Source organism: Achromobacter sp. MUI-25009338 (assembly GCF_057359325.1).
This window is the reverse complement of record NZ_CM170627.1, coordinates 278,782-332,879: the sequence shown is the minus strand read 5'-3', so window position 1 is coordinate 332,879 and position 54,098 is coordinate 278,782. Positions and strand designations below refer to the sequence as shown.

Sequence of the window (54,098 nt, the reverse complement as noted above, 5' to 3'; positions counted from 1 at the left end):
TTCGGCCTCCACCCGCATCACCCCCAGCATCCTGTCGGCTGACTTCGCCCGCCTGGGCGAGGAAGTCCGCAACGTCGTCGCCGCCGGCGCCGACTGGATCCACGTGGACGTGATGGACAACCACTACGTCCCCAACCTGACCATCGGCCCCATGGTGTGCGCGGCGATCCGTCCCCATGTTTCCGTGCCGATCGACGTGCACCTGATGGTGGAACCGGTGGACGACCTGGTGCCGATGTTCGCCAAGGCCGGCGCCGACTACATCAGCTTCCACCCCGACGCCAGCCGCCACGTGGACCGCACGCTGACGCTGATCCGCGAAAACGGCTGTAAGGCCGGCCTGGTGTTCAACCCCGCCACGCCGCTGTCCTACCTGGACTACGTGATGGACAAGATCGACCTGGTCCTGATCATGTCGGTCAACCCCGGCTTCGGCGGCCAGAGCTTCATTCCGGCCGCGCTGGACAAGCTGCGCGAGGCGCGCGCCCGCATCGACGCCTGGACCCGCGCCGGCGGCCAGGAAATCGCCCTGCAGGTCGACGGCGGCGTCAAGATCGACAACATCGCCGAGATCCGCCGCGCCGGCGCGGACACCTTCGTGGCCGGTTCGGCCATCTTCGGCAAGCCGGACTACGCCGGCATCATCAAGTCGATGCGCGAGCAGATCGCCGTCGGCGAAACCACCGCCATCTGATACCGGGAATCGATATGACCGCTTTTCGCGCCGCGCTGCTGGACCTGGACGGCACCCTGCTGGACTCCATCCCCGACCTGGCCTTCGCGGCCAACGCCATGCGCGTGGAGCTGGGCATGTCCCCGCTGCGCGAGGACGTGGTGGCGACCTTCGTCGGCAAGGGCGTGGACAACCTGGTGCGCCGCAGCCTGGCCGGCAGCCTGGAGGGCGCCGACCCGGAGCCCGCCGAGTTCGACCGCGCCCGCGCCGCCTTCTACCGCCACTACCACCTGGTCAACGGCGAAAAGGCCCAGGTGTACCCCGGCGTCATCGACGGCCTGAAGCAGCTGCGCGAACAGGGCCTGAAGCTGGCGGTGGTCACCAACAAGCCCACCGAGTTCACGCTGCCGCTTTTGCAGCGCACCGGCCTGGCCGGCTTTTTCGACGCCGTGGTCTGCGGCGACACCTGCGCGCGCCGCAAGCCCGATCCCGACCAGGTGCTGCATGCCTGCGACCTGCTCGGCGTCACGGCGCCGCAGGCCGTGACCATCGGCGACTCCCTGAACGACGCCCAGGCCGGACGCAGCGCCGGCACGCAGGTGCTGGTGGTGCCTTATGGCTACAACGAAGGCAAGGACGTGCGCGAGCTCGATGTCGATGGTATAGTTGACACGCTAGTTGACGCGGCCCAGTGGGTCGCGCTCTGGAACCAGAGCCGCAATACGGCAAACACCGCGGCAAACGCCACGGCAAAAACCGGTTCCTGACCAGCAGGTTTCCATACCAAGTTTCCATAGCAGAATCACCCGATGAACGTTTCCATCCAGAACCAAATGCTCGGCGCCTCGTGGCGCTGGTGGCGTTTGTCTTCCGGGTGGCGATGATCCCTCCCGGCCCTGGACGCGTATGCCGCCTAGTGCCGTAGCTGTGTAACCACAGAGCCAAGCCCGGAACCAGTAACCTGGACCGGGCTTTTTGCTATGTGCCCGGTCCGCAAGCAAATCGAACGCTTACGAGACCCACATGACCGAAATCGAATTCAAGGCCCTCGCCGCGCAAGGCTACAACCGCATCCCGCTGGTGGCCGAAACCTACGCCGACCTGGACACGCCCCTGGGCATCTACCTGAAGCTGGCGCATGCCGGCCCGCAGGCCGGCCGCATGACCTGCCTGATGGAATCGGTGGTGGGCGGCGAGCGCTTCGGCCGCTATTCCTTCATCGGCCTGCCGGCCCGCACCGTGATCCGCGCCAGCGGCACACGCACCGAGGTGCTGCACGACGGCAAGATCGCCGAGACCCACGACGGCGACCCGCTGGCCTTCATCGAGCAGTACCAGAGCCGCTTCAAGGTGGCCCTGCGTCCGGGCATGCCGCGCTTCTGCGGCGGCCTGGCCGGCTACTTCGGCTACGACACGGTGCGCCACATCGAGCCCTGCCTGGGCCCGGCGGTCAAGCCGTTTCCGGCCGGCATGGAAGGCGGCACGCCCGACCTGATGCTGATGCACGTCGACGAACTGGTCATCGTCGACAACCTGGCCGGCCGCATCTACCTGATGGTCTACGCGGACCCGGCCCAGCCCGAGGCCTACAGCCGCGCCCAGCAGCGCCTGCACGACCTGCGCGTGCGCCTGCGCCGCCCGGTCGAAATCCCGTACAGCCACGCCAGCATGCAGACCGAAGAGCGGCGCGACTTCAAGAAGGAAGACTATCTGGCGGCCGTGCGCCGCGCCAAGGAACACATCGCCGCCGGCGACCTGATGCAGGTGCAGATCGGCCAGGTCATCGCCAAGCCCTTCCGCGACTCCCCGCTCTCCCTCTACCGCGCCCTGCGCTCGCTCAACCCCTCCCCCTACATGTACTTCTGGAATTTCGGCGACTTCCAGGTCGTGGGCGCCTCGCCCGAGATCCTGGTGCGCCAGGAGCGCGTGGTCGAAAACGGCGAGCCCAAGTCGCAGATCACCATCCGCCCGCTGGCCGGCACCCGCAAGCGCGGCGCCACGCCCGAGGAGGACGCCGCGCTGGCCGCCGAACTGAAGGCCGACCCCAAGGAAGTGGCCGAGCACGTGATGCTGATCGACCTGGCGCGCAACGACGTGGGCCGCGTGGCCGAAGTGGGCTCGGTGAAGGTCAGCGACACCATGGTCATCGAACGCTATTCGCACGTCATGCACCTGGTGTCCAACGTAACCGGCAACCTGAACCCCGGCATGAGCAGCATGGACGTGCTGCGCGCCTCGTTCCCGGCCGGCACCCTGACCGGCGCGCCCAAGGTCGAGGCCATGAAGATCATCGACGAACTCGAACCCGTGCGCCGCGGCATCTACGGCGGCGCGGCCGGCTACCTGAGCTATGGCGGCGAAATGGACGTGGCCATCGCGATCCGCACCGGCGTCATCAAGGACGGCACGCTGTACGTGCAGGCCGCCGCCGGCATCGTGGCCGACTCCAGCCCCGAAGCCGAATGGGCCGAGACCGAGGCCAAGGCCCGCGCGGTGCTGCGCGCCGCCGAGCAGGTGCAGCACGGCCTGGACGAACCCATCTGACCCCGGCCCCGCCCCTACCGAATACCGCCCGCACGGAGAAAACTATGCTGCTGATGATCGACAATTACGATTCGTTTACCTATAACCTGGTGCAATACTTCGGCGAACTGGGCGAGGACGTGCGCGTCGCGCGCAACGACCAGATCACGCTGGACGAAATCGCCGCCATGAACCCCGACCGCATCTGCGTGTCGCCCGGCCCCTGCTCGCCCGCCGAGGCCGGCATCTCGGTGCCCGTCATCGAAGCCTTCGCCGGCAGGAAACCCATACTCGGCGTGTGCCTGGGCCACCAGGCCATCGGCGCGGCCTACGGCGGCAGGATCGTGCGGGCCCAGCAGATCATGCACGGCAAGACCGTGCAGATCTCGCACACCGGCACCGACATCTTCACCGGCCTGCCCACCCCGTACACGGCCATCCGTTACAACTCGCTCACCATCGATCCGGCCACGCTGCCCGACTGCCTGGCGGTCACCGCCACCGCGCCGGACGGCGACATCATGGGCGTGCGCCACAAGACGCTGCCGCTATACGGAGTACAGTTCCATCCCGAGTCCGTGCTCAGCGAGCATGGCCATGCCCTGCTGCGCAATTTCCTGAACCTCGCCTGAGAAGGACGCATCGTGACCATTTCCCCCGCCGAAGCGCTGACGCGCTGTATCGAACACCGCGAAATTTTCCACGACGAAATGCTGCATCTGATGCGCATGCTGATGCGCGGCGAGATGTCGCCCCAGATCGCCAGCGCCCTGCTGATGGGCCTGCGCGTGAAAAAGGAAACCATCGGCGAGATCACCGCCGCCGCGCAGGTCATGCGCGAATTCGCCACGCCCGTGGTCACGCCCAATCCGGAAGACCTGCTGGACATGTGCGGCACCGGCGGCGACGGCAGCCATACCTTCAACATTTCCACCACGGCCATGTTCGTTGCGGCGGCCGCCGGCGTGCCGATCGCCAAGCACGGCAACCGCAGCGCCTCGTCCTCCAGCGGCAGCGCCGACGTGCTCGAAGCCCTGGGCGCCAACCTGGTGCTCACGCCCGAGCAGGTGGCCGAATGCATCCAGGCCACCGGCATCGGCTTCATGTTCGCGCCGGCCCACCACGGCGCCATGAAGAACGTGGCCGCCGTGCGCAAGGAACTGGCCGTGCGCACCATTTTCAACATCCTCGGCCCGCTGACCAACCCGGCCAACGCCGCCAACCAGCTGATGGGCGTGTTCCACCCCGACCTGGTCGGAATCCAGGTGCGCGTGCTGGAACGCCTGGGCTCGCGCCACGTGCTGGTGGTGCACGGCAAGGACGGCATGGACGAAGCCTCGCTGGGCGGGGCCACCATGGTCGGGGAACTCAAGGACGGCAAGGTCCTCGAATATGAAATTCATCCCGAGGACTACGGGCTATCCATGATGTCCAACCGCAGCATCAAGGTGTCCAATCGCGAACAATCGCGCGAGCTGGTCATAGAGGCGCTCGAGAATGTCGAAGGCACGGCCCGCGACATTGTCGCGCTCAATGCCGGGCTCGCGATTTATGCAGGCAATAAAGCCGATTCCATTCCCGCAGCCTTAGCGCTAGCATTCGAACTGATTTCCACCGGCGCGGCGCGAGCCAAGCTGGAAGAATTCTGCGCATATACCCGGAAATTCCTGAAATGAACGATATTCTCGCGAAGATCCTCGCCGTCAAGGTCGAGGAAGTCGCCGCCGCCCGCCAGATGCGCAGCGAAGCCGAAGTCCTGCGCGAAGCGCAGGCGCGCCAGGACGTGCGCGGCTTCGCCCAGGCCATCGAAGACAAGATCGCGCAGGGCAAGGCCGGCGTCATCGCCGAAATCAAGAAAGCCTCGCCTTCCAAGGGCGTGCTGCGCGAGGGCTTCGCCCCCGCCGAAATCGCCGCCTCCTACGCCGTGCACGGCGCGGCCTGCCTGTCGGTGCTGACCGACGTGCAGTTCTTCCAGGGCTCGCACGACCACCTGCGCCAGGCCCGCGCGGCCTGCTCGCTGCCGGTGCTGCGCAAGGACTTCGTGATCGACCCCTACCAGATCATCGCCGCGCGCGCGATGGGCGCCGACTGCGTGCTGCTCATCGTGGCCGCCCTCACCCCGGCGCAGCTGCGCGAGTACGAAACCCTGGCGATCGAACTGGGCATGGACGTGCTGGTCGAAGTGCACGACGCCAAGGAGCTGGACATCGCGCTGGAAATGAAGACGCCGCTGTTGGGCATCAACAACCGCAACCTGCGTACCTTCGAGACCAGCCTGTCGAACACCCTGGACCTGCTGCCGCGCATCCCCGCCGGCAAGCGCGTGGTGACCGAGAGCGGCATCCTGACGCCGGAAGACGTGAAGCTGATGCGCAAGAACAAGGTCGACGCCTTCCTGGTGGGCGAAGCCTTCATGCGCGCCAAGGACCCGGGCGCGGAACTGGCGCGGCTGGTGGGTTAGGCATTCATACGCCGATACAGCGTGCTGCGGTGCACCCCCAGCGCGCGCGCCGCGCGGCTGACGTTGCCGCCATGCGCGGCCAGGGCGTCGCGAATCGCGGCGTCGGTCATTGCTTGCAGGTTGGCGGAATCGCCGGCGGCGCCAGGCGCGGGCGCCGGCGTTGCGCGGATATCCGCGGGCAGCATGTCGGCATCGACCCGGCCCGCCGGCCCCGCCAGCACGTGCAGCGTGCGCAGCACGGCGGCCATCTGGCGGTAGTTGCCGGGCCATGAGTACGCAAGCAGGACGGCTTCGATGTCGGGCGGCAGGCGCGGCCCCGCGCCTTGCGCCGCCCACAGGCCGCGCAGCAGCTCCAGGCGGTCGGCGCGGGCGCGCAGCGGGGCCAGCGTGACGGTGTACTCGGCAATCCGGAAATACAGGTCGGGCCGCACCGGCGTGTCGACGCCCTGCGTGTCGGCGTCCGCGTGCGCCAGCGGGCGGTGCGTGGCGCACACCAGCGCGAAGTCCACCGGCACCGGGCGCGCCGCGCCCAGCGGCGAGACCTCGCGGGTCTGCAGCACGCGCAGCAGGCGCGACTGCAGCAGCAGCGGCATGTCGCCGATCTCGTCCAGGAACAGCACGCCGCCATGCGCCTGCCGCAGCAGCCCCTTGCTGCCCTGGCGGCGCGCGCCGGTGAAGGCGCCGTCTTCATAGCCGAACAGTTCGGATTCGATCAGGCTTTCGGGCAGCGCGGCGCAATTGACCGCCACGAACGGGCCGGCGGCCCGTTTGCTGCGCGCATGCAGTTCGCGCGCGAACACTTCCTTGCCCGCGCCGGTTTCGCCTTGCAGCAGGATGGACACGCCCGCATCCGACAGATGCACGGCGCGCGCCAGCGCGCCCAGCGTGGCGGCGTCGAAGTTCGGCGCGGCGGGGCGCGAGGCGGCCGGCGGCGCGACCGGCGCGGCCGGGGCCTGGCGGGCGCGCACCGGCGGGCGGCGCAGGCGCGCATGGTAGGCCGCGCCGGCGCGCGTCAGCACCCTGCCCGCCGCGTCCGGGCCGCGTTCGATATCGCCTTCGAATACGTCGGCGTAGCGGTACACGCCCAGGGCGGTCGCGGCCAGGCCCAGCGCCTGCAGGGCGCAGCGGTTGGCGCCCACCAGCAGGTCGCCCTCGAACGCCAGCAGTCCCTCGCCCGGCAGGCCCAGGCCCGACGGGCTGGTGTGCAGTTGCAGCACCGTGTGCGGATCGAAGGCCTGCTCGAACAACCGGTGCTCGATCAGGTCCACCGCCGCGCGCACCAGCGCCAGCACCTCGGGCCGGATCTCGCGCGCCTGGCTGGACAGGTCCAGCACGCCCACGGTGCGGCCTTCGTTGTCGGTGATGGGAACCGCCGCGCAGGTCAGGATGCGGTTGGGTTCGAAGTAATGTTCCGCGCCGTGCACGGCGATGGGCCGGCCTTCCACCAGCGCGGTGCCGATGGCGTTGGTGCCCGCGGCGGCCTCGTCCCAGGCGGCGCCGGGCATCAGCGCCACGCGCGAGGCGCGCTGTGCGAAATCGACGTCGCCGTCGCTGTCGAGCACCAGCCCCTGGGCGTCGGAGAGAATCACCAGGCTGCCGCTGCCGCCGGCCTGGCGGCGCAGCATGGACATGGCCGGCTCGGACATCCGCCGCAGCGCCTCGTTGCGCTGCTGCGCCTCGCGCAGCTCGCCCTGGGTCATCAGCTCGGTGCGGCGCACGCCGCGCATGTCGAAGCCCAGGTCGGCGCAGCGCCGCCATGAACGCAGGATGGGCTCGGCGACCATGCCGCCGGGCACCGCGCCCTGCTGGTTGAACAGCAGGCGCGCTTGCGTCAGCGTGTGCTGACGGGAATGAGTGGCCATGCGTGTCTCCTGGGACAGGCATTCTGCGACGCCTGTTCCGCAACACTGTCGCATAACGCAACAGCGAGTGGGGGCCGCCAGACGGCTGAGGGCGATCTCCCCGGCGTGTGGAATCCTACTTTCGCACGCGCAATCCCCGCTGTCCAGCGGACCGGCCCCTACTGGCATGGTCCTTGCTTGATACGGAGCAGGCAGCCCACTGCCGCCCCCGACACACAATACCGGAGACAAGCATGGACATCGCGACCCGAGTCACCCCCGACACCTATGGCACGCGCCTGGACCTGAAAACCCAGTACGACAACTTCATCGACGGCAAGTGGCAGAAGCCGGCGGACGGCGAATACTTCGACAACCTGACTCCGGTCACCGGCCAGGTGCTGACCCGCAACGCCCGCTCCAGGGAGCGCGACATCGAGCTGGCGCTGGACGCCGCGCATCGCGCCGCGCCCAAATGGGGCGCCACGTCGGCCGCAGAGCGCGCGCGCATGCTGATGCGCATCGCCGACGTCATGGAGGCCAACCTGGAGCGCCTGGCCACGGCCGAAACCTGGGACAACGGCAAGCCCATCCGCGAGGCCCGCGCCGCCGACATCCCGCTGGCCATCGACCACTTCCGCTATTTCGCCTCGTGCATCCGCAGCCAGGAAGGCGGGCTGTCCGAGATCGACCACGACACCGTGGCCTACCATTTCAACGAGCCGCTGGGCGTGGTGGGCCAGATCATTCCGTGGAACTTCCCCATCCTGATGGCGGCGTGGAAACTGGCGCCCGCGCTGGCCGCCGGCAACTGCGTGGTGCTCAAGCCCGCCGAACAGACGCCGCTGGGCATCCTGCTGCTGATGGAGCTGATCGCGGACATCCTGCCCCCGGGCGTGGTGAACGTGGTCACCGGCTTCGGCCTGGAGGCCGGCAAGCCGCTGGCCTCCAGCAAGCGCATCGCCAAGATCGCCTTCACCGGCGAAACCACCACCGGGCGGCTGATCATGCAGTACGCCTCGCAGAACATCATCCCGGTCACGCTGGAGCTGGGCGGCAAGTCGCCCAACATCTTCTTCGCCGACGTGGCCGCGCAGGACGACGATTTCCTGGACAAGGCGGTGGAAGGCTTCGTGATGTTCGCGCTGAACCAGGGCGAGGTCTGCACCTGCCCCAGCCGCGCGCTGATCCAGGAGTCGCTGTACGACAGGTTCATGGAGCGCGCCCTCAAGCGCGTCGGCCAGATCAAGCAGGGCAACCCGCTGGACGGCGACACCATGCTGGGCGCGCAGGCCTCGACCGAGCAGCTGGAAAAGATCCTGTCGTACCTGGACATCGGCAAGCAGGAAGGCGCCGACGTGCTGGCCGGCGGCGCGCGCGCGCAGATGCAGGGCGCGCTGGAAGGCGGCTATTACGTGCAGCCCACGGTGTTCAAGGGCCACAACAAGATGCGCGTGTTCCAGGAGGAGATCTTCGGCCCGGTGGTGGCGGTGACCACGTTCAAGGACGCCGATGACGCGCTGGCCCTGGCCAACGACACGCTCTACGGCCTGGGCGCCGGCGTCTGGTCGCGCGACGCCAATACCTGCTATCGCATGGGACGCGCGATCAAGGCCGGGCGGGTGTGGACCAATTGCTATCACGCCTATCCGGCGCATGCCGCGTTCGGCGGCTACAAGCAATCCGGCATCGGGCGCGAGAACCACAAGATGATGCTCAACCACTACCAGCAGACCAAGAACCTGCTGGTGAGCTACTCGCCCAAGAAGCTGGGCTTCTTCTGACCCGCGACCGGCGGGCGCGCCTGGCCCGGCGGCCGGGCGCGCCCGGGAGGACGACATCATGGCAGAGCATACGCCGCGCGTGGTCGCGACCGATGAGGCGCGCCGCCTGATCGATACGCTGCGCGCCAAGCACGGCCCGCTGATGTTCCACCAGTCGGGCGGCTGCTGCGACGGCAGCTCGCCCATGTGCTATGCGCTGGGGGAATTCATGGTGGGCGGCTCGGACGTGCTGCTGGGCGAACTGGAAGGCTGCCCGTTCTACATGGGCGAGGACCAGTTCGCCTACTGGGAGCACACCCAGCTCATCATCGACGCCGTCCCGGGCCGGGGCGGCGCCTTTTCGCTCGACAGCGCCGAGGGCAAGCGTTTCCTGCTGCGCTCGCGGCTGTATTCGGACGAGGAATGGGCGCGCGTGGCGCCCGTGACGCGCGGAGGATGAGCCGTGCGCTAGGGCCCGTTCTTCGGATCGCGCCTGCCGTCAGGCTGGGCGCGCTCGGCCAGCTTCCAATGGAAGGATACGCGCCGGATGCGGGCGGCGCGGAACTGGGTGAACGAACGGCCGCCCGGCATGGGCGCGCCGCGATAGGCACTGCTGGCGTTCTTCATTGTGTGACGAAGGGTTGACGGAAAACTTGCGTGGGCGGCGGTTCAGGCGCGGGCCGCCGTCGGCGCCCAGGCGCCGACGGGCGCGCCGCGGCGGGCCCAGTCCAGCGCATCTTCCAGGCGGTCGTTGCCCCAGAACATCTCGCCGTCCACGAAAAACGTGGGCGCGCCGAACAGCCCCAGGTTGCGGGCGCGGTCGACCTGGCGCCGCAGCGCCTCCTTGGCGGCCTCGGACTTGGCGCGGGCGATCAGGGCGTCGGCGTCCAGCGCCATGCCGGTCAGCAGCCCGTGCACCACGTCCTCGGCCTGGATGTCCTGGTCATGCTGGAAATTGGCGCGGAAAACGGCCAGGCAGAAGTCGCGGCCCCAGGGCTCGTCCTGGCCCAGCAGGGCGATGCGCGCGGGCAGCACGCTCATGCGCGGAAACAGGCGCGGCCGGCGGTAGACCAGGCCGTATTTCTCGGCCAGGCGGGCGATGTCGCGCATCATGTAGGCGCCCTTGCCGGGAAACAGCCGGAACGGCGAATCGTTCCAGCCCTGGGCCTGGAAGATGGGGCCCAGCAGGAAAGGCTTGAGATCGACCCGGACTTCGGCCTCGCGGGCCAGGGCGTCGATGCGCTCGATCGCCAGATAGCTGTACGGGCTGGCGAAATCGAACCACATCTCGATGCGCGGCGCATCGGGCAGGGATACAGTCATCACGAACTCCGTAAGGGTCAGGGAGGCCTCCGAATCCCTATTGAACGCCCTCGGAGTACTATTGCTCAAGCAACATTTCCGTCCGGTACGCATGAGTTTCACGAATGCCATATCCGCTGGCCAAACTGCCGCCGCTTGATCTCGTCCGGGGCTTCGTGGCCGTGGGCCGCCGCATGAGCATCACGCTGGCCGCGCAGGACCTGCATGTGACGCAGTCCGCCGTCAGCCGCCAGATCCGGGCGCTGGAGGCGCACCTGGGCGTGGCGCTGCTGGTGCGGGGCTTTCGCAGCGTGTCGTTCACCTCCGAAGGCGCGCAGCTGTTCCGCATGGCCGACGTGTGGCTGAGCCAGCTGGGCGACCTCACCGAGCAGCTGCGCGCGCCCGAGCGGCGCACGCCCGTCACCATCACCACCACCATCGGCGTGGCCTCGCTGTGGCTGCTGCCGCGCCTGGGCGACTTCCAGGCGGCCCACCCGCAGATCGACGTGCGCGTGGCGGCCGACAACCGGCTCATCGACATCGACCGCGAGAACGTGGACATCGCCATCCGCTACAGCCTGCGCGACGGCGTGCCGGACACGGCGCGGTGGCTGTTCGGGGAATCGGTGGTGCCGGTCGCGCATCCCAGCCTGGGCGCGCGCGAACTGGACGCCCGCGAACTGCAGCGCCACGTGCTGCTGGAATTCGACGACCCCGGCCGCCCCTGGCTGCAATGGTCGGAATGGCTGAATGCGCGCGGCCTGGGCCGGGCCCAGGCCAAGGGCATGCTGCGCTTCAACCAGTACGACCAGATCGTGCACGCGGCGCTGGCCGGCCACGGCATCGCGCTGGGACGGCTGGCGCTGGTCGCGCCGATGCTGGCGGACAAGCGCCTGGAGGCGGTGGGCGGGCAGGCCGCCAGCGCCACCGAGCTGGCCTACTGGCTGGTGTGCAACCCGCGGCGCAGCTCGCCGGACACGGCGGTGGTCATGCAGTGGCTGGCGGAACAGGCCGCGGCCACCGCCAGCGGCCTGGGCGCGTAGCGGCCCCGCGTTACTCCACCCGCACCAGCGGTTCGCCGGCGCTCATCTCGCCGATCACGGCGGCATCGGCGAAGCCGTGGCCGCGGAACAGGTCCAGCACCGCGTCGGCCGTGTCAGGCGCGCAGGACACCAGCAGGCCGCCCGAGGTCTGGGGGTCGGTCAGCAGGGCGCGCTGCGTGTCGGTGACCGACTCGCCCAGACGGATGGATTCGCCGTAGGAGGCCCAGTTGCGGCCGGACGCGCCGGTGATCACGCCGTCGGCCGCATAGGCCTGCACGCCCGGCAGCCAGGGCAGGCTGTCCAGGCGCAGGCGCGCCGTCAGGCCGGCGCCGCGCGCCATTTCCAGCGCGTGGCCGAGCAGGCCGAAGCCGGTCACGTCGGTCACCGCGTGCACGCCGTCCAGCGCGGCCAGCGCCGGCCCGGGGCGATTCAGCCGGGTGGTGGTGTCTATCATCACGCGGTAGCCGGCTTCGTCCAGCAGGTTCTTTTTCAGCGCCGCCGACAGAATGCCCACGCCCAGCCCCTTGCCCAGGATCAGCACGTCGCCGGCGCGCGCGTCGGCATTGCGCCTGACCCGGTCCGGATGCACCAGGCCCATGGCGGCCAGGCCGTATATGGGTTCGACCGAATCGATGCTGTGGCCGCCGGCCAGCGGGATGCCGGCGTCGGCGCATACCGATTCGCCGCCGCGCAGGATGTCGGCGATGACGCTGTGCGGCAGCACGTTGATCGGCATGCCGACGATGGCCAGCGCCATGATCGGGGTGCCGCCCATGGCGTACACGTCCGACAGCGCGTTGGTGGCCGCGATGCGGCCGAAATCGTAGGGATCGTCCACGATGGGCATGAAGAAGTCCGTGGTGGCGATCAGCGCCTGTTCGTCGTTGAGCCGGTAGACCGCCGCGTCGTCGGCGGTCTCGGTGCCGACCATCAAGTTCGGGAAACTGGCGGCGGGGCCGAAGCGCGCCAGCAGCGCCGACAGCACGCCCGGCGCGATCTTGCAGCCGCAGCCGCCGCCGTGCGAAAGCGAAGTCAACCGCGGCACGGCCGCGCTCGCAACATCCTGGGTCATTTCTATCTCCGGTCGATACGGCGAAGAGGATAGCACCGGCGCGGCGGCGATCCGGGAAACGCAGAAAACCCGCGACCGCGGGACGCGCCAGCCGCTACCATAGGCGTTTTATCCAAGATTCAATGCCGCCATGGACGACGCATTCAGCCACCAATTGTCGATGACCATCCTGATGACGCCGGACATGGCGAATTTCTCGGGCAATGTGCACGGCGGAACCATACTCAAGTACCTGGACCAGGTGGCCTACGCCTGCGCCAGCCGCTATGCCGGCCAGTACGTCGTGACCCTGTCGGTCGACCAGGTCGTCTTCCGCGAACCCATCCACGTGGGCGAACTCGTGACCTTCCTGGCGGCGGTGAACTACACCGGCCGTACGTCCATGGAAATCGGGATCAAGGTCGTCACCGAAGACATCCGCAGAAAGCTGGTGCGCCACACCAACAGCTGTTACTTCACGATGGTGGCGGTCGACGAACGCGGCGCGCCCACCGCGGTGCCGCCGCTGGCGCCGCGCACGCTGGAGGAAAAACAGCGCATGGAGGCGGCCAGGCTGCGGCGCGAGCTGCGCCAGGAAATGGAACGCCGGCACGGCGAGATCAAGCGCGAAACCACGCACGACGGCCACGCCGCGCCCTGAAGAACGCCGCGTCCGCCCTCAGGGGCGGCCGGCCAGGCGCTTGAGGCCCAGCCACTGCTGCGACCAGAAGCCGCGTCCGTAGTCGCGGCCGCCGGCTTCGGGCTGCTGGTCATGGATGCCCGTGGGGCCGTAGCCCACGCCGAAGCGCGCGGTGCGAAACAGCATGTCCCAGAACGGAAACAGCGCGCCGAAGTTGTAGCCGCCCGCCGGCCCCGGCGAGGAGGCGTCGTAGGCGATGGAATGATGGTGCCGGTGAAAGCGCGGGCTGACCAGCAGGCGGTCGCCCAGCGCGCCGAAATGCATGCGCAGGTTGGCGTGCGACAGGCTCTGCGCCAGCTGGGTGATGGCCACCACCATCACGAACTGCGCCGGCGGCACGCCCACCAGCTGCGACACGAACACCACCAGCACGTCGCGCAGCATGTCGTCGAGCAGATGGTTGCGGTCGTCGCTCCAGATGGTCATCTGGCGCTGGCTGTGGTGCACGGCGTGCAGCGCCCAGAGCCAGCCGAAACGGTGCTGGGCCCGGTGGTAGAAGTAGTCCACCGCGTCGAACAGCAGCAGATAGATGATCAGGCTGACCCAGGCGCGGTCGGTCACGCCGGGCCAGTACTGGTCGAGCTGGAACGCGGCGAAGCCCCATACGTGCAGCTGGCCGAACACGCTGTCCCACAGCGGATCGACGGTGAAGAACAGCACCAGGCGGAACGCGCCGAGCCGGTGGATCAGCGTGTACAGCACGTCCACGCCGATCTGGCGGCGGTCGGTGACGGGCTCGACCGGGCGCAGGCGCTGCAAGGGACCGAATACCAGCACCAGCACCGCGATCTGCAGCAGGCCGACCAGCAGCCACATCGTGGCGTCATAGCCGTCCTCGATGAAGTTGCTCAGGCCCAGGTGAAACAGCGCGGGCTGAACCGCCGTCTCGAAGATCCATTGCTGGCATTCTCCGAAAAGTCGACTAAGCGTTTCCATGATCAATGATGCGTGGCGATCCAGCCGCTATAGGCCGGATGCGTGTTCAGGGTGGCGAAACAATAGCCCTTGCGCTGCAAACCTTCAATCAGCGGCTCCAGCACGGCCGGCGCCCACGGGTCCTGGCGCGACCAGATGCCCAGGTGGGCCAGCAGGATGTCGCCCGGCTTGATGTTGCGCAGCGCCTGATCCAGCAGGCGGGCGTTGGGATATTTGTCGCTGGGCAGTTCGTCGCCCAGGAAGCCGGCGGGCGCCCAGCCCACCTGTTCGTAGCCGCAGGCGCGCGCGGCCTGCAGCAGCGCCGGCGAGGTCTTGCCGCCCGGCGCGCGATACAGGGGCAGCATGTCCTGCCCGGTCATTTCGCGAAAGCGCGCGGCCGAACGCTTGATCTCGGCGCAATATTGCGCCGACGTCCATTCGGCGCGCTTGCCGGCGTCCGGGCCGGCGCTGGGCTTGACGCGGAAGCGCCCGCCCGGCAGGTCGCCCTGCCAGTAGACGTGGTCGTAGGTGTGCGAGCCGAAGGCATGGCCTTCGGCGGCGCGCGCCTTCCACCAGGGCGCCCAGACTTCGTCCAGGCTGGCGCCGCCGGTCAGCGTGCGTTCGTTGGCCAGAAAGAACGTGACCTTGACCTGGTGGCGCGCCAGCACCTCCGCCACCAGCGGGGCCACGCCCATGTGGCCGGTGTCGAAGGTCAGGTAGACGGGCTTGTCGCAGGCGGCCGGCCCCGCGGCGCCGGCGTTCGACACGGCCAGCGCCAGCGCGGCGGCGGCCGCCAGGCGCGCCCGGCAAGCGTCAGCGCGTAGGCGCATGGTTGAGCGTCCAGACGCCATGCGGCGACTTGCCCACCGGCACCTGGCTGGAAACCTTCTTCTGCTCCAGGTCCACCACGGTAAGCTTGCGCGCCCAGCGCGAGGTCACCAACAGCGTCTTGCCGTCGGCCAAGACGTCCATGCAGTCGGGGCCGCCCGGCACCGCGAAGGTGTCGGTGACCGTCAGCGTCTGCATGTCGATGCGGCTGATGGAATTGGCCGTGCGGTTGCTGACGAACAGGTGGCGCTGGTCGCCCTGCGCGCGGAAGGCGTGCGCGCCGGCCGCGGTCTTGATGCGCGTCACCAGCCTGGCCGGGCCGTTACTGACGTCGTAGGCTTCCACGTAGGAATCGCCGGTCAGCGCGACCAGCAGCGTCTTCTGGTCGGGCGTCAGGAACACGTCGGCCGGCGTCTTGCCGACCGGCACCGTCCACTTCGGCGTCTGCGTGGCCAGGTCGATGGCGATGAGCTGGTCGCTGTCCTGCAGCGTGACGTAGGCCGTCGTGCTGTTCCTGTCGATCATGATGTGGCTGGGCGTCTTGCCCGCCGGGATGCGCTTGACCAGCGTCAGGTCGAAGCCCTGCTCCAGCGGCTTCCAGGCATAGATGTCGATGTGGTCCAGGCGGTTGGCCGCCGTCACGAACCACTTCATGTCCGGCGAGAACTGCAGCTGGTAGGGATCGACGATGCCGGTCAGCGTGCGCTGCACGTCGCCGGTGCGCGGGTCCATCAGCGTGATGGTGTCGCCGGTGGCGTTGGCCACCATGAGCGATTTTTCGTCCGGCGTCAGGTACAGGTGGTGCGGCTCCTTGCCCGTGGGCACGCGCCGCAATTCCTTGTAGGTGGCCGGATCGATGATGCTGACGTTGGCGTCCAGAGAATTCAGGACGAAGATCGGGGCGGAAGCCGCCGCGGCGCTAAGCGCCATCCCCACGCCCACCAGGGCGTAGCGGACAAAATGCATGGGGTTCAATTTCTGGATCCGGCAAAGGGAAATCGGTCAGTCTCGCGACTGCTCGCCATTGTAGGCACGGCGGCCTGACAAATGCATATCAGCCCGCCGTTTCGCCACAAACGCACACGCCTGTTGCGGTCCGGCAACAAGCCGGCCGCCGGCTCCCCCTCAGACCGATAAAGTCATTTGGCGCCAACGGGTTGCGCGTCGGCGGAAACCCAGTTGCCGGCCTCGATATCGCGTTCGCGCAGCGCCGCCGCGCGCGCCGCCGACGACGGCCCCAGGTCGGCCTCCAGCACGCCCCCCTCCGGCCCGACGACGAAGGAATCGATGCCGGTCTGCCCGTACCGGGCGGGCCAGGCCACGATGCGGTAGGAGTCGGCGCGTGCGCCCGGAATCACCTTGTAACGGTAGCCGTAATAGGCGTCCTCCGGCGGCACGTCCGGCCCCATGGCCAGCGCGTCCGGTCCGTAGGCCTGCGGCGGCGAGCCGGGCAGTTCGGGCCAGTACAGCCCGTCGCGCTCGCCGGCGCGGCTGACCAGCCGGCCGGCGTAGCGCCCCTGGCCGACGCCGTCGCGGTAGCGGACCTGGGCGGCCTGCAGCTGGCGCAGGGTGTCTATGGCGGCCAGTTCGTTGCGGCCGATGGCGCGGCGCCGGATCTCGGCCGTGCCGGCCGCCGCGTCGAAGCGCCAGCCGCTGCCGGCGCGCACCATGGGCACCGGCAGGGTCCAGCCCGAATCGCCCACCGCCAGCCAGGAACGGCCGCCGTCGGCGACGATTTCGTGCTTGCGCGACCAGGCCGCCAGGAAGCGGTAGATGTCCTCCTGCGCCACGCCGCCGGGCACGATGCGCCGGTGGTTCGGGCCCAGCACCTTGGCCAGGCCGTCGAGGTCGCCGGTGGCGATGGCGTCGACGAAGGCATCGGCGGCCGCCTGCGGGCTGGGATACAGGCTCTGGGCCGCGGCCGGGGCCGCCAGGCCCAGCGCCAGCGCGAGCGCGCCCAGCGCGCGCAGGGAAAAGAAAGTCGGGAAAGCGTTTTTCTGCATGGTGCTTACCTCCGGCCGCCGAAATGTCCGCCACCGCCGCGTCCGCCGCCCATGTGGCCGCCGCCGCCCATATGCCCGCCGCCGCGCTGGATGCCTGCGCCGCCGTGGCTCATCTCGCCGCGATGGCTTTGCTGGCGCATGCGTTCGCCGTTGCCGGCGTCGCTAAGCGCATTGGCGCTATTGGAGGCGCGGCTGCGGTTGCGCGCCGCGGACTCGTCGGCGCGCTGGCGCTGCGCGGCGGCCTGCCGGTCCTGCGTGGACACGCTGGAGGCCCGGTTGTGCTGGGCCGGCGCGGCCTGGTGCCCCGCCCCGCGGCTGCCGCCGCCCTGGGCGCGCGCGCCGCCCGGCTGGGCGTGCCCGGCGATGGGCTGGCCGGTGCGGCCTTCGAAGGACTGCGCCGCGCGCTCGCGGGCGGCGTCGCGCGAACCGGGCGCCGGCGTCCGGGCAGCCTGGCCCTGGCGCGCCTGCGGGCGGTTCTGCAGGCCGGCCTGGCGCTGGCCGTCGAAGCGCTGGCGGCTGGCGGCGTCGGCGTACGGCGCGCTGCCGCGGTTGGCCGGATTGTGCTGCCAGGTGGCCCTGTTGTTGTTGAAGTTGCTGCGGTCGATGCGCTGGTTGACGTTGATGTTGTTGTAGCGGTTGATGTCGATATCGACGTCGTTGTGGCCCCAGTCGAAGCCGCCCCACATCGAGTTGACGGCGGCCACGCCCAGGCCGAAGCTGAGCCCGGCCACCAGCGAGGTGGCGAACACCGACCCCGGCGGCGGCGGATAGTAGTAGGGAGGATAGGAGGGATAGGCCCAGGTGCCGTAGACCACGCTGGGGTTGTAGCTGGGCACGTAGACCACCTGCGGGTCGGCCGGCTCGATCACCACCACCGTCTTGTCATTGGTGGTGCTGGAAGTGACCTTCTGCTGCGGCGTGCTCTTGAGGTTGCCGGCCTTCTGGGCCTGCACGCGCAGGCGCTGGACGGAATCCATGACCGCGTCCGGCTGCGCCAGGAAGGCGTCGCCCACGGATTTCACCCATTGCGGCTGCCGGCCCATCATGTCCATGACCGAGGGAAACGCCACCAGCGATTTGACGCTGGGGTCCCAGGCCTCGCCCTCGACCGCCTTGACGGCCTGGTCGCCGGATTCGGAAGTGTGCGCGGCCGACCATTTGGCGGCCGCCGCCACGTCGTCGGGATAGGTGGCGCCCATGAGTATCTGGGACAGCAGCGAATCCGGGTACAGCGCGACCGGCGCCATGAGCTGGTCCAGTTGCGCGTTGTCCAGCTTGGTCTGCGCCACGGCGGGCAGGCAGGCCGCCAGTCCCATGCACAGCCAGCCGATGAACCATCGTTGCAATCGACGCATTTTCCGTTCTCCGTGAATCGCAAAGCATGACGCCACAAGCCAGGAGGGAACTGCCGGATATCGCGCTGACAATATATGCTCAACCGCGGCGCAGGGGAAGTCCGCCGCCTCGTCCTTAGGCGGGACTGGCCGCCCGTCCCCGGCGCGCCTATACTGGTTGCGCGGCTGTTCAGTCCCTTTCCTGAAGGAGAGGCAACATGTACAAGCACTTGCTCATCGCCGTGGACGGCTCGCTGCTGTCCGAATCGGCATTCAAGCGCGCTCTTGTTTTCGCCAAGGAAATGGGAGCCACGATCACGCTCATCCGCTCCATCCCGGAAGACCATCTGCTGATCTACCAGGCCGAGATGCTGGGCACCACGCAGAACCAGCACACCGACCAGGCGCGCAAGAACGCGCAGGCCTATCTGGACGGGCTGGAAACCGAAGCCCGCCACGCGCTGGTGCCCTGCAACGCCATCGTCACGGTCAACGACCACCCGCACCAGGCGATCGTCGAGACCGCGCAAAGCCAGGGCTGCGACCTCATCATCATGGGTTCGCACGGCCGCCACGGAATGACCGGCTTTCTGCTGGGCAGCGAAACCCAGCGCGTGCTGGCGCATACGCGGCTGCCGGTGCTGGTGTATCGGTAGCGTTTATCCCGCCGCCGCCAAGGCGTGCTGGAAGGTGAAGCTGTCGGCATACATATGATCGAGGCTGGCGCCGCGCGTGGCCAGCAGCTGCTTGGCCTGCTGGATCATTTCCGGCGCGCCGCACAGATAGATCGCGTGTTCCGACAGGTCGTCATGGTCCTCCACGACGGCCTCCTGTACGTGGCCGCGCCGTCCCTGCCAGCCGGCCCCGGCGCGCGAGAGCACCGGCACGAAATTGAACTCGTACAGGCGCGCGGCCCAGCTTTCGATCTGCTCGCGCAGATAGAGATCGGCCTCGGTGCGCATGCCCCAGTACAGCGTGACGGGCGGGCAGTCGGGGTTGTCCAGCAGCGACTCCAGGATGGCCTTGATCGGCGCGATGCCGGTGCCGGTGGCCATCATGATGAGCGGCCGCCAGTCTTCCTCGTGATAGCTGAACACGCCCAGCGGCGCCTCGATCTCGACGCGGGCGCCGGCCTGCGCCTGGCCCAGCCAATGGTCGGTGTAGCGCCCGCCCGGAATGCGGCGCACGTGGAAATCGACCAGGTTGCCCGAGGGCGCGGAAGCCATGGAGAAGCTGCGCGTCTCGCCGTCGGGCAGCAGCACGTTCATGTACTGCCCCGGCACGTACTCCAGCCCGTCTTCCGGCAGCGCCAGCGTCAGGTGGATGACGTCGTCGCAGTAGCGTTCCAGGCGGTGGATGGTGGCCGGCAGGCGGCGCGGCTCGGGAAACGACTGCCGGCTGGCGGGCACGCTGATGCACAGGTCGCCCAGCGGCCGCGCCTGGCAGGCCAGGGCATAGCCCTCGGCCGCCTCTTCGGGCGTCAGCGCCATCGGAAATTCGTCGTATGAGACCGAGCCGGACTCGAGCCGGATGCGGCAGGTGCCGCAGCCGCCGAACGTGCATTCGTGCGGCAGCTTGACCGCCGAGCGCTCGGCGGCCTGCAGCACCGATTCGCCCTCTTCGACGTGGAACGCCTCGTCCGTTTCCAGGATGTGCACGCGATATGCCATGGCCGGCCCCGACTATTTCTTGATGTCCGCCTCGACCAGCACTTTCATGCCGCGCGGCTCCAGCAGCGCGGCCAGCGCCGCCAGCGCGGCCACGCCGGCCTTGGTGTCCTGCTCGCCGTTGCCGCCGCTCAGGCCGACCCCGCCGATCACCTCGTTATCCACCACGATGGGAAAGCCGCCGACGAACACCGCGAACTTGCCGTCGAAGCTCCACTGGATGCCGAAGGCCTCGTTGCCGGGCAGCGCCGGACCGTTGGGCGGCGTATTGAAAAGGTGCGTGGAGCGCTTGTGGCCGGCGGCGGTGAAGGCCTTGTTCCAGGCGATCTGCGGGCCGGTGATGCGGGCGCCGTCCATGCGCTCCAGCGCGATGGGATAGCCGCCGTCGTCGACGATGCAGATGGTTTCCAGCACGCCGATCTCTTCCGATTTGGCGATGGCGGCGCGCACCATGACGCGCGCTTCTTCCAGTTCCAGGCGATAGACCTGCTTCATGGCGATATCCTTTTTTCCGGTTGCGTATGGGGAAAGGGAGCGCGGCCTCAGCCGGCGCGATAGACGGTCTTGATCTGCGTGTAGAACTCCAGCCCCGCGCGTCCCGATTCGCGGAAGGTCGAGGTGCTGGAATGCTTGAGCCCGCCGAACGGCGCGTTGATCAGGTTGCCGGTGGTGGTCCGGTTGATCTTCACGGTGCCGGCCTGGATGTCGCGGGCGAAGCGGTGCGCGTAGCGGGCGTCGGTGGTGGCGATGGCCGCGGCCAGGCCGTATTCGGTGTCGTTGGCCTTGGCGATGGCGTCTTCATAGCCGTCGACTTCGATCAGCGCGATCACCGGGCCGAAGATTTCCTCGCGCGCGATGCGCATCTGCTGCGTGACCCCGGTGAACAGCGCCGGCGACACGAAATAGCCGCGGTCGAAGCCCTCGCCGGTCAGGCGCTCGCCGCCGTACAGGTGGGTGGCCTCCTGCTTGCCCAGCGCCACGTAGCCCAGCACGTTGTCGAGCTGCCTGGAGGTGGCCAGCGGGCCCAGGTCGAAATTGCCGTCCATGCCGTTGCCGATGGTCAGCGCCTTCATCCGGGCCAGCAGGCGCTCGGTGAATTCCTGGCGCACGCGCTTGTCCACCAGCACCCGGCTGGTGCCGGTGCAGGCCTGGCCGCTGAGCGAAAAACCGCCCTTGACCGCCAGTTCCACGGCCCGGTCCAGGTCGGCGTCGGCCAGCACGATCAGCGGATTCTTGCCGCCCAGTTCCATCTGGGTGCGCGTGGTCAGGCCGGCCATGCGATGGATCTGCTCGCCCGCGGCGGTCGAGCCGGTGAACGAAATCGCGCGGACTTCGGGCGCGGCGATGATGGCCTCGCCCACGGCGGCGGCCGGACCGGTCAGGAAATTCAGCGCGCCGGCCGGCAGCCCGGCGTCGATCAGGGCCTCGGCCAGCCGGTAGCCGGACAGCGGCGCGTCCGACGAAGGCTTGAACACCACCGTGTTGCCGGCGATCAGCGCCGGGGCGATCTTGCGGGCCGGAATCGAGATCGGGAAATTCCACGGCGAGATCACCGTGACCACGCCCAGCGGCTCGCGCTGGCTGTAGACGACCATGTCCGGATCGTCGTTGGGATAGGTTTCGCCGGTGTAGGACTGGCCTTCCACGGCGTAGAAGCGGATGGTCTGCGCCGAACGCAGGACCTCGTCCTTGGCCAGGGACAGGCTTTTGCCCTCTTCCCGCGTCAGTTCGCGGGCGATGTCGGCGGCGCGTTCTTCCAGCAGCTGGGCCGCCTTGGTCAGGATCGCGGCGCGCTTGGAGATCGGCGTATCGCGCCAGCCGGCGAACGCGGCCTGCGCCGCCTCCACGGCCCGGCGCGCGTCGGCCGCGTCCGAGACCTGGAAGCGGCCCACCACGTCGCCGGTGTCCGCCGGATTGATGTTGGGCGCCGTCTTGCCGCTGGCGCTAGGCGTCCAGTTGCCGCCGATGTGGTTCAGGAAAGTTTGCTGCGAGAGATCATCCACGGGAGCGCTTCCTCAAGACTGTGCCGGGGAGCCGCCGGGCGGCGGCGGGTCGGCTTTCTGAACATTGTATACTTTAATCTATATGGGGCGATACGTGAAAACCCCTGGTCGCCCCGCGGATCAGCGCCAGATCAGCACCGCGCAGATCGTCGAAGTGAACAGCGCCAGCAACACCGGCAACAGCAGCGCGCGCACCAGCGACAGCACATTGACCCGCGCGAAGCCCGCCACCGCGATCAGCGACGACCAGGCGATCAGCGTGCCGCCCCCGGTCCAGACCGCGCCCATCTGCCCCACCGCGGCCAGCGTGGCGGGGTCCACCCCCACCACCGGGCCCAGGGCGCCGGACAGCGTGCCGGTCAGCGGCAGGCCGGCGAAGCCCGAGCCGTCGATGCCGGTGATCATGCCCACCAGCAGCACGCCGAAGGCCACCAGGAAATGGTTTTCCGGAATCAGGTGCTGGCCGGCGGAAATCACCTCGAACAGCAGCCCCGGCGCCTGGGCCTGGGGCACGCCCAGGATCTGCGCGGCGGTCTCGTTGGCGCCCACGAAGAAGAACCCCGCGATCGGCAGCACCGAGCCCATGGCCTTGAAGGCGAACACGAAGCCGTCGGTGACGTGCTCCGGACAGACGTCCAGCATCCGGCGCGGGCCTTCGGCCGCCAGCGTGACCAGCATCATCACGACCACGGCCACCCCGCCCACCAGGGCCGCCGCATCGCCGCCGCGCAGCGCCGGCAAGGACGGAAACAGGCGCGGCAGCACCATCACGGCGATCACGCCCAGGAACGCCAGCGGCGTGACCACCGCGAAGGTCTTGGACCAGCGCACCCGGCGGCGCTCTTCGTCGCTAAGGGCCGGTCCGCGCGGCAGGGCCGGGTCGGCGCCCATGGTGCCGCGCGCCAGCTCTGCCTTGTCGAACGAGCCCGAGTGCTCGATCTCCGCCAGGCTGCCGTCCTGCGCGCGCGCCTGCCAGGCCGTCAGCAGCGCGGCGTCGGCGGGAACGATGTGCTTGCGCACCAGCAGATAGGCGGCGGTCAGCGCCACCGCGCCGGTGATCAGCGACAGCACCAGCGCGCGGTCGGCCACCACGGCGGCGCTGACCGCCGCGCCGGCGGCCTTGGCGCTGATGCTGGGCGCCACCCCGATCACGTAGTCCGACGACAGGGCCATGCCCTGCCCGGCGATGGCGATGGCCATGGCGCCGGCCAGCGGCGGCAGGCCGGCGGCGATGGCCGCCGGCAGCAGGATGGCCGAGACCAGCGGCACCGCGGGCGTGGGCCAGAAGAACAGCGAGATCACATAAGTACAGAGCGCGATGATGAGGAAGGAGGAATGCCCGCCCCGCATCACGCGCCGGAACGGCTGCACCATGCGCACGTCGGCCTGCAGCGTCTTGAGCGCGTTGAGCAGCGCCGTCATGAAGGTGATCACCAGGAAAATATTGAACAGCTCCTTGGCGGCCACGAAGCTGGCCGAGAAGATGCCTATCAGTGCGCTGACCGGGCTGCCGGTGATGGCGAGCACGACCAGAAAAGTACCGATGACCGAGGGCACCACCACATTGGCCCGCAGGATCATCGTCAGGATGATGGCGGCCACGCTGAATAGGTACATCCAATGAGCGGCATTGAGCGCGACGTCCGGTTGCATTGCTTTTCCCCTTGTATGCATGACTGTCGGTTGAGCAGCAACGGTATACTATATTTCGCCTTGATCTATATCAATCAAAATATGTAGGACCTGGGAAAAGCGATAATTCTTAAAAATCGTTGAATATCAAGCAAAAACCAAGGGATTACCCTGGATTTACGCCCTGGACGGAAAATTCCGCCGAATCACAGATAGACTATCGTATACATAAATACCCCATCCCCGGCATGAGCCCCTCCCTGCCCTATCCCGACCTTCTGCAGTACGCCACCATGGCCGTCGTCGTATTCGGCGCCGCGATCGCGCAGGGCGTGGGCGGCGTGGGCTTCGCCATGTTCGCCGCCCCCGTGGCGGCCATGTTCTTCCCCCAGCTCGCCCCCGGTCCGCTGCTGACCCTGGGCGGCTTCATCTCGCTGCTGACCGCGCTGCGCGAACGCGCGGCCATCGACTGGCCCTCGGTTTCCTATGCCCTGGCCGGGCGGGCGGTGGGCACGCTGATCGCCGTCTACGCCATGACGCGCTTCGCCCCGCAGGCGCTGGGGGTGCTGTTCGCCGTGCTGATCCTGGCCGCCGTGGCGCTCAGCGCGGCCGGCCTGCGCTTCAGCGCGACCCCGCGGCGCGTCTCCGGCGCGGGCGTCGCCTCGGGGCTGATGGGCACCATGACCTCGGTCGGCGCGCCGCCGCTGGCCATCGTCATGCAGCACGCGGCGCCGCCGCGCCTGCGCGCCACGCTGGGCATGGTGCTGTTCCTGGGATCGCTGTTTTCGCTGGCCATGCTGGCGCTGGCCAAGCGCTATACGGGTTACCACGCCGGGCTGGCGCTCAGCCTGGCGCCGTTTCTGCTGGCCGGGTTTGCGGTCTCCAACCGGCTGCGTAACCGGCTGCCGCCGCGCGCGGTGCGCGGCGTGCTGCTGGCGGTGTGCGCCATCGGCGCGCTGGGGGTGCTGGTAAAGGCCTTCTGGGGCGGCTGAGGGCCTGTCGCCCGTCACGTCCGGTAATACAATGGAGACTGTATCCATTACGCAAAACCTGCTCGCCATGACCACTACTCCCGCCACGCAGCATTCCGCTTCGCTGAAGATCGGCGAGCAGCACCCGCAATTGTTCGCCGTCATCCGCGACAAACTGCGCGAACGCATCCTGAGCGGCGAATTCACGCCGGGCGACCGCCTGGTCGAAGGACGCCTGTCCGAGGAAATGGGCGTTTCGCGCATCCCGGTGCGCGAGGCGCTGCGCGCGCTGGCCGCCGAAGGCCTGGTCACCATCGAACCGCGCCGCGGCGCGTCCGTGTCGGTGCTGTCCGACGCCGTCGCCTACGACATGGTGGAAGTGCGCGCCACGCTGGAAGGGCTGAACGCCAAGCTGGCGGCCCAGCGCCGCGACGAAAAAACCGTCGAGCGCCTGCAGGCCTTTCTGCGCGAAGGCACCGAGGCCGCGCGCAGCGAGCAGCTGGACAAGTTCCTGGCGCTGAATTCGCAGTTCCACGAAATGCTGGCCACCATCGGCGGCAACGTGGTGCTGACCGACCTGATGCGCTCGCTGCGCGACCGCACGGCGCTGCTGTTCGCGCCCAGCAACATGCTGCGCGCCAAGCAGAACTGGGACGAGCACTCGCAGATCCTGAACGCCGTCATCGCCGGCAACGGCGACCTGGCCGCCCTGCTGGCCAGCCAGCACGTGCACAACGCCGCCCGCGCCTACACCGAAGCGCAGCAGGCCCAGCACGCCTCGGTGGCGTAGGCCGGGCCTCGGGGGTTCGTTCAGGCCTGCGCCTGCACCGGGTCGGCGGGCGCGCCCACCACCACGCCCTTGCCGTTCTGGATCACCCAGGACACCTTGATGTCGCCGTTGACGAAGGTCTGGCAGGCCATGCGGTAGCCGGCCTCGAAATCCTCCGGCCGCAGGTGCTTGCGCTCCTTGGGCTTGATGGCGTCGGTATTTTCCAGGCCCTCTTCGATCCGGCACTTACAGGTGCCGCACAGCCCGCCCCCGCACTTGAACGGGATGCCGCCTTTTTCCTTGAGCGACACCCGCAGCAGGTTGCTGTTCTCGGGCGCCGTGGCGACCTTGCCGCCATTGGAAATGAATGTGATCTGGACCATGGGTGTCATTGCTCCGCAGGGACGGCGCCGCTGCGCAGCGTCAGGGTCGATTGCATGCTGCCGAAGCGCGTGAGGTGCGACAGCTCCTTGCGCGCCGCTTCCACCGACGCAAATTTTTCGAGGAACTTGGAAGGCACGCGGTTGACCACGTACGGCGGGGTCTCTTCGGTCACGGTCAGCCGGGTCTCGCCGCGCAGCCGCGCGATGCGGTACTCGGCCAGCGCGCGGCCGTAGAACCGGTAGTCGTAGGTTTCGATGATCTCCACGTCCTCGCCGGCCTCGGTGCGGAACACGCCGGGCTTGGAGGTCAGGATGACATATGCCGGTTCCATCGCCGCTACGCCTCCACGTCCTGGGTCAGCTCGATGTCGCTGTTGAGCCAGAGCTGGCAGGCCAGCCGGTAGCCCTGCTCGACGCGCTCGCCGAGCTGCTTTTTTTCCTTCCAGTTCACCGGCGGCAGCTGCTCGGCCCCGGCCAGCACGCGGCAGGCGCACTTGGCGCACTTGCCCATGCCGCATTCGTAGCGCAGATGCGGATACGGAAACTGCTTGATGCCGGCCCGCACCACCAGGTTGGTGTTTTCCTTCACCACCTCGGTGTAGGTCTGGCCGCCTTTATGAAACACGACTGTAGGCATGGTGCTCTGATCCCCTGCGCTCTTCTCTCGCCGTCCGGCGCGAAGCCGGACGGCCTGCGTTGCTGTCTCAGGCGGCCAGGCCCAGTTCGGGCAGGGCGATGTCGTTCTGCACGTAGTCCGTGTAGAGCGCCGTGGTGTAGAGCAGCCGCATCTGCGCGCCGATCTCGCAGATCTTCAGGCAGCGCTGCTGCAGCTCCACCGTGTTGGCGTGCTCCAGCACGATCTGGTAGCCGCGCTCGCCGTGGATTTCGTCGGACACGATGTGCAGGTCGAAGAACTCCACTTCCTCGTCGGTGAAGCCGTATTTCTCGCGCAGCGTCGGCGTCTGCTTGCGGTAGATGGAGGGCACCTGCGATTCGAGGCCGACCACCAGCCCGGCCACCGCCACGATGGGGTCTTCGCGCATGGCCACGGCGTAGCACCAGCTTTGCAGCGCGCGGGTGGTGGGCGACATGTTGTCGGGGTCGACCACGCGCTCGCGGGTGGTGCCGCAGGCTTCGGCGAAACGGATCAGCAGGTCCGTGTGGCGGTCCCCGCCGATTTCCTCTTCATACATATTGGCCAGCAGGAAGTCCTTGGCCTCGGTGTACGAGTCCGGCGTGCGCGCGTACAGATAGCCCAGGTAGTCGGCGAACGGCCCCACGTAGTGGTAGTGGTTCTCGGCCCAGCGCTGCAGATGCTGGCGGCTGAGCTTGCCCTCGGCCCAGGCGATAGAAAACGGCGAGGCGTTGGCGCTCTTGCCCTTGATCGCGTTTTCCAACGCGGTGCGGAATTCATCTCGGTTCATCAGTTCAGCCATGGCGCGCTCCAAGGTCCAGTAGGGAGGATTCCAGGCCGGTCTGGCCTGGGCATGATGAACATTGTATACCGTCTACTATTTTGAGGGCCTAGGGCAATCCCGAGGTCCATCAGGGATAAACAGGGACAGTCTTATTTAAATCAAGCACTTGGACGCTTGGCGGGGCTGGCGCATCGGGGTCGATGCTGGTACACTGAATACACTTTCAATGCAATACGGAAATACCATGAACACCCGCCATCCTCTGGGAGACGCCCCCATCGGCCAGCAGCTGCTGAGCCACTACGCCCGCCGCGACGCCGTGCGCCATGCCACGCCCCTGTTGCCCTCGTCCTGGGCCGAATGCTTCGCGCCGTTTCGCAACGCCCGCCTGCAGCCGCTGCGCGAAACCGCAAGCCGGCGCGACGGTTCCGCCCGCGGCGACGCGACGGTCTGCCAGGCCGGCTGATCCGTCTTCCCGCAGCCCACGCACAGAGCCCCCTTGCTGGGGGCTTTTTGTTTGGCGGGCCGTCCGAGCGGAAATCCCGGATTTTGAAACGGGCGATGCAACAATTAACGCACTTGTCAGCCCGCCGGGCGTAGTCTCATCCCTGTACGCCGCCGCGCAGGGCGTCCAATAAGAAAGAGGAGACCAGAAGATGAGCACATTCGATCCGAATGCGCGCCGGCGCTTTCTGCGCCAGGCCTGTACTTTGGGCGCCAGCAGCACGCTGGCCGGCCATACGCTGACCAGCCTGGCGGCGCCCGCCACCGTCACGCTGCCCTTCGCCAACGGCGAGCGCGATTTGATCGCCTACCCGCAAAAGCGCCCCTTGATCCGCCAGACCTCGCGTCCGCCGCAACTGGAAACGCCGTTCTCCGTCTTCGACGAGAACCTCCTCACGCCCAACGATGCGTTCTTCGTGCGCTACCACCTGGGCAACATCCCGACCACGATCGACCTGAACACCTACCGCATCAAGGTCAGCGGGCTGGTGGACAAGCCGCTGGAGCTGTCGCTGTCCGACCTGAAGCAGTACTTCGGCAAGCCGGTGGAGCTGGTGGCCGTGACCCAGTGCTCGGGCAACAGCCGCGGCTTTTTCTCGCCGCGGGTCGGCGGCGGGCAGTCGGGCAACGGCGCCATGGGCAACGCCCGCTGGCTGGGCATCCCGCTCAAGCGCGTGCTCGAAAAAGCCGGCATCCGCGCCGAAGCGCGCCAGGTCACGTTCGAGGGCATGGACCGCCCGGTGCTGCCCGGCACGCCGGAATTCGTGAAGGCGCTGGACACCGCCCATGCGATGGACGGCGAGGTCATGCTGGCCTACTCCATGAACGGCGCCGACCTGCCCATGCTCAACGGCTACCCGGTGCGGCTGGTGGTGCCGGGGTATTACGGCACCTACTGGATCAAGCACCTGGCCGACATCAAGGTGCTGGACAAAGAGTTCGACGGCTTCTGGATGCAGAAGGCCTACCGCATTCCCGACAACGATTGCGCCTGCACGCCGCCGGGCAAGGCGCCGGAGAAAACGCGTCCCATCGGCCGCTACAACGTGCGCAGCTTCATCACCAGCCTGTCCGAAGGCGCGCGCGTCGCCCGCGGCAAGCGCGTGCAGGTGCGCGGCATCGCCTTCGACGGCGGCAAAGGCATCCGCGAGGTGCAGTTCTCGTCCGACGGCGGCAAGACCTGGCGCGCCGCCACGCTGGGCAAGGACCTGGGCCGCTATTCGTTCCGCGAATGGCATGCCGACTTCACGCCCGAGGCCGCCGGCGACTACGAGCTGAAGGTGCGCGCCACCAACATGGCCGGCGACACGCAGCCGCTGGAGGCGCTGTGGAACCCGGCCGGCTACATGCGCAACGTGGTCGAAACCGTACGCGTCACCGCCGCCTGAGGAGCCCGCCATGATCCGCCAATTCCGTCGTTGCGCGCCGGCGCTTGCGCTGGCCGCCGCCTGCCTGGCCCCTGCCGCCCAGGCCCTGGAAATCAAGCTGCCCCAGGAAACCGCCAAGCTGCATCCCGGCACCGGCGCCGGCGCCCAGGCCGCGTCGCTGTGCCTGATGTGCCATTCCGTGGACTACGTGTCCTCGCAGCCGCCCATGCCGCTGGGCTTCTGGGAGGCCGAGGTCAAGAAGATGGTGGGCACCTACGGCGCCCCGATACCGCCCGACCAGGTGCCGTTGATCGTGGAGTACCTGAACCAGGCTTATCCGCCCGCGGCGGCCAAACCTTGAGGGACGGGCGGGCCGGCCCACCTGCCATCCGCTTCGGCGTACCATTACCCGACCCGGACCGCTCGCCGGGGCGCCCTGAAGGCGCCCCGCCCCCATTCCCATGCTGCAACCCGTTTCAGCCACGAACGATCTGCCCGCTGACGCGCCGCCCGCGCCCGTACTGAAAGTCAGCACGCTTTCCCCCTTCGCCTTTCCGGCGTTCCGCATCATCTGGATCGCCAACCTCTTCGCCAACCTGGGCACCTGGGCGCAGTCCGTCGCCGCGGCCTGGATCATCACCACCGAGCAGAGCAGCCCGCTGATGGTGGCGATGATCCAGGTGGCCGCCGCCTTTCCGCTGGTGGCGCTGTCCATCGTGACCGGCGTGCTGGCCGACAACTACGACCGGCGCAAGGTCATGCTGGCCGGCATGCTGCTGGAGCTGGCCGGCGGCGTGTTCATCACCGTGCTGGCCTTCGCCGGGCTGCTGCATCCCATCACCCTGATCGCGTCGGTCTTCTGCATCGCCATCGGCAGCGCCATCATCACCCCGGCCTGGCAGGCCGCCGTGGGCGAACAGGTGCCGCGCGCCCACGTCGGCAGCGCCGTGCTGCTCAACAGCGTCAACTTCAACGTGGCGCGCGCGGTCGGACCCGCCGTGGGCGGGCTGCTGCTGGGCGCGCTGGGCGCGCCCTGGGTGTTCCTGCTGAACTGCTTCTGTTTCGGCGGGCTGATCTGGGCGATCTGGCGCTGGAAGCGCGACCTGCCCGAACGCCGGCTGCCGCCCGAGGGCATCTTCGAAGGCGTGGTGGCGGCGCTGCGCTATACCCAGCACTCCACCGTGACCCGGGTGGTGATGCTGCGCTCGTTCGCGTTCGGCCTGTCGGCCAGCGCGCTGTGGGCGCTGCTGCCGCTGCTGGCGCACGAACACGAGGGCGGCAGCGCGCTGCTGTACGGCTACATGCTGGGCGCGCTGGGGCTGGGCGCCATTCTCGGCAGCGCCGTGGTGCGGCGCATCCAGGCGGCCTGGGGCGCCAGCGGCCTGGTCAGCGTCGCCGCCGGGCTGCTGGCCGCCTGCCTGCTGGCGCTGGGGCTGGCCGATACGCTGTGGATCGCGTTTCCGGCCCTGCTGCTGTCGGGCAGCTGCTGGATCGGCGTGCTGGCCACCTACAACACCACCGTGCAGATGCTGGTGCCCGACTGGGTCAAGGCGCGCGCGCTGGCGCTGTACCAGACGGCCATCTTCGGCGGGCTGGCTGCGGGCTCGTTCATGTGGGGCCACTTCGCCGAGACCATGGGCGTCTCGGGCGCGCTGGCGGCCGCCGGCATCATGCTGGGCATCACCGTGGCGCTGCTGTACCGGTCGCGCCTGCCCGAGCAGGTCGACGCCCAGACGCTGGTGCGCGCCGACAATACCGAGCCGGCGCTGGCCGCGGCCGGCTTCAACACCCAGCACGGCGCCGTGCTGGTCACGGTTGAATACCAGATCCCGCGCGAGCGGCTGTCGGAGCTGATCCAGGCCGCGCGCCCCTTGCGCCTCATGCGGCTGCGCAACGGCGCGCAGCAATGGCAGCTGTTTCGCGACCTGGAGCGCGACGGCGTCTGGCGCGAGGCGTTCCTGGTGGAAAGCTGGATGCAGTACCTGCGCATGACCGACCGCATGACGCTGGCCGACAAGATGGTGCTGGACAAGGTGCGCGCGCTGCACGCCGGCGACAAGCCGCCGGTGGTGTCGCGCAGCATCAGCTATCTGGCCATGAACGAGGCGCAGGGCTTCTCGCTGCGCCGCGACCCCGAATCCCTGTAGCCGGCACATGCTCACCTTCTCTCGCAACACCGTCTATCCCGCCGGCGTCGGCCTGCCTGCCTCGGAGCGCCTGGGCGCGCTGCTGGCCGTCATGCTGGCGCTGTGCATGACCAGCCTGGACACCGTCATCTCCAACACCGCGCTGCCCACCATCGCCCGCGACCTGGGCGCCAGCGACGCGGCCTCCATCTGGGTGGTCAGCGGCTATCAGCTGGCCATGGTGGCGGGCCTGCTGCCCGCCGCGGCGCTGGGCGAGATCCTGGGCCACCGCCGCGTCTTCATGGTGGGCCTGGCGGTCTACACGCTGACCGCGCTGACCAGCGGGCTGGCGCCGTCGCTGCCGGCCCTGGTGGCCTCGCGCGTGCTGCAGGGCCTGGGCGCGGCCGGCGTGATGAGCGTCAATGGCGCGCTGCTGCGCTTCATCTATCCCTCGCACCTGCTGGGCCGCGGCCTGGGCCTGAACGCCATGGTGGTGGGCCTGTCCTTCGCGGCCGGCCCCACGGTGGCCTCGGCCATCCTGCTGCTGGGCTCCTGGCACTGGCTGTTCCTGATCAGCGTGCCCGTCGGCATCCTGTGCACGGTGCTGGGCCTGCGCGGCCTGCCGGGCACCACCCGCGCGCGCCACGGCTTCGACGGCCTGGCCGCGCTCTTGTGCGCGCTGACGCTCGGCCTGTTCGTGCTGGGCGTCAATGAACTGGCGCAAGGCGCAGCGCCCGCGCGGGTAGCGCTGGAATGGGGCGTCTCGGCCGCCAGCCTGGCCCTGCTGATGTGGCGGCAGGCGGGCCACCCCGCCCCCATCCTGGCCGTGGACCTGCTGCGCCGGCCGCTGTTCGCGCTGTCGGCCGCCACCGCCGTCTGCGCCTTCGCGGCCCAGGCGCTGGCCTTCGTGTCCCTGCCCTTCCTGCTGCAGACCACGCTGGGCTACACCCAGGTGGAGACGGGTTTCCTGATCACGCCCTGGCCGGTGGTGGTGGCCCTGATGGCGCCCATCGCGGGGCGGCTGTCCGACCGCTATCCCGCCGGCGTGCTGGGCGGCGTGGGGCTGGCGCTGATGGCGCCGGGCCTGGCGCTGCTGGCCCTGATGCCGCCCGACCCGCCAGTGTGGGACATCGCCTGGCGCATGGCCTTGTGCGGCGCCGGATTCGGCTTCTTCCAGTCGCCCAACCTGCGCGCCATCATGATGTCGGCGCCGGCGTCGCGGGCCGGCGGCGCCAGCGGCATGATCGGCACCGTGCGCCTGCTGGGCCAGGCCTCGGGCGCGGCGCTGGTGGCGGCCTGTTTCAATATCTCGGGCGCGCGGGGCGCGGTCATCGCGCTCTGGCTGGGCGCCTTGTGCGCCGCGCTGGCCAGCATCGCCAGCTTCTCGCGGCTGCGGTTCAGCGCGCCGGACCTCGATGCCGAATCCGCGCCAAAACACGCTAACTCGCAATAATGTTTCGCGATCTTGCTGCTATTTGCGCATTAAATCGACACATACGTAAATTATGAAACAGCGCCTAAATATCTGATGACGCCTTGCCGTTGCCGGGTCAGCAGCCTCCTTGCCGTACCTGGGAACGACACATGAAAAGGTTTCTGAGAGATATCACGATCCGCCGCATGATCCTGAGCGCCCTGCTCGCGATCAGCGTCCTGCTCGCCGGCCTGTCGGCCATCAGCATCAACGGACTGCGCCACGCCGGACAGGCGCTGGGCGCCAGCAACGCGCTCCTGCAGGAAGTCACGGCGCTGTCCCGCATCAACGACCGCATCGCGGCCGCGCGGCTGGGCCTGGCCCATCAGCTGCAGGACCTGGGCGAAGGCGGGTCCGCCCACGCCGACGAAGACGCGCGCCTGGTCGACGCCGCGCTCGGCGAAGCCGGCAGGCAGCAGGCGGCGTTCATGGAACAGGCCAGGACAGACACGCCCGCCGCCCTGCTGACCGCGCTGCAAGCCGGCTACGAAGCCGTGGTCGGCCGCGCCCTCGCCGCGCAACGCCAGCAGCTGGCCGCCGGCGACGTCGCGCAGGCCCGCCGCCAGGCCGACGGCGACGTGGCCGCGGCCAGCCGGGCCTATGCCGAGAGCATCGAAACCTATGGCGCCTACGCCAGGGAGCACGAGGCGCAACTGCTGCAGGAAGCCGCGGCCAGGCGCCAGATGGCCTATACCGGCATGGGCGCGGTGCTGGGCGTCTGTCTGCTGCTGCTCGTGCTCGGCGACCGTTATGTGGTGGCCTTCGTCAAGCGGCCGCTGGAAGACATCCGGGCGCACTTCCGCCGCATCGCCGACGGCGACCTGACCGCCCCCATACCGCTGTTCGGCGGCAATTGCGTGGGCCAGATCATTCCGTACATCCGCGACATGCAGGACAGCCTGGCGCGCACCGTGCGCGCGGTGCGCGACGGCGTGGTCGAAATCAATACGGGCTCCAGCGAAATCGCCGCCGGCAACCAGCACCTGTCCAGCCGCACCGAACAGCAGGCGGCCTCGCTGGAGCAGACCGCCGCCAGCATGGAGCAGCTGCTGTCCACCGTCACCAGCAACGCCGACAACGCGCAGCAGGCCAACCGCATGGCCGCCGAGGCCAGCGAGGTGGTCGGGCGCGGCGCGGAGGCGGTGCGGCAGGCGGTGGCGACCATGCGCGAGATCTCCCAGGACGCCGGGCGCATCGAGGACATCGTCGGCGTCATCGACGGCATCGCGTTCCAGACCAACATCCTGGCGCTGAACGCGGCGGTGGAGGCGGCGCGCGCGGGCGCGGAGGGCAAGGGCTTCGCGGTGGTCGCGGCCGAAGTCCGCTCGCTGGCGCAGCGCAGCGCGGGCGCGGCCAAGGAAATCAAGCAGCTGCTCGACGCCTCCGGCGCCACGGTGCAGGCCGGCTCGGCCCAGGTGGAAACGGCGGGCCGCACGATGGAAGACATCCTGCGGACCATCGAACGCCTGACCGTGCTGGTCAGCGACATCGCCGGCGCCTCGCATGAACAGGCGGCCGGCATCGGCCAGGTGAACACGGCGCTGACGCAGATGGACCACGTGACGCAGCAGAACGCGGCGCTGGTCGAACAGGCGGCCGCCGCCGCAGCCTCGCTGGAGGCCCAGGCGCAACGCCTGCAAAGCGCGGTAAGCGCGTTCCGGCTGCCCGTGCAGGTCCCGGCCGCCGGCCAGGCCTACGCCGCGCTGGCGGCCTGAGCCACGTCCACCTCGCGGGCGTGGCGGACGATGCGCTTGGGCAGGTCGCCGCCGATCCAGTAGGCCAGCTCGGCCGGATGCGACACCTCCCAGGCGACGAAGTCCGCCATCTTGCCGGCCTGGAGCGCGCCATGCGTGTCCTGCAGGCCCAGCGCCCTGGCGGCGTGCACGGTGGCGCCGGCCAGCGCCTCCTCGGGCGTCAGGCGGAACAGGGTGCAGGCCATGCTCAGCATCAGCCGCAGCGACAGCGCGGGCGAGGTGCCGGGGTTCAGGTCGCTGGAGATCGCGATGGGTACGCCGTGGCGGCGCAGCAGATCGACCGGCGGCGCCTGCGTTTCGCGCAGCGCATAGAACGCGCCGGGCAGCAGCACCGCCACGGTGCCGGCCTGCGCCATCGCCAGCACGTCGCTCTCGGTCAGGTATTCCAGATGGTCGGCCGACAACGCGCCATAGCGCGCCGCCAGTGCGGCGCCATGCAGCGACGACAGCTGCTCGGCATGCAGCTTGACCGGCAGGCCAAGGTCGCGCGCGGCCCGGAACACCCGTTCGACCTGCGCCGGCGAAAAAGCCAGGTGCTCGCAGAACGCGTCCACCGCGTCGGCCAGCCCTTCGGCCGCCAGCGCCGGCAGCATGCGGCGCGACACCTCGTCGATGTAATCGTCGGCGCGCCCGGCGTATTCGGGCGGCAGCGCATGCGCGGCCAGCAGCGTCGCGCGCACGGTGAGCGGCAGGGCCTGCCCCAGGCGCCGCGCGACCCTGAGCATCTTGCGCTCGTTGGGCAGGTCCAGCCCGTATCCCGATTTGATTTCCAGCGTGGTCACGCCGTCGCGCAGCAGCTGCAGCGCGCGCCGGCGCGCGCCGGCATACAGTTCGTCCTCGCTGGCCGCGCGCGTGGCGCGCACGGTGCTGGCGATGCCGCCGCCCTGCGCGGCGATGCTGGCGTAGTCCACGCCCTGCAGGCGCTGCTCGAATTCGCGACTGCGGTCGCCGCCGAACACCAGATGCGTATGGCAGTCGATCAGCCCGGGCGTGACCCAGGCGCCGCGCAGATCGTGGACCGCGGCGCCTTCGGCCGGCGGCAGCGCGGCCTCGGGGCCGATCCATTCGATGCGTTCGCCGCGGGTCACGATGGCGGCGCGCTCGATCGCGCAATAGCTGCCGTCCGCCATCGTCGCCGCGTGGCAGTTGCGCCAGACCTGTCTCATCGCGTCCTCCTCTTTCATGCCTGCGCGCATACGCTGGGCAGCAGCCCGGCCGGCATCAGCGCCGTCAGGCCGCGCGCCGCGATGAGTTCGCTGGCCGCAGCGATGTCGGGCGCGAAAAAGCGGTCGCGCTCGTAGTGGGCGACGCGCCCGCGCAGCAAGGCGCGGGCCTGCTCCAGCCGTGGCGACGTCTTCAGGCCCGCGCGGAAATCCAGGCCCTGGCAGGCGCCCAGCCATTCGATCGCCAGGATGTCGCGCACGTTTTCGGCCATGGGCCACAGGCGCTTGCCGGCGTTGGGCGCCATCGAGACATGGTCCTCCTGGTTGGCGGAGGTGGGCAGGCTGTCGACGCTGGCCGGATGCGCCAATGCCTTGTTGTCGCTGGCCAGCGCGGCCGCCGTCACCTGGGCGATCATGAAGCCCGAATTGACGCCGCCGTTGCTCACCAGAAAAGGCGGCAGCTGCGACATGTGCATGTCCATCATCAGCGAAATGCGGCGCTCCGACAGCGCGCCGATCTCGGCCAGCGCCAGCGCCAGGTTGTCGGCCGCCAGCGCCACCGGCTCGGCGTGAAAATTGCCGCCCGATATCACCTCGTCGTCTTGCGCGAACACCAGCGGGTTGTCCGACACCGCGTTGGCTTCGATCTCCAGCACCTGTGCCACCTGCCGTATCTGCGTCAGGCAGGCGCCCATGACCTGCGGCTGGCAGCGCAGCGAATAAGGGTCCTGCACCTTGCCGCAATTGGCGTGCGAATGGCCCACCTCGCTGTCCTCGGTCAGCAGCTCGCGGTAGACGGCGGCCACGTCGATCTGGCCGGGCTGGCCGCGCGCGTCGTGGATGCGGGCGTCGAACGGCGCGCGCGAGCCCAGCATGGCCTCCACGCTGAGGCTGCCGCAGACCAGCGCCGCGGCCAGCAGGTCTTCGGCCTCGAACAGGCCGCGCAAGGCGTACGCCGTCGACACCTGCGTGCCGTTGAGCAGCGCCAGCCCCTCCTTGGCCGCCAGCGTCAGGGGCTCCAGCCCGGCGCGGGCCAGGGCCTGGCGCGCCGGCAGCCACGCGCCGTCGCAACGCGCCTTGCTCTCGCCCAGCAGCAGCAGCGACATATGCGCCAGCGGCGCCAGGTCGCCCGAGGCGCCCACCGAGCCCTTGAGCGGAATATGCGGATAGACGCCGGCGTTGACCAGCGCGATCAGATGGTCGATCACCTTGCGCCGGATGCCGGAATAGCCCCGCGCCAGGCTGTTGATCTTCAGCACCATGATGAGCCGCACCATGGCGTCGTCCAGCGCCTCGCCCACGCCGGCCGCATGCGACAGCACCAGCGAACGCTGCAAGGCCTCCAGGTCGTGGGGCGCGATGCGGGTGCTGGCCAGCAGGCCGAAACCGGTGTTGATGCCGTAGGCCGTGCGCCCCTGCGCCACGATGCGCTCGACGCAGGCGACGCTGGCCTCGATGGGCGCGCCGGCCTCGGGATGCAGCGCCACGCGCACCGGCTCCTGGTAGACGCGCCGCAGATCCGCAAGCGTCAGGCAGCCGGGGGGGATTTGCAGGTCCATGCATGAACTCCTGGCGTCGTGGGGATGACTATGATTGTATATACAAGCTGGGTAGGTGTCGTGGTGCGCTGCAAGATGGGTTACGCGCGTTCGACAGTCGCGTTCTTGTGATGATGGCGGCGCGCTGCACCCATCCTACGGGATATGACGAATGCCGTAGGATGGGTGCAGCGCGAGCGTCCTTGAGCAAGAACTCAAATATCCAGCGCGCGTAACCCATCTGCCCCCAAACACTCAGGTCGTGAACTTCCCTTCCAGCCGATGGCGCGACCCCGGATGGATCAGCCGCGCCAGGGTCACGGGGCGCTCGCCCGACCAGGTGCGGCGGCGGATCAGCAGGCAGGGTTCGCCGCGCTCGATCTGCAGCAGCTGGCATTCGCGCGGCCGCGCCAGGATGGCCTCGACGATGTGCTCGCCTTCGGTCAGCGGCGCCACGCGGGTCAGGTACTCATAGGGCGTGCTCTGCGTGAAATCCTGCTGCAGGTAGCCCGGCGCGAGCTTGACGCTGACGTAGCGGTCCTCCAGCTGGATCGGCAGGTCGTCCTCGTAGTGCACGATGATGGAATGGAACACCGGCTGTCCCGGACGGATGTCCAGCGCCAGCGCCTGCTCGCCCTCGGCCGGCTCTTCGGCCAGGCGCAGCACCCGGCTGTGGTGCCGGTGGTTGCGAGCGGCGATCTCGTCGGCGATGTTGTTGACTGCGAACAGCGCCGAGCGCGCCTTCGGCTGGGCCACGAAAGTCCCCACGCCCTGCATGCGCACCAGCAGGCCTTCCGCGGTCAGTTCGCGCAGCGCCCGGTTGATGGTCATGCGGCTGTAGCCCAGTTCGTCCACCAGCTCGGCCTCCGACGGCACGCGGTGATGGGCCGGCCATGCGCCGCTGCGGATCTGCTGCGCGATCATCTGCTTGACCTGGGCGTAGAGCGGCGCGGGCGGGGCGTCGGCCTGCGCCGGCAGGCTGGGGGGAAAGGAGGCCAAGAGTCGTCCTGTGCGGTTGTTCTGCGGATGGGAATAAAGTATAGACAGGTATAGATGAAATGCCGCCTGCCTGGACGCCGGCGCGCGCCTTGCGTATACTCCCCCCCTGTATTTATCGGAGCCCGCCGTGCCCCATTCCCCGGAAGAAAAGAAACGCGTCGTGACCCGCCTGCGCCGTATCCAGGGGCAGGCGCTGGCGCTCGAGCGCGCCGTCAACGAAGGCACGGAATGCGGCGCGCTGCTGCAGCAGCTGGCCGCACTGCGCGGCGCCGCCACCGGCCTGATGGCCGAGGTGCTGGAGAGCCACCTCCGGGAAACCTTCCTGCAGTCCGCACAGGGCGGCCCGCGCCAGGCCCAGGCCGAACCCGAAGCGGAGATCGACCTGTTGATGCGGCTCGTCCGTTCGTATTTGAAATAACGCCGCCAGGCACTCGTGGAGCAAACTATGAAATCACGCGCAGCAGTCGCATTCGGACCCGGCAAGCCGCTGGAAATCGTTGAAATCGACGTCGCGCCCCCGCAGCGCGGCGAGGTGCTGGTGCAGATCACCCACACCGGCGTCTGCCATACCGACGCCTTCACGCTCAGCGGCGACGACCCCGAGGGCCTGTTTCCGGCGGTGCTGGGCCATGAAGGCGCCGGCGTCGTGGTCGAGGTGGGCGAAGGCGTCACGTCGCTCAAACCCGGCGACCACGTCATCCCGCTCTACACGGCCGAATGCCGCGAGTGCAAGTTCTGCCTGTCGGGCAAGACCAATCTGTGCCAGAAGGTGCGCGCCACCCAGGGCAAGGGCGTGATGCCCGACGGCACCTCGCGCTTCAGCTACGAAGGCAAGCCGCTGTACCACTACATGGGCTGCTCGACCTTCAGCGAATACACGGTGGTCAACGAGATCTCGCTGGCCAAGATCAACCCGGCCGCCCCGCACGAAAAGGTGTGCCTGCTGGGCTGCGGCGTCACCACCGGCCTGGGCGCCGTGCACAACACCGCCAAGGTCAAGGAAGGCGACACCGTGGCCGTGTTCGGCCTGGGCGGCATCGGCCTGGCCGTGATCCAGGGCGCGGTGCAGGCCAAGGCCGGGCGCATCATCGCCGTCGACACCAACCCGAACAAGTTCATCCTGGCCAGCGCCATGGGCGCGACCGACTGCGTCAACCCCAAGGACCACGACAAGCCGATCCAGGACGTCATCGTCGAGATGACCGACGGCGGCGTGGACTTCTCGTTCGAGTGCATCGGCAACGTGCAGGTCATGCGCGCCGCGCTCGAATGCTGCCACAAGGGCTGGGGCGAGAGCATCATCATCGGCGTGGCCGGCGCGGGCCAGGAGATCAGCACCCGCCCGTTCCAGCTGGTGACCGGCCGCGTCTGGCGCGGCTCGGCCTTCGGCGGCGTCAAGGGCCGCACGCAGCTGCCCGGCATGGTGGAAGACGCCATGAGCGGCAAGATCGACCTGGACCCGTTCGTCACCCACACGCTGCCGCTGGAGCGCATCAACGAGGCCTTCGACCTGATGCATGAAGGCAAGTCGATCCGCACGGTGATCCACTACTGATCCGCGTCCTTCCGCCGCACCCGGCGGCGCCACGGGCCCGGCGCGCATCGCGCCGGGCCCGTGGCGTTTCATGACAGGCCTGTCATTCATTCCGGCGTCATCTTGAGCCGCGACCATGCGCCCTCCGACAACGACAGAGGGATGCACTCGAATGAGCACATGGAAGAGGAACGCCGGGGCCGTCATGCTGAGCGCGCTGACGCTGCTGGCCGGCTGCGGCGGCGACGACGATGACACCTCCGCGCCCGGGCAGCCCGCGCCGGAACAGCCCGCACCGGAACAGCCGGCCCCGGCCCGCCCGATGGAACTGACCATCCTGCACATCAACGACCATCACTCCACGCTGGACGGCAGGAACAAGACGCTCAAGCTCAAGGCGGCCGACGGCGCGCCGGTGTCGGTAAGCGCCGAGGCCGGCGGCTTCGCCCGCGTCACCGGCGCCATGACCGCGCTGGCCGCGCAGTCGGCCAACGTGCTCAAGCTGCACGCCGGCGACGCCACCACCGGCACCCTCTACTTCAACCGCGCCGGCGAGCCGGGCGAGGCCGACGCCGCGCTGATGAACACGGTGTGCTTCGATGCGATGAGCCTGGGCAACCACGAATTCGACAAGGGCGACGCCGGCCTGAAGCGCTTCGTCGAGCTGCTGCACGCGGGCGCCTGCCAGACGCCGGTATTGAGCGCCAACGTCACCTTCGGCGCGGACTCGCCGCTCAATCCCTCGCGCGCGCCCGGCATGGTGCAGCCTTCGGTCGTGCTGCAGCGCGACGGCCAGCCCATCGGGCTGGTCGGCCTGACCATCGCCAACAAGACCCAGCAATCCTCCAGCCCCGATCCCGGCACGCTGTTTTCCGACGAGACCGCCGCCGCGCAGCGGCAGATCGACGCCTTGCGCGCGCAGGGCGTAAACAAGATCGTGGTGCTCAGCCATATCGGCTACGCCTATGACCGGCAGGTCATCGCCCGCCTGAGCGGCGTGGACGTGGTGGTGGGCGGCGACTCCCACACCCTGCTGGGCCCCGACGCCATGGCCGATTACGGCGTGGGCTCGCCCGCCGGCGCCTACCCCACCGTGCTGCAGGACCGCGACGGCAAGCGCGTGTGCCTGGTGCAGGCCTGGGAATACTCGCAGGTGGTCGGCGAACTGAAGGTGAGTTTCGACGCCGACGGCGACGTGACCGCCTGCGCCGGCACGCCGCACGTGCTGGTCGGCGGCGAGTTCAAGGTGGCGGGCGCGACGCCCGACGCCGCCGACGCGGCCGCCATCCAGGCGGACCTGCGGGCCAGCGGCTTCCTGCGCGTGCAGGAACCGGACGCGCAGGCCGCGGCCGTGCTGCAGCCCTTCAAGGCCAAGGTCGACGCCTTCAGCGCCAGCGTGGTCGCCACGGTGCCGCAGGAGCTGTGCTCGCGCCGCGTGCCGGGCGGCCCGGGCTCGCGCGACTACAGCCGTTCCAGCGCCGCCTGCAACGCGCTGGGCAACGTCAGCCTGCGCGGCGGCGACATCCAGCAGCTGGTGGCGCAGGCCTACCTGGAAGTGGCCAACGCCGATTACGGCGGCGCCGACATTACGCTGCAAAGCGGCGGCGGCGTGCGCGTGCCGCTGCTGGGCAGCGTGACCGCGGCCAACGTGATCGAGGTGGTGCCGTTCGGCAATATGCTGTGGCGCCTGGACGTCACCGGCGCCGAGGTCAAGAGCATGCTGGAAGACGGCATGCAGGCGGTGTTCGGTCCGGGCGGAACGACCGGCCCGTATCCGTACGCGGGCGGCCTGCGCTGGGACGTGAACGCGGCCCAGGCCCAGGGCAGCCGCGTGACCAACATCGAGGTGCTGGACCGGGCCAGCGGCAACTGGCTGCCGCTGGACGCCGGGCGCAGCTACAAGCTCTTCGTGCTGAGTTTCAACGCCACCGGCGGCGACGGCTACAAGACCCTGGCCGCCGTGCCCGCCGAGCGCCGCCAGGACATCGGCGTGCTCGACGCGGACGTGCTGCAGGCCTACATCGACCGCCAGGCCAAGGACCCCGTCAGCGGCCTGCCGGTGCTGAACCTGCTGCCGGCCGCGCTCTACAGCACCAAGACGTACAGCGAGTAGCGGTCCTCAGGACGGGCGCAGCCGGTAGGCCTGCTGCGTCCGTCCTTCGCGGTAGACGCTCTCGGTCTTGCCGACGAAGGCCGTCAGCGAAAACTCCTTCAAGGCGGTGCTGCGCGCCTCTTCGCCCATCCGGGCGAGCTGCTGCCGGTTCGCCAGGATCCTCGACAGGGCCTGGACCACGCTGGGCACGTCGGCCGGCGGCACCACCCAGCCGTCGCGGCCGTCGGTGACGTTCTCGGTCAGGCCGCCGACCTCGCTGACGATCACCGGCACGCCGGCGGCCATCATCTCGCGGCAGGCGAACGAAATCGTCTCCAGCCGCGACGACAGCACGAAGCCCACGTCCAGCGCCGACAGGAACGGGCGCACGTCGTCCAGCAGGCCGGTGAACACCACCTGCCCGGACATGCCCAGCTCCTCGACGCGCCGCATCTGCTCGGCTTCGGGCAGCTTGCCGGCGATCAGGATCGCCACCTGCTCGCGCTGCGCGGCCGGCAGCATGGAAACCGCGGTCACCATGTCCAGCCAGTTCTTGTAGGACGCGGTGCCGGCGTTGCTGCCTATCACCAGCCTGCCCTGCAGGCTTGCGGGCAGCAGGCTGTCGCGCGCCTGCGCCGCCTGGTTGCGCGTGGCGGGCCGGCACTTTTCGGTGTCGACGCCGTTGTGCACCACACGCAGGTCCTCGTTGCGGAACACCGACTGCTTCATGCGCCGAAACGTATGGCTGCACACGCAGATCACGCGGTTGGTGCCCCACTTGGCGCGGATGCGCGCGCCCAGGCTGTTGGCGCTGCGGTCGTTGTGCTGCGTATAGACGATGAAGGGGCGGCGCGCGCCCATGCCCACGGTCGCCAGCATGCACAGCCGGTGGTCCGCCGACCCGTTGACGTGCACCACGTCGTAGCGCTCGTCGCGCAGCAGCGCGCGCAGGCGGCGCAGCGCGCCGAGCAGCGCCAGCGGCCGGCCCTTGAAATCCAGCGCGATGGCGCGCACGCCGGGCAGCGCGCCGGCCTCGGCCAGCAGGCGGCTGCTGGCCGGCGCGGCCACGGCGACCTGGGATTTATGGCACAGGATGCGCGCCAGCGACATCACGTAGGTCGTATGCCCGCCGCCGTCGCCCTGATGGAAGTTGGTGTAGAGAATCTTCATGGCTGCACGTCCATAAGGGGTTGCGTTTGCGCCGCCCGGGGCAGCAGGCAGCTCCAGTGGCGTTTCTCGAATATGTCCGCGCCCAGCCTGCTGGCGGGCGACAGGTTGTAGACCTTGATCCCGCGCGCGCCGAGCACGCCGGCGGCGCGCCGGAACGCGGGCTCGATGTGTCCGTCGAACTGGCGGTCCAGCGCGGTCGCCAGTTGCGTGGCGGCGCTTTCATAGAAGCGCGGGCCGGCCGCCGCCGTCAGGTCCAGTCCGTGCAGGTATATGGTTTTCGCGCCCAGCCACGCCAGCAGCTGCAGCCCGGTGTAGGCCACGGTGCCGCCGCCGAACAGGCCGCGCGGCGGGTCCAGGCTGAATCCGTGCGCGTGCACCGGATGGCGGGCGTCGAACAGCAGCAGGCCGGCATCGCCGGCCAGCCCGGCCTCCAGGTCTTCGGGACGCGCCCGCGGCTGCATGGCGCGCTGGTGCACTTCCTCGAAAAGCGCGATACGGCAGCGCACGGTCGCCGGGTCGAACAGCAGCGCGATCCAGCGGTAGACCTCGGGCGTGACGAACAGCGTCAGGTCCTGCGCCAGCACCTGCGCCACCAGTTCGCGGCGGCGCCGCACGAAGCCCGCGTCCAGCATCGCGTAGTAATCGAAACGCAGTCCGGGCTGCCGCTGCCGCAGCGCGATCGAGCCGTTCACGCCCATGACCGCGCCCAGGCTGCAGCGCGCGTAATCGATGTCGGCCACCGAAGGACCGCTCAGAATCAGGTGCGCATCGCCGTCGATGGCGCGCGCCGCCTGCTCCAGCGGTATCGTGGCCGGGCCTCGCACGCCGCGCAGCCGGCAGCCGCTCAGCCTGCCGTCGGCCGCGCGCTGCACGGCCACGAAAGGCCATAGCGCGGCATTGTGCCGGCAGGCCCGGGGCTGCGTGCAGCGATACAGATAGCGCAAGCCCTTGGTGACCGGGCGCGAGCGCAAAAGGCGGGGAATGAACCCGGAACTACCCATGAAAAAATGTTGCGTGCATGCCGCAAGTAGCTTGACGAGTGGCGAATTCTACGCAGGCAAGGCCGCGCAAACGCGAAAGAAACCGGCGAGATGTAACGCTTTGGCGTGCCCCGGCGGACCCGTCCGCCCTGCGGGGCGCGCCGGCCCCACACCATCATTTACGTTTTGCCGCAAAGATTAGCGCCCGGCTGCCATCGCCCGGCTTCCGCTACGATGGAGAGGCCGGCGCCCCCCGGTCGCCGGCTGCGACACACCTACTGCAACTCTGGATAGGAAGAATTTCGATGTCTACGACCGCCACCCTGGCAGCCGCCGCGGCAACCGCCAACACGCCCCGCATGAGCGTTCCCGCGTTCCGCGCCCGCAAGGGCCAGGAGCCGCTGGTCATGCTGACGGCCTACACGGCGCGCATGGCCGAATTGCTGGACCCGCACTGCGACGCCCTGCTGGTGGGCGACAGCCTGGCGCAGACCATCTACGGGCTGCCATCCACCGTGCCGGTGACGCTGGACATGATGATCGCCCACGGCGCCGCCGTGGTGCGCGGCGCGCGGCGCGCGCTGGTCGTGGTGGACATGCCGTTCGGCAGCTATGAGGAAAGCCCCGAGCAGGCCTTCCGCTCGGCCGCCCGCGTCATGAAGGAAACCGGCGCGGCCGCGGTCAAGCTCGAAGGCGGATCGGGCATGGCGCCCACCGTCGCCTACCTGTCGGCCCGCGGCATCCCGGTCATGGGCCACGTGGGCCTGACCCCGCAGGCCGTGAACATCCTGGGCGGCTACGGCGCGCGCGGGCGCGGCGAGGCGGAATACGCCCGCATCGCTGCCGACGCCGCCGCGGTGGCCGAGGCCGGCGCCTTCGCGCTGGTGATCGAGGGCGTGGTCGAGCCCCTGGCCGCCTCCATCACCGACGCCGTGGCCTGCCCGACCATCGGCATCGGCGCCTCGCCGCGTTGCGACGGCCAGGTGCTGGTGGTGGACGACATGCTGGGCATGTTCGACCGCACGGCGCGCTTCGTGAAGCGCTACGACGACCTGTCCGGCCGCATCCAGCAGGCCGCGCAGGCCTACGCCGCCGAAGTCCGCTCGCGCAGCTTTCCCGAGGCCGCCCACCTGTACGGCGTTCCGGGCGCCGCCTGAGCGCAATCGTGGATAGAATCGCCTCCATGCCCTCCCACGCCGATTCCGCATGAGCATGCCCCAGAACGATCCTCCCCAGCTGCAGGACGCCATCGCCGACGCCATCAGCACGGCGACGCGCGGCGCCGGCCGCGTGAACATCCTGGTCGCCGGAAAGACCGGCGTGGGCAAGAGCACGCTCATCAACGCGGTGTTCCGCGGCGACCTGGCCCGGACCGGGGCGGGCAAGCCGGTCACCCAGACCACCCAGGAATTCACCCGGCCGGGCCATCCGCTCACCATCATCGACACCCGCGGCCTGGAGGTCGGCGACTACGAGCGCTCGCGCCGCGAGCTCGCCGACCTGATCCGCGAGCGCTCCGCCTCCACCGACCAGGACCGGCACCTGCACGTCGCCTGGCTCTGCATCCAGGACAGCAGCCACCGCGTGGAAGACGCCGAGATCGAACTGTGCGGCATGCTGGCCGACGCCGGCATCCCCGTGGTGGCGGTGCTGACCAAGGCGCGCAAGAACAGCGCCTTCGTCGACGAGGCGCGCAAGCTGCTGCCGCGCGCCAGCCAGGTGGTGGCGGTGCGCGCGCTGGCGGAATGGATAGACGAACTCGACGCCGAACTGCCGCCCATGGGCCTGGACCGGCTGATCGAGGTCACCGCGCAGCACATCCCCGAGGCGCAGCAGCGGGCCTACGCCAACGCCCTGTCCACGCGCAACAAACAGGCCCTGGAAGTAAAAAAAAAGCGGGCTGAGATAGAGGTCAACGTGGCTGCGGGCCTGGCCGCCTCGGCCGCCGCCGCCCCCATCCCGTTCTCGGACGCCTTTGCGCTGGTGCCGATCCAGGTCGGCATGATCGCCAAGATCGGCATCACCTTCGGCATGGAGCTGGATACCGCCGCCATCACCACCCTGGTGACCTCCACGCTGGGCGCCTCGGCGGCCACCCTGGTCGGACGCTCGGTCGTCTCGGGCTTGCTGAAATTCATCCCGGGCGCGGGCAGCGCCGCCGGCGGCACCATCGCCGCCACCACCGCAGGCGCCATCACCAAGCTGCTGGGCAATGCCTACGTGGCGGTGCTGTACGACTTCTGCCAGAAGAACCCGGGCAAGGACATCGACATCCCCATGATCGCGGCGGCCCTGAAACAGCGCGTCAGGCTCTGAACCGCCCGCGGCGGATCTATACTTTTTTCATCGTCCCGGCCGCTCACCAGGCCAGCGCCTGCGCCACCTGTTCGATGCGCGCGTCGGCGGCCGCGTCCGCCGTCAGCGGCGCGCGCAGGATCGAGCGGCTGTCGCCGCGGTCCACGATCCAGAAAGCCATGCGCACCGGTGCGGGCGCATCAGCCCCGCCGTCCAGCCGCAGCGTCCTGCCCGCATCCCGCAACGGCGCCACTTCGAAAATCCATTGCCTGCCGCGCAGTTCCCCTTGCGCGCCTTGCCGCGCGCGCGGCGTGAAGGCGGCCGCCTGCATGGCGCCCGCGTCCAGCCCGAGCTTGTCGCGCATGAAGGCGCGCATCGAGCCTTCCAGCGCCCGGTCGTCGGCGCCGGCGCGCTGCTCCACCGACAGCCCCAGTTGCGCGCCCGTGCGCAGGTCCTCGTACTGGAAGCGCTTGGGACCGATCGGCTTGAGGCGGAAGTCGCCCGCGCGCAGCGGCAAGGCCTGGCCGCTTAGCGCGCTCTTGAGTTCGACACCCGCCGCGTCCGGCCGCCAGGCCTGGTCGCGGTCGCCCACCCATTCGATGAACTGGCGGTTCAGCGCGGCCGCCTCGTTCTTGCGGCCCTGGCGGTGCGCGATGTCGGCGGCGTGGTCCAGCGCGGTCTGGTACAGGGTTTCGTCGTGATAGGCCTTGCCCGCGTATGCCCAGGCCGCCAGCGCCGTCTCGTACTGGCGGCGGGCCTGGTCCATCTCGCCGCGCCGGTAGGCCGCGGTGGCCATCACGGTATCGAGCCGCGCGATTTCCAGCGGAAACACCGCGTCCGGCAACGCCGCCCGCGCCAGCGCGTCGGCCGCGGGCCAGTCCTGCGCCATCACCCACGCGGCCTCGATGGCCCGGGCCTGCTCGGCCATGGTCTGTTCGCGGAACAGCCGGCGTTCGCCCTCCCACGCGATGGCGCCCAGCAGCGACTGCAGATGCCGGCCAGCTCCGTCCTGAGCCGTTTCCGGATACGAGGCCAGCACCTGCAAGCGCCAGTCGCCGCGCACCGCCGCCCATTGCGCCTCGATCACGCCGCGTCCGTGCTCCTCGGAACGCTGCACCTCCTTGGCCTGCGCCACATTCTCGAAGGGCAGGTCCGGCAGCGCCGCCGGGGACATCGCGCTCGGTCCGCCCAGCAGTTCCTGCGCCTGCGCCTGCCGCGCCGCGCCGTCCTGTCCGCGCAGCGCTTCCATGTAGCCGATGCGCAGCTGCACCACCATGCGCCCCTGCCCGTCCAGCCTGCGGATGAACTCCAGCCGCGCGGAGTCCTCGCGCGCATCGGCGGGTTCGAACCTGAGCAGCGTCCAGCCGTCCTGCGCAAGCGGCAGCGACAGCCCGGCCGGGACGTAGCGCAGGCGCTGGCCGGATTCCAGGGTCCATAGCGGCGGATACGGCCGGGCCTGCCCGACCAGCCGGGCCTGCAGCCGGGCGACCTCGGCCGCCTCGGCCGCCGCCGCGCCGGCCTCGATCGCGCGCGACAGCATGATGGCCATGCCGTCCTCGTCGCCCAGGCGCTCGAAATCCCCCACCTGGGTTTCGGCCACGCGGCGGGCTTCGGCATGGCGGCCCTGCTTCTGCAACAGATCGATCAGCAGCACCGCGGCGTCGTAGATCTCGTAGCGGTTGCCGTTCGCGCTCGCCGCCGCCAGCGCCTGGCGCGCCGAGCCGGTGGCGTCGTCCCACGAGGCGGCGCGGATCTGCCGGCGGGCGTCGTCCATATGCCGCATGAAGGGCGACTGGCCGGCGGCCGCGTCCTGCGCGCCGGCCGGCGCCGCCGCCAGCGCCGCGGCCATCAGGACCAGGCCGGCGCGCAGCCGGCGGTAAGCGGATCTCATCTGGCCTCTGCCTTTGCGAAAAGAAAAGGGGGCCAGTATACGTTTCCCCGCCCCCTATAAAACTTTGCAGGCCTGCCATGTCGCGGCGTTATGCGCTGCATCCGTCCGGCAGGGCAAATCCCCCGTGAAATCAGCGCCTTGCGGGCGCGACGGGGCCGCAGGCCGCAGGGCGGTATCGGGCGGCGCGCCGGTTCCGGTTTCTCGCCGCCGCATGCATGCTTGCGTCTTTGCATGCCCGTCCGGGCCGACCAGGAGACAAATACCGTGAGCCGAACCGCCCCCGCCCGCAAAATGGGCCTGGCCGTCGCCCAGATGGGCGCCGTCAATCTTGCAGATACCCGCGCGGCGGTCGTGCGCCGCCTGGTCGAGATGCTGCGCGAGGCCGCCGCCCGCCAGGCGGAGTTCGTGGTGTTCCCCGAACTCGCGCTGACGACGTTCTTTCCGCGCTACTGGATGGACGAGGCCGAGGCCGTGGCGCGCTTTTTCGAGAAAAGCATGCCCAACGCCGACGTCCAGCCGCTGTTCGACGCGGCGCGCGAGCTCGGCGTCGGTTTCTACCTGGGCTACGCCGAACTGACGCCCGAGGGCCGCCGCTACAACACCGCCATTCTGGTGGACCGCGGCGCGAACATCGTCGGCAAGTACCGCAAGATCCACCTGCCCGGCCACGCCGACCACAAGACCGAAGCGCCCTTCCAGCACCTGGAGAAGAAATTCTTCGAAGTGGGCGACCTGGGCTTCGGCGTCTGGAACACGGAAGGCGTCAACATCGGCATGTGCCTGTGCAACGACCGCCGCTGGCCCGAGACCTACCGCGTCATGTCGCTGCAAAGCGCCGAACTCATCGTGCTGGGCTACAACACGCCCTCGCTCAACATTCATTGGAACGAGCCGGCCCACCTGCGCACCACCACGCACGAGATCGTGCTGCAGGCCAGCGCCTACCAGAACGCCGTGTGGATAGGCGCGGCCGCCAAGTGCGGCCACGAGGACGGCCACCACATGATAGGCAGCTCCATGATCGTCGCGCCCTCGGGCGAGATCGTGGCGCGCGCCAGCGGCGAGGAAGACGAAGTGATCGTCGCGCGCATCGACCTGGACATGGGCCGCATGTTCCGCGAACACGTCTTCAATTTCGCCAGGCACCGCAGCCCGCAGCACTACCGCCTGATCGTCGAGCGCACCGGCGCCGGCGATCCGCTGCCCACGCCGCCAGTGCAGGGGTAGCGGCCGGCCGGGCTGCTAGACTGGCCGTAGTCTTCAGCCCGATCCCGATTCCATGCGCTTCATCGACACCGAACAGACCCGCGGCGCCCTGTCCTTCGACGCCGTCATCCCCGCCTTGCGCGAGGCCTTCCGCGACGGCGCCACGGTGCCGCCGCGCCACGTCCACGCCATCGAGTCGGGCAACGCCCACGGCACCTCGCTCATCATGCCGGCCTGGAACGAACGCGGCTACTTTGGCGTGAAGATCATCAACATCTTCCCCGAAAACACCCACCAGGGCCTGCCGGGCCTGCACGCCACCTACAACCTGTACAGCGCCACCACCGGCGTGCCCATCGCCCAGGTCGACGGCGACGTCGTCACCGCTTACCGCACCGCGGGCGCGGCCGCGCTGGGCGCGGACTACCTGGCGCGCGCCGACGCGGGCGTGCTGCTGATCGTCGGGTCCGGGCGCATCGCCGCCCTGGTCGCGCAGGCCATGCGCGCCGTGCGGCCGATCCGCCGCATCCTGGTCTGGAACGTCCGGCCGGCCGGCGCCGAGCGCCTGGCGCGGGAGCTGCGCGAACAGGGCTACGACGCCCAGGCCACGGCCGACCTCGAAGGCGCCGCGCGCCAGGCCGACATCATCAGCTGCGCCACCCTGTCGACCCAGCCCCTGATCCGCGGCGCCTGGCTGCGCCCCGGCGTGCACCTGGACCTGATCGGCAGCTTCAAGCCCGAAATGCGCGAAACCGACGCCGCCTGCTTCGACGGCACGGCCGTCTACGTCGACACCGACGAGGCCCCCACCAAGTCCGGCGACCTGATCGAAGCCTTCGCCGCCGGCGCGCTCACGCGCCAGGACATCCGCGGCAACCTGCATCAGCTTGCCGCCGGCCAGGTCGCGGGCCGCCGCGACGACCGGGAAATCACCGTGTTCAAGGCCGTGGGCAGCGCGCTGGAAGACCTGACGCTGGCCACGCTGGTGTATGAGGCGACGCGCGAAGCGTGCTAGCTGGAGTTATTGCGTGTCGTAACGCGGCGAACGCGGACCGTACAGAATGCCGCCCGGCTGTCCGGCGCTGAGCAGCAGGTTGTTGGTCATGCCCGCCACGGCATAGCTGCGGTCGGACAGCGTATTGACGATCTGGTCCACCACCGCCTGGATCAGCATGCCGAGCAGGCCGCCGCCGCTGCCGCTGGCCTGTTGGACCACCTTGCTACCGCTCCACAGCTTGGCGCCGTTGCGCAGGTCGACCAGCTCGGCGTCGACCTCCACCGTCACCGTGCTGGACACCACGGCATACTTCGAGCCGTATTGCTTGACGGCCATGTAAAGCGCGGCGTCCGCGCCGAAGATCTCGCGCAGCTTGGCTGCGGGCACTTCCCGGATCTCGTCGGCCGTGGTCAAGCCGTTCTGCTTGAACGTCTCGTCCATGACGCCCACGGGCACCACGTAGTAGCCGGACTCGGCCAGAGGCAGGGTGGCCTGCGCCAGCACGGCCGCGCTGGCGGCCACGTCCACCGAGGAATTGACCGGAGGCAGCACCAGAATGGAGGCCGGCTTGCTCTCGCGGAAAGCCGTATAGTCCACGTTCTTCTGCGGCACCGCGCAACCGGCCAGCAGCGCGGCGATCGCCAGCGCGCCTATGCGAAACAGCCTGGAGATCATTGTGTTTCCTTCTTCGAGGTGGGCGCCGTGGCGGGCGCGGAAGAAACCGCGGCCGGCTTGCCCACGTTGCGCATCAGGAAATCCATGAACGGCGTGGCTTCCGGAAAGGCCGTTTTCTCGCCCTGCAGCTGTTCCAGCGCCTTGTTGCCGTCGCCCATCTTCAGGTACAGCATGCCCAGGTGCGCCCGGAAACCGGGGGGCAGTTCCACGTTGGCCGCACGGGCCGTTTCGATGTTCTGTTCCAGGGCCTGGGCCTGCACCGCATGGTCCGCGCCGTCGTCCTGCAGATAGGCGTAGACCGAAGGCTGATAGGCCTGCCAGCTGTACATGGGCTTGGGCTGCTGCACGCATGCGCTCAGCAGGCCGGCGCCCGCCGCGATCGCCAGGCCGCGCAGCGCGCGCCGGGTTCGGGAAATCGGCATGGTGCTTTCCTCAGTTGCCGGCGGGTTGCCAGGCGCCCTGCTCGATGCCGTCGACCAGGCGATCGACGGCTTCGCGGATGGCGAGGTCCAGGACCTTGCCGTTGAGCGTGGAGTCGTAGCCGGCGGTGCCGCCAAAACCGATGACCTCGCGGTTCGACAGGGCATACTCGCCGGCGCCGGATGCGGAATAGACGACCTCGGACGTCGCCACGTCGACCACGTTGAGGTCGACCTTGGCGTAGGCCACCTGCTCCTTGCTGCGGCCCAGGATGCCGAAAAGCTGCTGGTCGCCCGTGACCTTGCGGCCGAACGCCGTCACGTCGCCGGTGACGACATAGCGCGCGCCCTTGATCTGGCTGGCCTTCTTGTTGAAGCCGGCCTCCTGGGCGATCTCGGAGAGGTTGTCGCGGTCCATCACCTGGAAGCGGCCGCTGCGCTGCAGATGGCTGATGACGATGGTCTTGGCCTGGCCGCCGAGCCGGTCCACGCCGTCCGAAAAGACGCCGCGCAGGTAGTTGGTGCGGTTGTCGAACTTGCCCACCGAAATGGGGCTGCGCACGCCCTGGTAAGGCTTGCTCGCCGCCGCCACGGTCGGCACCGCCAGGGCCTGCGAACGCTCGGTCGCGCAACCCGAAACAAGCACGGAAACCACCGCCAACGCGCCCACTCCCACCATCTTCTTGAACATCGCTCTTTCTCCTGCGGCTGCGCCCACAACGCGCAAAGCCGGCATCCTCTTTGATTTGATCGAGCGAAAATTATAAACAATTGGTAAAACTAGATACCAATTGAAATATAGGATATTGCTGTTATTTCGGCGGATTGGCGCGCCGGCTACCTCAGCACCAGCGTGGCCCCGATCACCCGCAGCGTCGGCATCAGCTGGCGCCAGGCGTCCTTGGGGATGGCGGGCGGCCGCGCCAGGGAACTGGCGGCCGGGTCGTCCAGCAGGTCGCCTTTACAGGCGAACACGATGCTGTTGGTCATGTCGTCGTCCACCACTTCGAACATCGACGAGCCGAACGCCGCGCGCACGCGGTCCAGGTATTCGTGGTGGTCGGGGTGATTGACGTGGAAATTGATCACCAGGATGCCGTCGTCGCGCAGCGCGCGACGGCAGTCGGCGTAGAACTCCGCCGAGCACAGGGCGGCGGGGATGCCGCCCACGCCGAAGCCGTCCAGGAAGATCACGTCGGCGTGCTGCTCCAGACCCGCCAGGTGCGCGGCGGCGTCGGCCTGGATCACGCGCAGGCGGGCGTCGTCGGGCGGCACCATGAAAGCGTCGCGCAAGGCGATGACGTCGGGGTCGATCTCGACCACCTCGATCTCGGTGCGGGCCAGGTAGCGGTGGCAGAACTTGGGCAGCGACCCGCCGCCCAGGCCGACCATCAGGATGCGGCCGGGCTGCGGGTTGAACAGCACGAAACCCATCATCATCCGGGTGTACTCGAGGTCGAGCGCATCGGGATTGAGCAGGGACATGCTGCTCTGGATTTCCTTGTCCGTGAAATGCAGGGTCCGCGTGCTGCCGGAATCCCGGAAAAAAGGCCTGGGGCCGCCCGCCGGCGGGCCGGCGGGAATGCTGGAGTCAGACATGGGACGCTGCGCAATGCCGAAAAAGGGATAGACGATACCACCCCGGCCAGGCTTGCCGGCGTCCCGCGGGCCGGCGTCGAGCGCTAGACCAGCAGCACCGGGCACGGCGCGTCGGCGATGATGCGCCCGCACACCGAGCGCAGCACGGCGTCCAGCAGCTGGCCTCGGTGATGCGAACCCATCACGATGGCCTCGGCGCGGGACTTGACCGCGTATTCGATGATTTTCTCCGCCGCATGGCCGGTCAGCTCGTGGCATTCGAAGGCCACCTTGCCCGCGGTCAGGATCTCGACCACGGACCGCATCGCCTTGCCGCTTTCCTCGTGGTGCCAGGCGTCGATTTCGGCCTTGCCGACGAAGGCCTGCACGTCGCCCGTCACGTCGGGCGCGCAGTGCACCACGTGCACGGTGAAATCCCGGTTGAGCAGGGAACTTCCGACCAGGTAGCGCGCTGCGGCATCGCTGTAGCTCGACCCATCGGTGGCGAGAATGATGGTGTTCATGGCGGATCTCCGGTTCTGGACGCATCGGCCTTGGAACGCGCGGCGTTTGCCGCAGTCCGTCCGGGCAGTATCGCGCTGGCGCCCACGGATGCCAACAGGATAAGGCCAACTGCCCCGAGCGACCACTGTACCGGCACGTGGAACCACGGCGCGGCCAGCATCTTGCCGCCGATCACGATCAGCACGGCGGCCAGGCCGTGCTTGAGGTAGCGGAAACGTTCCCGCATGTCGGCCAGCAGGAAATACATCGCCCGCAGGCCCATGATGGCGAAAATATTGGACGTAAAAACCAGGAAGGGATCGGTGGTGACGGCGAAGATGGCGGGAATGCTGTCGACGGCGAAGACCGCGTCGCTGGCCTCTATCATCAGCAGCACCACGAACATCGGCGTGGCGTGGCGCAGGCCGCCTATCCGTACGAAAAACGATTCGCCGTGATAGTCCGGCGTGATGCGCATGGACGAGCGCAGCAGGCGCACCAGCGGATTGCGCGCGATGTCGGGCTGGCGATCGGCGTGCGCCAGCATCCTGG

Annotated in this window: 55 protein-coding genes (2 of these 55 only partly in view); 26 read left to right on the top strand and 29 right to left on the bottom strand. The window is 68.9% G+C overall.

The window, feature by feature from the left end:
* From rpe to trpC, 6 genes are all read left to right on the top strand, one after another.
* Nucleotides 1-694, top strand: the 3' portion of a protein-coding gene (gene rpe, locus AC1IQ6_RS01560) for a ribulose-phosphate 3-epimerase (RefSeq protein ID WP_102773187.1). It extends 35 nt beyond the left edge of the window; only the last 694 of its 729 coding nucleotides appear in the window; its start codon lies beyond the left edge, outside the window; it ends in the stop codon at nt 692-694.
* A gap of 14 nt (nt 695-708) precedes the next feature.
* The gene (locus AC1IQ6_RS01555) at nt 709-1,440 is read left to right on the top strand and encodes a phosphoglycolate phosphatase (RefSeq protein ID WP_479730832.1); all 732 of its coding nucleotides are present in this window, start codon (nt 709-711) and stop codon (nt 1,438-1,440) included.
* A 256-nt stretch (nt 1,441-1,696) separates the two neighbouring features.
* Entirely contained in the window at nt 1,697-3,217 is a 1,521-nt protein-coding gene (gene trpE / locus AC1IQ6_RS01550) for an anthranilate synthase component I (RefSeq protein ID WP_102773185.1), read from the top strand.
* A gap of 44 nt (nt 3,218-3,261) precedes the next feature.
* Nucleotides 3,262-3,828, top strand: a complete 567-nt coding sequence (locus tag AC1IQ6_RS01545) for an anthranilate synthase component II (RefSeq protein WP_102773184.1) — start codon at nt 3,262-3,264, stop codon at nt 3,826-3,828.
* A 12-nt stretch (nt 3,829-3,840) separates the two neighbouring features.
* Nucleotides 3,841-4,872: an anthranilate phosphoribosyltransferase gene (gene trpD / locus AC1IQ6_RS01540; protein WP_102773183.1), complete on the top strand. Its 1,032-nt coding sequence runs from the start codon at nt 3,841-3,843 to the stop codon at nt 4,870-4,872.
* A complete protein-coding gene (gene trpC / locus AC1IQ6_RS01535) occupies nt 4,869-5,657 on the top strand; it encodes an indole-3-glycerol phosphate synthase TrpC (protein ID WP_102773182.1) in 789 nt (262 codons plus the stop codon). Before trpD ends, trpC begins: the two co-directional genes overlap by 4 nt.
* On the opposite strand, the gene AC1IQ6_RS01530 is transcribed toward trpC, so the two are convergent.
* Nucleotides 5,654-7,519 (bottom strand): sigma-54-dependent Fis family transcriptional regulator, encoded by a 1,866-nt coding sequence (locus AC1IQ6_RS01530; RefSeq protein ID WP_111826118.1) that lies wholly within the window; start codon nt 7,517-7,519, stop codon nt 5,654-5,656. The genes trpC and AC1IQ6_RS01530 overlap by 4 nt on opposite strands.
* A gap of 233 nt (nt 7,520-7,752) precedes the next feature.
* Between AC1IQ6_RS01530 and adh the strand changes: the two genes are divergently transcribed.
* Both adh and AC1IQ6_RS01520 read left to right on the top strand, forming a co-directional pair.
* Complete coding sequence (adh, locus tag AC1IQ6_RS01525; RefSeq protein WP_102773181.1) at nt 7,753-9,282, top strand: aldehyde dehydrogenase; 1,530 nt, start codon at nt 7,753-7,755, stop codon at nt 9,280-9,282.
* A gap of 58 nt (nt 9,283-9,340) precedes the next feature.
* Nucleotides 9,341-9,721 (top strand): DUF779 domain-containing protein, encoded by a 381-nt coding sequence (locus AC1IQ6_RS01520; RefSeq protein ID WP_102773180.1) that lies wholly within the window; start codon nt 9,341-9,343, stop codon nt 9,719-9,721.
* An 8-nt stretch (nt 9,722-9,729) separates the two neighbouring features.
* On the opposite strand, the gene AC1IQ6_RS01515 is transcribed toward AC1IQ6_RS01520, so the two are convergent.
* Nucleotides 9,730-9,888, bottom strand: coding sequence for a hypothetical protein (locus AC1IQ6_RS01515; RefSeq protein ID WP_168202195.1), 159 nt, complete (start codon nt 9,886-9,888; stop codon nt 9,730-9,732).
* Between the two features lie 42 nt (nt 9,889-9,930).
* Nucleotides 9,931-10,584 (bottom strand): DsbA family protein, encoded by a 654-nt coding sequence (locus tag AC1IQ6_RS01510; RefSeq protein WP_485865704.1) that lies wholly within the window; start codon nt 10,582-10,584, stop codon nt 9,931-9,933.
* A 104-nt stretch (nt 10,585-10,688) separates the two neighbouring features.
* Between AC1IQ6_RS01510 and AC1IQ6_RS01505 the strand changes: the two genes are divergently transcribed.
* Nucleotides 10,689-11,606, top strand: a complete 918-nt coding sequence (locus AC1IQ6_RS01505) for a LysR substrate-binding domain-containing protein (RefSeq protein ID WP_102773178.1) — start codon at nt 10,689-10,691, stop codon at nt 11,604-11,606.
* A 10-nt stretch (nt 11,607-11,616) separates the two neighbouring features.
* On the opposite strand, the gene selD is transcribed toward AC1IQ6_RS01505, so the two are convergent.
* Nucleotides 11,617-12,678, bottom strand: a complete 1,062-nt coding sequence (selD, locus tag AC1IQ6_RS01500) for a selenide, water dikinase SelD (RefSeq protein ID WP_209165567.1) — start codon at nt 12,676-12,678, stop codon at nt 11,617-11,619.
* Between the two features lie 130 nt (nt 12,679-12,808).
* Here selD and AC1IQ6_RS01495 point away from each other — a divergent pair, with 130 nt between their 5' ends.
* Complete coding sequence (locus AC1IQ6_RS01495; protein WP_102773176.1) at nt 12,809-13,318, top strand: acyl-CoA thioesterase; 510 nt, start codon at nt 12,809-12,811, stop codon at nt 13,316-13,318.
* A gap of 18 nt (nt 13,319-13,336) precedes the next feature.
* On the opposite strand, the gene AC1IQ6_RS01490 is transcribed toward AC1IQ6_RS01495, so the two are convergent.
* From AC1IQ6_RS01490 to AC1IQ6_RS01470, 5 genes are all read right to left on the bottom strand, one after another.
* Entirely contained in the window at nt 13,337-14,293 is a 957-nt protein-coding gene (locus AC1IQ6_RS01490; protein WP_102773175.1) for a sterol desaturase family protein, read from the bottom strand.
* A 2-nt stretch (nt 14,294-14,295) separates the two neighbouring features.
* Nucleotides 14,296-15,102, bottom strand: a complete 807-nt coding sequence (locus AC1IQ6_RS01485; protein WP_485865703.1) for a polysaccharide deacetylase family protein — start codon at nt 15,100-15,102, stop codon at nt 14,296-14,298.
* Nucleotides 15,086-16,066 carry a YVTN family beta-propeller repeat protein gene (locus AC1IQ6_RS01480; RefSeq protein ID WP_168202196.1) on the bottom strand — a complete coding sequence of 327 codons (981 nt, stop codon included), beginning with the start codon at nt 16,064-16,066 and terminating at the stop codon, nt 15,086-15,088. Before AC1IQ6_RS01480 ends, AC1IQ6_RS01485 begins: the two co-directional genes overlap by 17 nt.
* Before the next feature lie 173 nt (nt 16,067-16,239).
* Nucleotides 16,240-17,103: a DUF2950 family protein gene (locus AC1IQ6_RS01475; protein ID WP_485865702.1), complete on the bottom strand. Its 864-nt coding sequence runs from the start codon at nt 17,101-17,103 to the stop codon at nt 16,240-16,242.
* A 5-nt stretch (nt 17,104-17,108) separates the two neighbouring features.
* Entirely contained in the window at nt 17,109-18,458 is a 1,350-nt protein-coding gene (locus AC1IQ6_RS01470; protein ID WP_485865701.1) for a DUF3300 domain-containing protein, read from the bottom strand.
* Nucleotides 18,459-18,655: 197 nt separating this feature from the next.
* Between AC1IQ6_RS01470 and AC1IQ6_RS01465 the strand changes: the two genes are divergently transcribed.
* Nucleotides 18,656-19,093, top strand: a complete 438-nt coding sequence (locus AC1IQ6_RS01465) for a universal stress protein (protein WP_102773170.1) — start codon at nt 18,656-18,658, stop codon at nt 19,091-19,093.
* A 3-nt stretch (nt 19,094-19,096) separates the two neighbouring features.
* Here AC1IQ6_RS01465 and AC1IQ6_RS01460 read toward each other — a convergent pair whose 3' ends face one another.
* The 4 genes from AC1IQ6_RS01460 to AC1IQ6_RS01445 form a co-directional block, all read right to left on the bottom strand.
* Nucleotides 19,097-20,107, bottom strand: coding sequence for a 2Fe-2S iron-sulfur cluster-binding protein (locus AC1IQ6_RS01460; protein WP_485865700.1), 1,011 nt, complete (start codon nt 20,105-20,107; stop codon nt 19,097-19,099).
* A 12-nt stretch (nt 20,108-20,119) separates the two neighbouring features.
* Entirely contained in the window at nt 20,120-20,599 is a 480-nt protein-coding gene (locus tag AC1IQ6_RS01455) for a GlcG/HbpS family heme-binding protein (protein WP_102773168.1), read from the bottom strand.
* A 47-nt stretch (nt 20,600-20,646) separates the two neighbouring features.
* Entirely contained in the window at nt 20,647-22,107 is a 1,461-nt protein-coding gene (locus AC1IQ6_RS01450; protein ID WP_485865699.1) for an aldehyde dehydrogenase family protein, read from the bottom strand.
* Nucleotides 22,108-22,227: 120 nt separating this feature from the next.
* Complete coding sequence (locus AC1IQ6_RS01445) at nt 22,228-23,760, bottom strand: hypothetical protein (RefSeq protein ID WP_102773166.1); 1,533 nt, start codon at nt 23,758-23,760, stop codon at nt 22,228-22,230.
* Nucleotides 23,761-23,987: 227 nt separating this feature from the next.
* Between AC1IQ6_RS01445 and AC1IQ6_RS01440 the strand changes: the two genes are divergently transcribed.
* Together AC1IQ6_RS01440 and AC1IQ6_RS01435 are read left to right on the top strand one after the other, a co-directional pair.
* Nucleotides 23,988-24,731 (top strand): sulfite exporter TauE/SafE family protein, encoded by a 744-nt coding sequence (locus AC1IQ6_RS01440; protein ID WP_102773165.1) that lies wholly within the window; start codon nt 23,988-23,990, stop codon nt 24,729-24,731.
* A 67-nt stretch (nt 24,732-24,798) separates the two neighbouring features.
* Entirely contained in the window at nt 24,799-25,500 is a 702-nt protein-coding gene (locus AC1IQ6_RS01435) for a GntR family transcriptional regulator (protein ID WP_102773164.1), read from the top strand.
* Between the two features lie 20 nt (nt 25,501-25,520).
* Here AC1IQ6_RS01435 and AC1IQ6_RS01430 read toward each other — a convergent pair whose 3' ends face one another.
* From AC1IQ6_RS01430 to AC1IQ6_RS01415, 4 genes are all read right to left on the bottom strand, one after another.
* Complete coding sequence (locus AC1IQ6_RS01430) at nt 25,521-25,871, bottom strand: 2Fe-2S iron-sulfur cluster-binding protein (RefSeq protein WP_485865698.1); 351 nt, start codon at nt 25,869-25,871, stop codon at nt 25,521-25,523.
* Nucleotides 25,868-26,194, bottom strand: a complete 327-nt coding sequence (locus tag AC1IQ6_RS01425; RefSeq protein ID WP_111826126.1) for a ferredoxin — start codon at nt 26,192-26,194, stop codon at nt 25,868-25,870. The genes AC1IQ6_RS01430 and AC1IQ6_RS01425 overlap by 4 nt, the downstream gene beginning before the upstream one ends.
* Before the next feature lie 5 nt (nt 26,195-26,199).
* Entirely contained in the window at nt 26,200-26,499 is a 300-nt protein-coding gene (locus AC1IQ6_RS01420) for a 2Fe-2S iron-sulfur cluster-binding protein (protein ID WP_102773161.1), read from the bottom strand.
* Between the two features lie 67 nt (nt 26,500-26,566).
* A complete protein-coding gene (locus AC1IQ6_RS01415; protein ID WP_102773160.1) occupies nt 26,567-27,298 on the bottom strand; it encodes an iron-containing redox enzyme family protein in 732 nt (243 codons plus the stop codon).
* Between the two features lie 226 nt (nt 27,299-27,524).
* Between AC1IQ6_RS01415 and AC1IQ6_RS01410 the strand changes: the two genes are divergently transcribed.
* From AC1IQ6_RS01410 to AC1IQ6_RS01385, 6 genes are all read left to right on the top strand, one after another.
* Complete coding sequence (locus AC1IQ6_RS01410) at nt 27,525-27,746, top strand: hypothetical protein (RefSeq protein WP_102773159.1); 222 nt, start codon at nt 27,525-27,527, stop codon at nt 27,744-27,746.
* A gap of 190 nt (nt 27,747-27,936) precedes the next feature.
* Entirely contained in the window at nt 27,937-29,172 is a 1,236-nt protein-coding gene (gene sorA / locus AC1IQ6_RS01405) for a SorA family sulfite dehydrogenase catalytic subunit (RefSeq protein ID WP_485865697.1), read from the top strand.
* Nucleotides 29,173-29,182: 10 nt separating this feature from the next.
* On the top strand, nt 29,183-29,512 hold the full coding sequence (gene sorB, locus AC1IQ6_RS01400) for a SorB family sulfite dehydrogenase c-type cytochrome subunit (RefSeq protein ID WP_102773157.1): 330 nt from the start codon (nt 29,183-29,185) through the stop codon (nt 29,510-29,512).
* Between the two features lie 100 nt (nt 29,513-29,612).
* A complete protein-coding gene (locus AC1IQ6_RS01395) occupies nt 29,613-31,298 on the top strand; it encodes an MFS transporter (protein WP_102773156.1) in 1,686 nt (561 codons plus the stop codon).
* Between the two features lie 7 nt (nt 31,299-31,305).
* Nucleotides 31,306-32,730: an MFS transporter gene (locus AC1IQ6_RS01390; RefSeq protein WP_102773155.1), complete on the top strand. Its 1,425-nt coding sequence runs from the start codon at nt 31,306-31,308 to the stop codon at nt 32,728-32,730.
* A 131-nt stretch (nt 32,731-32,861) separates the two neighbouring features.
* A complete protein-coding gene (locus tag AC1IQ6_RS01385; protein WP_485865696.1) occupies nt 32,862-34,466 on the top strand; it encodes a methyl-accepting chemotaxis protein in 1,605 nt (534 codons plus the stop codon).
* On the opposite strand, the gene hutI is transcribed toward AC1IQ6_RS01385, so the two are convergent.
* From hutI to hutC, 3 genes are all read right to left on the bottom strand, one after another.
* Nucleotides 34,445-35,671: an imidazolonepropionase gene (hutI, locus tag AC1IQ6_RS01380; RefSeq protein WP_485865695.1), complete on the bottom strand. Its 1,227-nt coding sequence runs from the start codon at nt 35,669-35,671 to the stop codon at nt 34,445-34,447. The two genes, AC1IQ6_RS01385 and hutI, sit on opposite strands and share 22 nt — an antisense overlap.
* Before the next feature lie 14 nt (nt 35,672-35,685).
* Nucleotides 35,686-37,227, bottom strand: a complete 1,542-nt coding sequence (hutH, locus tag AC1IQ6_RS01375) for a histidine ammonia-lyase (RefSeq protein WP_485865694.1) — start codon at nt 37,225-37,227, stop codon at nt 35,686-35,688.
* 234 nt (nt 37,228-37,461) lie between these two features.
* Nucleotides 37,462-38,205 (bottom strand): histidine utilization transcriptional repressor HutC, encoded by a 744-nt coding sequence (hutC, locus tag AC1IQ6_RS01370; protein ID WP_258231408.1) that lies wholly within the window; start codon nt 38,203-38,205, stop codon nt 37,462-37,464.
* A gap of 127 nt (nt 38,206-38,332) precedes the next feature.
* On the opposite strand from hutC, the gene AC1IQ6_RS01365 reads away from it, so the two are divergent.
* From AC1IQ6_RS01365 to AC1IQ6_RS01355, 3 genes are all read left to right on the top strand, one after another.
* Nucleotides 38,333-38,623, top strand: coding sequence for a metal/formaldehyde-sensitive transcriptional repressor (locus tag AC1IQ6_RS01365; RefSeq protein ID WP_102773151.1), 291 nt, complete (start codon nt 38,333-38,335; stop codon nt 38,621-38,623).
* 27 nt (nt 38,624-38,650) lie between these two features.
* Nucleotides 38,651-39,760, top strand: a complete 1,110-nt coding sequence (locus AC1IQ6_RS01360; RefSeq protein WP_102773150.1) for an S-(hydroxymethyl)glutathione dehydrogenase/class III alcohol dehydrogenase — start codon at nt 38,651-38,653, stop codon at nt 39,758-39,760.
* A gap of 151 nt (nt 39,761-39,911) precedes the next feature.
* Nucleotides 39,912-41,852: a bifunctional metallophosphatase/5'-nucleotidase gene (locus tag AC1IQ6_RS01355; RefSeq protein WP_485865693.1), complete on the top strand. Its 1,941-nt coding sequence runs from the start codon at nt 39,912-39,914 to the stop codon at nt 41,850-41,852.
* Between the two features lie 6 nt (nt 41,853-41,858).
* On the opposite strand, the gene AC1IQ6_RS01350 is transcribed toward AC1IQ6_RS01355, so the two are convergent.
* Nucleotides 41,859-43,001 (bottom strand): glycosyltransferase, encoded by a 1,143-nt coding sequence (locus AC1IQ6_RS01350; protein WP_102773148.1) that lies wholly within the window; start codon nt 42,999-43,001, stop codon nt 41,859-41,861.
* Nucleotides 42,998-44,002 (bottom strand): hypothetical protein, encoded by a 1,005-nt coding sequence (locus AC1IQ6_RS01345; protein ID WP_102773147.1) that lies wholly within the window; start codon nt 44,000-44,002, stop codon nt 42,998-43,000. The genes AC1IQ6_RS01350 and AC1IQ6_RS01345 overlap by 4 nt, the downstream gene beginning before the upstream one ends.
* Before the next feature lie 284 nt (nt 44,003-44,286).
* Between AC1IQ6_RS01345 and panB the strand changes: the two genes are divergently transcribed.
* Nucleotides 44,287-45,138, top strand: a complete 852-nt coding sequence (gene panB / locus AC1IQ6_RS01340; RefSeq protein ID WP_102773146.1) for a 3-methyl-2-oxobutanoate hydroxymethyltransferase — start codon at nt 44,287-44,289, stop codon at nt 45,136-45,138.
* A 49-nt stretch (nt 45,139-45,187) separates the two neighbouring features.
* Complete coding sequence (locus AC1IQ6_RS01335) at nt 45,188-46,297, top strand: YcjF family protein (RefSeq protein ID WP_209165557.1); 1,110 nt, start codon at nt 45,188-45,190, stop codon at nt 46,295-46,297.
* Between the two features lie 43 nt (nt 46,298-46,340).
* Here the strand turns inward: AC1IQ6_RS01335 and AC1IQ6_RS01330 are convergent, their stop codons facing one another.
* On the bottom strand, nt 46,341-48,167 hold the full coding sequence (locus AC1IQ6_RS01330) for a hypothetical protein (protein WP_485865692.1): 1,827 nt from the start codon (nt 48,165-48,167) through the stop codon (nt 46,341-46,343).
* A 291-nt stretch (nt 48,168-48,458) separates the two neighbouring features.
* Between AC1IQ6_RS01330 and AC1IQ6_RS01325 the strand changes: the two genes are divergently transcribed.
* Nucleotides 48,459-49,394, top strand: a complete 936-nt coding sequence (locus AC1IQ6_RS01325) for an N-carbamoyl-D-amino-acid hydrolase (protein ID WP_102773143.1) — start codon at nt 48,459-48,461, stop codon at nt 49,392-49,394.
* A 52-nt stretch (nt 49,395-49,446) separates the two neighbouring features.
* On the top strand, nt 49,447-50,388 hold the full coding sequence (lhpI, locus tag AC1IQ6_RS01320; RefSeq protein ID WP_102773142.1) for a bifunctional Delta(1)-pyrroline-2-carboxylate/Delta(1)-piperideine-2-carboxylate reductase: 942 nt from the start codon (nt 49,447-49,449) through the stop codon (nt 50,386-50,388).
* A 6-nt stretch (nt 50,389-50,394) separates the two neighbouring features.
* Here the strand turns inward: lhpI and AC1IQ6_RS01315 are convergent, their stop codons facing one another.
* The 6 genes from AC1IQ6_RS01315 to AC1IQ6_RS01290 form a co-directional block, all read right to left on the bottom strand.
* The gene (locus tag AC1IQ6_RS01315) at nt 50,395-51,045 is read right to left on the bottom strand and encodes a GNA1162 family protein (RefSeq protein ID WP_485865691.1); all 651 of its coding nucleotides are present in this window, start codon (nt 51,043-51,045) and stop codon (nt 50,395-50,397) included.
* A complete protein-coding gene (locus tag AC1IQ6_RS01310) occupies nt 51,042-51,467 on the bottom strand; it encodes a DUF4810 domain-containing protein (RefSeq protein WP_111826135.1) in 426 nt (141 codons plus the stop codon). The genes AC1IQ6_RS01315 and AC1IQ6_RS01310 overlap by 4 nt, the downstream gene beginning before the upstream one ends.
* 10 nt (nt 51,468-51,477) lie before the next feature.
* A complete protein-coding gene (locus AC1IQ6_RS01305) occupies nt 51,478-52,155 on the bottom strand; it encodes a CsgG/HfaB family protein (protein WP_111826136.1) in 678 nt (225 codons plus the stop codon).
* A gap of 146 nt (nt 52,156-52,301) precedes the next feature.
* Nucleotides 52,302-53,063 carry a fused MFS/spermidine synthase gene (locus tag AC1IQ6_RS01300; protein WP_479730814.1) on the bottom strand — a complete coding sequence of 254 codons (762 nt, stop codon included), beginning with the start codon at nt 53,061-53,063 and terminating at the stop codon, nt 52,302-52,304.
* 83 nt (nt 53,064-53,146) lie between these two features.
* On the bottom strand, nt 53,147-53,566 hold the full coding sequence (locus tag AC1IQ6_RS01295) for a universal stress protein (RefSeq protein WP_102773140.1): 420 nt from the start codon (nt 53,564-53,566) through the stop codon (nt 53,147-53,149).
* Nucleotides 53,563-54,098, bottom strand: the 3' portion of a protein-coding gene (locus AC1IQ6_RS01290; RefSeq protein ID WP_102773139.1) for a TerC family protein. Its footprint extends 475 nt past the window's final position; the window shows 536 of its 1,011 coding nt (coding positions 476-1,011); its start codon lies beyond the right edge, outside the window — the gene reads right to left on this strand; its stop codon occupies nt 53,563-53,565. Before AC1IQ6_RS01290 ends, AC1IQ6_RS01295 begins: the two co-directional genes overlap by 4 nt.

What these genes read in the sequence shown, in the direction of transcription:
- AC1IQ6_RS01555 (WP_479730832.1), top strand. Translation starts at nt 709, where the DNA reads ATGACCGCTTTTCGCGCCGCGCTGCTGGACCTGGACGGCACCCTGCTG.
- trpE (WP_102773185.1), top strand. Translation starts at nt 1,697, where the DNA reads ATGACCGAAATCGAATTCAAGGCCCTCGCCGCGCAAGGCTACAACCGC.
- AC1IQ6_RS01545 (WP_102773184.1), top strand. Translation starts at nt 3,262, where the DNA reads ATGCTGCTGATGATCGACAATTACGATTCGTTTACCTATAACCTGGTG.
- trpC (WP_102773182.1), top strand. Translation starts at nt 4,869, where the DNA reads ATGAACGATATTCTCGCGAAGATCCTCGCCGTCAAGGTCGAGGAAGTC.
- AC1IQ6_RS01530 (WP_111826118.1), bottom strand. Translation starts at nt 7,519, where the DNA reads ATGGCCACTCATTCCCGTCAGCACACGCTGACGCAAGCGCGCCTGCTG.
- adh (WP_102773181.1), top strand. Translation starts at nt 7,753, where the DNA reads ATGGACATCGCGACCCGAGTCACCCCCGACACCTATGGCACGCGCCTG.
- AC1IQ6_RS01520 (WP_102773180.1), top strand. Translation starts at nt 9,341, where the DNA reads ATGGCAGAGCATACGCCGCGCGTGGTCGCGACCGATGAGGCGCGCCGC.
- AC1IQ6_RS01515 (WP_168202195.1), bottom strand. Translation starts at nt 9,888, where the DNA reads ATGAAGAACGCCAGCAGTGCCTATCGCGGCGCGCCCATGCCGGGCGGC.
- AC1IQ6_RS01510 (WP_485865704.1), bottom strand. Translation starts at nt 10,584, where the DNA reads ATGACTGTATCCCTGCCCGATGCGCCGCGCATCGAGATGTGGTTCGAT.
- AC1IQ6_RS01505 (WP_102773178.1), top strand. Translation starts at nt 10,689, where the DNA reads ATGCCATATCCGCTGGCCAAACTGCCGCCGCTTGATCTCGTCCGGGGC.
- selD (WP_209165567.1), bottom strand. Translation starts at nt 12,678, where the DNA reads ATGACCCAGGATGTTGCGAGCGCGGCCGTGCCGCGGTTGACTTCGCTT.
- AC1IQ6_RS01495 (WP_102773176.1), top strand. Translation starts at nt 12,809, where the DNA reads ATGGACGACGCATTCAGCCACCAATTGTCGATGACCATCCTGATGACG.
- AC1IQ6_RS01490 (WP_102773175.1), bottom strand. Translation starts at nt 14,293, where the DNA reads ATGGAAACGCTTAGTCGACTTTTCGGAGAATGCCAGCAATGGATCTTC.
- AC1IQ6_RS01485 (WP_485865703.1), bottom strand. Translation starts at nt 15,102, where the DNA reads ATGCGCCTACGCGCTGACGCTTGCCGGGCGCGCCTGGCGGCCGCCGCC.
- AC1IQ6_RS01480 (WP_168202196.1), bottom strand. Translation starts at nt 16,066, where the DNA reads ATGCATTTTGTCCGCTACGCCCTGGTGGGCGTGGGGATGGCGCTTAGC.
- AC1IQ6_RS01475 (WP_485865702.1), bottom strand. Translation starts at nt 17,103, where the DNA reads ATGCAGAAAAACGCTTTCCCGACTTTCTTTTCCCTGCGCGCGCTGGGC.
- AC1IQ6_RS01470 (WP_485865701.1), bottom strand. Translation starts at nt 18,458, where the DNA reads ATGCGTCGATTGCAACGATGGTTCATCGGCTGGCTGTGCATGGGACTG.
- AC1IQ6_RS01465 (WP_102773170.1), top strand. Translation starts at nt 18,656, where the DNA reads ATGTACAAGCACTTGCTCATCGCCGTGGACGGCTCGCTGCTGTCCGAA.
- AC1IQ6_RS01460 (WP_485865700.1), bottom strand. Translation starts at nt 20,107, where the DNA reads ATGGCATATCGCGTGCACATCCTGGAAACGGACGAGGCGTTCCACGTC.
- AC1IQ6_RS01455 (WP_102773168.1), bottom strand. Translation starts at nt 20,599, where the DNA reads ATGAAGCAGGTCTATCGCCTGGAACTGGAAGAAGCGCGCGTCATGGTG.
- AC1IQ6_RS01445 (WP_102773166.1), bottom strand. Translation starts at nt 23,760, where the DNA reads ATGCAACCGGACGTCGCGCTCAATGCCGCTCATTGGATGTACCTATTC.
- AC1IQ6_RS01440 (WP_102773165.1), top strand. Translation starts at nt 23,988, where the DNA reads ATGAGCCCCTCCCTGCCCTATCCCGACCTTCTGCAGTACGCCACCATG.
- AC1IQ6_RS01435 (WP_102773164.1), top strand. Translation starts at nt 24,799, where the DNA reads ATGACCACTACTCCCGCCACGCAGCATTCCGCTTCGCTGAAGATCGGC.
- AC1IQ6_RS01430 (WP_485865698.1), bottom strand. Translation starts at nt 25,871, where the DNA reads ATGACACCCATGGTCCAGATCACATTCATTTCCAATGGCGGCAAGGTC.
- AC1IQ6_RS01425 (WP_111826126.1), bottom strand. Translation starts at nt 26,194, where the DNA reads ATGGAACCGGCATATGTCATCCTGACCTCCAAGCCCGGCGTGTTCCGC.
- AC1IQ6_RS01420 (WP_102773161.1), bottom strand. Translation starts at nt 26,499, where the DNA reads ATGCCTACAGTCGTGTTTCATAAAGGCGGCCAGACCTACACCGAGGTG.
- AC1IQ6_RS01415 (WP_102773160.1), bottom strand. Translation starts at nt 27,298, where the DNA reads ATGGCTGAACTGATGAACCGAGATGAATTCCGCACCGCGTTGGAAAAC.
- AC1IQ6_RS01410 (WP_102773159.1), top strand. Translation starts at nt 27,525, where the DNA reads ATGAACACCCGCCATCCTCTGGGAGACGCCCCCATCGGCCAGCAGCTG.
- sorA (WP_485865697.1), top strand. Translation starts at nt 27,937, where the DNA reads ATGAGCACATTCGATCCGAATGCGCGCCGGCGCTTTCTGCGCCAGGCC.
- sorB (WP_102773157.1), top strand. Translation starts at nt 29,183, where the DNA reads ATGATCCGCCAATTCCGTCGTTGCGCGCCGGCGCTTGCGCTGGCCGCC.
- AC1IQ6_RS01395 (WP_102773156.1), top strand. Translation starts at nt 29,613, where the DNA reads ATGCTGCAACCCGTTTCAGCCACGAACGATCTGCCCGCTGACGCGCCG.
- AC1IQ6_RS01390 (WP_102773155.1), top strand. Translation starts at nt 31,306, where the DNA reads ATGCTCACCTTCTCTCGCAACACCGTCTATCCCGCCGGCGTCGGCCTG.
- AC1IQ6_RS01385 (WP_485865696.1), top strand. Translation starts at nt 32,862, where the DNA reads ATGAAAAGGTTTCTGAGAGATATCACGATCCGCCGCATGATCCTGAGC.
- hutI (WP_485865695.1), bottom strand. Translation starts at nt 35,671, where the DNA reads ATGAGACAGGTCTGGCGCAACTGCCACGCGGCGACGATGGCGGACGGC.
- hutH (WP_485865694.1), bottom strand. Translation starts at nt 37,227, where the DNA reads ATGGACCTGCAAATCCCCCCCGGCTGCCTGACGCTTGCGGATCTGCGG.
- AC1IQ6_RS01360 (WP_102773150.1), top strand. Translation starts at nt 38,651, where the DNA reads ATGAAATCACGCGCAGCAGTCGCATTCGGACCCGGCAAGCCGCTGGAA.
- AC1IQ6_RS01355 (WP_485865693.1), top strand. Translation starts at nt 39,912, where the DNA reads ATGAGCACATGGAAGAGGAACGCCGGGGCCGTCATGCTGAGCGCGCTG.
- AC1IQ6_RS01350 (WP_102773148.1), bottom strand. Translation starts at nt 43,001, where the DNA reads ATGAAGATTCTCTACACCAACTTCCATCAGGGCGACGGCGGCGGGCAT.
- AC1IQ6_RS01345 (WP_102773147.1), bottom strand. Translation starts at nt 44,002, where the DNA reads ATGGGTAGTTCCGGGTTCATTCCCCGCCTTTTGCGCTCGCGCCCGGTC.
- panB (WP_102773146.1), top strand. Translation starts at nt 44,287, where the DNA reads ATGTCTACGACCGCCACCCTGGCAGCCGCCGCGGCAACCGCCAACACG.
- AC1IQ6_RS01335 (WP_209165557.1), top strand. Translation starts at nt 45,188, where the DNA reads ATGAGCATGCCCCAGAACGATCCTCCCCAGCTGCAGGACGCCATCGCC.
- AC1IQ6_RS01330 (WP_485865692.1), bottom strand. Translation starts at nt 48,167, where the DNA reads ATGAGATCCGCTTACCGCCGGCTGCGCGCCGGCCTGGTCCTGATGGCC.
- AC1IQ6_RS01325 (WP_102773143.1), top strand. Translation starts at nt 48,459, where the DNA reads ATGGGCCTGGCCGTCGCCCAGATGGGCGCCGTCAATCTTGCAGATACC.
- lhpI (WP_102773142.1), top strand. Translation starts at nt 49,447, where the DNA reads ATGCGCTTCATCGACACCGAACAGACCCGCGGCGCCCTGTCCTTCGAC.
- AC1IQ6_RS01315 (WP_485865691.1), bottom strand. Translation starts at nt 51,045, where the DNA reads ATGATCTCCAGGCTGTTTCGCATAGGCGCGCTGGCGATCGCCGCGCTG.
- AC1IQ6_RS01310 (WP_111826135.1), bottom strand. Translation starts at nt 51,467, where the DNA reads ATGCCGATTTCCCGAACCCGGCGCGCGCTGCGCGGCCTGGCGATCGCG.
- AC1IQ6_RS01305 (WP_111826136.1), bottom strand. Translation starts at nt 52,155, where the DNA reads ATGTTCAAGAAGATGGTGGGAGTGGGCGCGTTGGCGGTGGTTTCCGTG.
- AC1IQ6_RS01300 (WP_479730814.1), bottom strand. Translation starts at nt 53,063, where the DNA reads ATGTCTGACTCCAGCATTCCCGCCGGCCCGCCGGCGGGCGGCCCCAGG.
- AC1IQ6_RS01295 (WP_102773140.1), bottom strand. Translation starts at nt 53,566, where the DNA reads ATGAACACCATCATTCTCGCCACCGATGGGTCGAGCTACAGCGATGCC.